Raw genomic sequence first — 57,671 nt, 5'->3', positions numbered from 1 at the left:
TTTCTGATTATTTAAAACAAAGTAAAAATATTGGGTTGGTTTTAAAGTGGTTACAGATTGTAGTCTTTATTGGGATTGCTATTTTTATATTCCTTTCAGAAAAATAACCTACTTTTATACAAGAATTTAAATCACAAATGTCAAACCAGGTTAAAGTTATAGAATGTCCAAGAGATGCCATGCAAGGCATTAAACAGTTTATACCTACAGCACAAAAAATACAATATATCCAATCTATACTTCGTGTGGGGTTTGATACTATTGACTTTGGTAGCTTTGTATCGCCTAAAGCTATTCCGCAAATGGTGGATACAGCAGAGGTCTTGTCAAAATTGGATTTAAGTCAAACTACTAGTAAATTATTATCTATTGTAGCAAATTCTCGTGGCGCAGCAGAAGCTTGTAAACATCCCGAAATTGACTATTTAGGCTATCCATTTTCTATCTCAGAAAATTTTCAAATGCGTAATACGCATAAAACTATAGCACAGTCTATAGTATTACTTCAAGATATTTTAAACCAAGCAGATGCAGCTAGTAAAGAGGTTGTTGTCTATATATCTATGGGCTTTGGTAATCCTTACGGGGATCCTTGGAATGTTGATATTGTTGGAGAGTGGACTGAGCGTTTAAGCAAAATGGGTGTTAAAATCTTATCTTTAAGTGATACCGTTGGGACTTCTAATCCAGAAAATATAAAGTATTTATTTTCTAATTTAATACCCCATTACAAAGACATCGAGTTTGGAGCACACCTGCATACAACACCAGATACGTGGTTTGAAAAAGTAGATGCAGCATATTTGGCAGGTTGTAAACGTTTTGATGGTGCAATCCAAGGTTTTGGAGGGTGTCCTATGGCAAAAGACGATCTTACAGGTAATATGCCAACAGAGAAAGTATTATCTTATTTAACAGCTAAAAAGGTTAATAATTTAAATGCAATGTCTTTTGAAAGTGCTTATAATGAAGCCTCTAAGATCTTCAAAGCTTACCATTAATTTTTCTTTTATTGTTTCTTTCAATTAAATTGAAAGAATTTTAACGTTACTTAACTTGTAGTCAGTCAACGTGTTAAATAACATTTGTGTTTTTTATTTAAATTTAGTCTAAATAAACTTGCGTAAATTAGTTTTGGTTTTTAAATTTGCATCAAAATTACAAACCTATTTGTAATTAGTCTAAATAACAATAAGAACAAAAATACAAAACATGAAAAAATTTGCATTCGGATTAGCAGCATTAGCCACATTAGCTTTAACCTCTTGCTCAAGTGATGATGATGGTGGAAGTACAGTAATAATAGATAGCGTTACAGCTCCAGATACTTATGTATTTGAAAGAGACGCAGCAAGTACTGTTAGTTTTGGAGGACAAACAACACGTATACAAATGGCTCAAGAAATTGTGTCTGGTTTAGTTAATACTAGTAATACAGAATTAGTTTTAGATAATATGTTTGCACATGTAGCTGATGCTAACGATTTTACTGATGCAGATCTTAATGCTTCAGATAAAAGCGTTAGAAGTAAAGTAGCAGCATCAACAGATTATTTTGCAGCTAATACAACAGATGCAAATACAATCAAATCAACAATGGATGGTTATATCCAATCTCAGGTAAATGATGTTTTTCCAAATTGGGCAACAACTGCAACATCAGGTGTAGCAGGTCAAATACAACAAGCAGGTGGTGGATCTATCCGTTACGTTAACGCAAAAGGTTTAGAGTATAACCAAGCATTTGCTAAAAGTTTAATTGGCGCTTTAATGGTAGACCAAATTTTAAACAACTATTTAAGTACAGCAGTTTTAGATGCAGGAGATAATGTTGCAAATAACGATGCTGATGTTTTAGATGGTACAAATAGTTATACAACAATGGAACACAAGTGGGATGAAGCTTATGGTTACTTATATGGTAACGAAGACAACCCAGCTGTACCAGTATACGAAGCAGATAAGTTTTTAAGCGAGTATGTTGCTAAAGTAGACGGAGATTCAGATTTTTCTGGAATTGCAATGGATATTTACAACGCATTTAAATTAGGTCGTGCTGCAATTGTTGCTAAAAACTATGACGTTCGTGATGCACAAGCTGAAATTATTAAAGCTAAAATTTCTGAAGTAATTGCAGTAAGAGGTATCTACTACTTACAACAAGGTAAAGCTAATTTAGGTACAGATATGGCATCAGCTTTTCATGCTTTATCAGAAGCTTATGGGTTTATCTATAGCTTACAGTTTACAAGAAAGCCAGGTACAACACAACCTTACTTAACAAAAACAGAAGTAGAAGCACTTACAAGTCAGTTAATGACAGGAAATGGTTTCTGGGATGTTACACCAGCAACATTAGATGCTATTTCTGATACAATTTCTGCAGAGTTTGACTTTACAACAGCTCAAGCAGGAAGTTAATAATTAACATATATTTAAATAGAAGACGTTGTGCATTAAACGTCTTCTATTGTTATTTTTGCACATTGAAAAGAAAATTGATAATTATGAAAAAGTTAGTTTACATTTTTACATTAATGTTAGTCGTAGTGGCTTGTACAGAATCTGATGATACAGGTAGTGGTACAAGTAACTCTGATGACTATAATAGGGTTGCAATGCAAACCAATTTAGCAGATAATATAATTATTCCAAGACTTCAAGACTTAAAATCAAGTTTAGAAACCTTGACTACTGTTGGTACTACTTTTACAGCTGCACCAGATCAGACTAGTTTAGATAATTTAAGAGCTGCTTTTGTTAGTGCTTATAAAGATTGGCAATTAGTGGAGCCTTTTAATATCGGTCAAGCCGAAGTTATGCTTTACGGTTTTCAAATGAATGTGTATCCAACAACAACTGAAGATATTGAAGCAAATATTGCTAATGGTACTTATGATTTGTCAGCGGTTGGAAATAATGATGCAGTAGGTTTTCCTGCGGTAGATTATATGTTACATGGTATAGCTGCTACAGATGCAGATATCTTAATTAAGTATGCGGATGCAAATTACAAAACATACTTAACAGATTTAATTGCACAAATGAATAGTTTAACACAAACCGTGTTATCTGATTGGACTGGTAATTATAGAGATGTATTTGTTAACAGTACAGAAAACACTGTGTCAAGTGCCGTAAATAAGTTTATTAATGACTATATTTTCTATTTTGAAAAAGGGTTACGTGCTAATAAATTTGGTATTCCTGCAGGTGTATTTTCTTCAGGCCCTTTAGCGGATAAAGCAGAAGCTATTTATAACGGAACCATCTCTAGAGATTTAGCAATTATTGCGCTAGATAATGTTCAGAATATCTTTAATGGTCAGGCAACAAATGCGTCTGCAACAGGAGAAGGTTTTTATAAATACCTAGTAGCTTTAGACAGAACAGATTTAGCAACATTAATTAATACTAGAATTGATGATGCTAGACAAAAAATACAAGTTTTAAATGCGGATTTAAAAACGCAAGTAGAAACTGACAATACAAAAATGACTGAAGCTTACGATGCGTTACAACTAGTAGTTGTGTCTTTTAAAGTAGACATGTTACAAGCGTTTAATGTAAGTGTGGATTACGTAGATGCAGACGGAGATTAATATTAAATAACACTAATTTATTAAAGGTTGATTTAAAAGAATCAACCTTTTTTTGTATTATGGATTTTAGCTTAAAAACATATCTTAACAAAACTACGGATGCAGCACCTTTAGCTGTGTTCAGGATTGGATTTGGAATAATGATGTGTTATGGTATGATCCGTTATTGGTTAAAAGGATGGATTGAAACGGTATATATCCAACCAAAATTTCATTTTAAATATTACGGATTTGAGTGGGTTAATACCTTAGGTAATTACACCTATTTATTATTTTTAATCTGCGGTGTATCTGCCTTATTTGTGGCTGTAGGTTATAAATACAGATGGGCCATTATTACTTTTTTTATTAGCTTTACTTATATAGAGTTAATGGATAAAACCACCTATTTAAATCATTATTATTTTATAAGCATCCTTAGCTTTTTAATGATTTTTTTACCAGCTAACAAATTCTTTTCTATAGATACTTATCGCTCTAAAGTAAGTTATAATACCATCCCTAAATGGACTATTGATGGTATTAAACTACTACTAGGTATTGTTTACTTTTATGCAGGATTGGCAAAAATAAATAGTGATTGGTTATTAAAAGCACAACCTTTAAAAATATGGTTACGCTCTAAATACGATTTGCCACTTATTGGCGAGACTATTATGCAACAAGATTGGTTTCATTATGCTATGAGCTGGTCCGGAATGTTATATGATTTACTAATTCCGTTTTTCTTACTGTACAAACGCACACGATTTGTAGCCTTTATAATGGTTATTTTCTTTCATGTGTTTACCCGTATTTTGTTTCCTATCGGTATGTTTCCGTTTGTTATGATTGTAAGTGCATTAATCTTCTTTGATGCCCCGTTTCATCATAAAATTATAAACAAATTCAAGTCGCTAACCGGCTTTATTTCCGCGAAAGCGAAACCCATAAACTACAAATCCACTTATAAAGTAAGGTTTAGTAAAGTAATACTACCAATACTAGGGGTGTTTGTTGTGCTTCAATTAGTATTACCGTTTAGATATCTATTATATCCAGGGGAGTTATTTTGGACGGAAGAAGGCTACCGCTTATCATGGCGTGTGATGTTGATGGAAAAAATGGGAAACACAACGTTTAAGATTAAGGATGAAGAAGGACATATGTTTTTAGTAAATAACGCTGACTTTTTAACGCCATTACAGGAAAAACAAATGAGTTTTCAACCTGATTTTATATTAGAATATGCACATTATTTAGGAGACCATTTTACAAAGCAAGGACATAAAGGTGTGCAAGTGTATACTAAAAGTTATGTGGCTTTAAATGGTCGATTAAGTCAATTATTTATTGATGAAAGCGTAAATTTGTACCAAGAAAAAGAATCGTTTAAACATAAACACTGGATTTTACCATTTACAGATGAAATTAAAGGACTATAATCTATTACTATTATTGATGTTATCTGCTTTTAGCATGTTAGCACAACAGCAAATTTCTGGAACGATTACTAATCTTCAGGGCAGTGCGCTGGAAGATGTTGGGGTGTATGATAAAACATCTGGCTTATTAACTAAGTCTGATGCTAACGGTTTTTTTACTTTTGAAACAGAAAAGGAGACTTTAGAGTTAACCTTTTTTGATTACGAATATCAAGTGTTTGAACAAACAGTACTGTCTACCAATGCTAAAAGTTTAAAAATAAAATTAGCGCCTTTAGCAGAAACAACGTTGTCTGAGGTCGAAATTACATTAAGAAAGGCAAAACTGTTTAGTTTAAAACAACTGAATGATGTGGAAGAAACAGCTATTTACGCAGGTAAAAAAACGGAGGTTGTTTTAATAGATCAGTCTATGGCTAACCTTGGGGCAAATAATGCTAGACAATTATATAGTCAAGTAGCTGGATTAAACATTTACCAAAATGATGATGCTGGTTTACAATTAAATATTGGAGGTCGTGGATTAGATCCAAACAGAACAGCTAACTTTAATACGCGTCAAAATGGGTACGATATTAGTGCAGATGTTTTAGGGTATCCAGAGAGTTACTACACACCAACAGCAGAGGCGTTACAAGAAATACAAATAGTTAGAGGTGCCGCATCGTTACAGTACGGAACACAATTTGGTGGTTTGGTTAATTTTAAAATGAAAACACCAAATAAAGAAAAACCTTTAGAGCTAATTACTAGAAATACCATTGGAAGTAATGGGTTGTACACCAACTTTACTAGTGCTAATGGTACTAAAGGCAAATTTAGTTATTACACGTTTTTTAACTATAAAAAAGGGGATGGATTTAGAGATAACTCTAATTTCGAGTCTAAAAATTTTTATGCGCATTTAGGGTATCAGTTTAATGATAAAACAAAGCTAGAAGGAGAGGTGACGTACTTAAGGTATTTAGCTAAACAAGGTGGTGGTTTATCGGATGCTGCTTTTAAGGAAGATCCATACCAAAGTAACAGAGCACGTAACTGGTTTCAGGTAGATTGGTTATTGTATAATTTAAAATTGTCTCATAAATTTTCTGAAAACACAAACTTTACATTTAATGCCTTTGGATTAAATGCGTCTAGAGATGCTTTAGGGTTTAGAACTAACCGTGTGGATCAAGCAGATGATAACGGTGTTAGAGATTTAATTAAGGGACAGTTTGATAATTTTGGTTTTGAAACTAGAGTTTTGACTAACTATAATTTGTTTAATAAAAAAGCAATTGGTCTTTTGGGGGCTAAGTTTTATAAGTCAGAGAACACAGCAGAACAAGGTCCAGGAAGTGATGGTATTGATCCAAATTTTGATTTTCAGTATGATACCTTTCCTAACTATTCTAACCAATCGGATTTTACTTACCCCAATTTAAACGTTGCCATTTTTGGAGAAAACATTGTGTATTTAAATGATGAGGTATCTATAACTCCTGGTTTTAGATTTGAATATATTAACACACAAAGTGATGGTTATTTTAGACGTATAAATACAGATGCTGCTGGAAATGTTATTTTAAATGAAAAAATTGAGGATGACTTAACAAGAGAACGTTCTTTTGTGCTATTAGGTTTAGGTGCAAGTTATAAGCCAAGCACATCTTTTGAGTTATACGGAAACGTGTCTCAAAACTACAGATCAGTAACATTTACAGATATTAGTATTACCAATCCTGCATTTGTAATTAGTCCTGATATTGATGACGAAAGTGGTTTTACTGTAGATGCCGGAGTAAGAGGGCGTGTGTCTAACAAAATATCTTATGATGTTAGTGCCTTTAGTTTATTTTATAACGACCGTATTGGGTTTATACAACGTGGTTTTGCTGATGGAAGTGTTAAGAGCGAAAGAGGTAATGTAGGTGATGCTATGATGTATGGTGTGGAGAGTTTAGTCGAATTTAATTTAGAAAATCTATTACTTAACAATGAAGACTATATTTTTAACTATTATGTTAATATGTCTTTTGTAGACTCTGAGTATACTAAATCTGATGAAAACGGAGTAGAAGGTAATAAGGTAGAATTTATACCTAACTATAATTTTAAAACAGGGATTCGTCTAGGATATAAAGACTTTTTATCTAACATACAATACACATACTTATCGTCTCAATTTACAGATGCTACAAACTCGACAGAAGGAAACTTAAGTGGTGTTACAGGAGAGATTCCCGCATATGATGTTTTAGATGTATCGTTTTCTTACAAGTACAAGCAGTTTAAGTTAGAAGCCGGAGTAAATAACCTTTTAGATAACGCGTATTTTACAAGACGCGCTACAGGATATCCTGGTCCAGGAATTATTCCATCGGCTAACAGAAACTTTTATACAACGTTAGAGATTAAATTTTAACTAACTATACGTTAATTATGCTTTTTGATTAATATTTAAAACGTATCTTTACTCGCAATTAATTCTAATTGCAATGACAGCACACGAAAATAAAATAGTAGGCGAAGGATTAACTTACGACGACGTCCTTTTAGTACCTGCTTTTTCTGAAGTTCTTCCTCGCGAAGTCAACATTCAATCAAAACTTACACGCAACATTACTATCAACGTTCCAATAGTTTCCGCAGCTATGGATACTGTTACAGAAAGTCAAATGGCAATTGCTATGGCTAGAGAAGGTGGTATAGGTGTATTACATAAAAACATGACTATAGAGCAGCAAGCTACTAAAGTGCGTAAAGTAAAACGTGCAGAAAGTGGTATGATCATAGATCCTGTAACGTTACCAATGACTGCAGTAGTTGCAGATGCTAATAATGCAATGCGAGAGCATGGTATTGGAGGTATCCCGATAGTCGACGATAACGGACTGCTAAAAGGAATTGTAACAAATCGTGACTTACGTTTCGAACATGAAAAAAACAGACCAATTGTTGAGGTAATGACTAGCGAGAATCTAGTTACTGCTCCAGTTGGAACGTCTTTAAAAGATGCCGAAAAAATATTACAACAACATAAAATTGAAAAGCTTTTAATTGTTGAAGGCGATAAGTTAGAAGGTTTAATAACCTTTAGAGATATTACTAAACTAACGCAAAAGCCAATAGCAAATAAAGATACTTTTGGACGTTTACGTGTTGCAGCAGCAATAGGTGTTACAGGAGACGCAGTAGCGCGTGCCGAAGCATTAGTAAATGCAGGTGTTGATGCCATAGTAATTGATACAGCGCATGGACATACTAAAGGTGTGGTAAATGTGTTAAAAGAAATCAAGAAAAAATTCCCACAATTAGACGTCATTGTTGGTAACATAGCAACAGGAGCAGCAGCTAAGTATTTAGTTGAAGCAGGAGCAGATGCAGTAAAAGTTGGTATTGGACCAGGTTCTATATGTACAACTCGTGTAGTTGCAGGTGTTGGTTTTCCTCAATTTAGTGCAGTGCTAGAAGTCGCAGCAGCAATTAAAGGAAGTGGTGTACCAGTAATAGCAGATGGTGGAATTAGATATACAGGGGATATTCCTAAAGCATTAGCAGCAGGAGCAGACACAGTTATGTTAGGGTCTCTGTTAGCAGGAACAAAAGAAAGTCCTGGTGAAACTATTATATACGAAGGGCGTAAGTTTAAATCGTATAGAGGTATGGGATCTGTAGAAGCTATGAAGCAAGGTAGTAAAGACCGTTACTTCCAAGATGTAGAAGACGACATTAAAAAACTAGTGCCAGAAGGTATTGTTGGACGTGTACCTTACAAAGGAGAACTATATGAAAGCTTACACCAATTTATAGGAGGTTTAAGAGCAGGTATGGGATATTGTGGAGCAAAAGACGTTGCCACTTTACAAGAGACAGGACGCTTTGTTAAAATTACCGCTTCAGGTATTAACGAGAGTCACCCTCATGATGTTACTATTACTAAAGAATCGCCTAACTATTCTAGATAGGTCTTAGGTTTATATAATATAAAAAAAGCACAACCATTGGTTGTGCTTTTTTGGTTTGAACTAAAATCAAACTCTTAATTATTAGTGATTTTTGTTAATTCTCTAGACGATCGTAGTTTTCCTTTTTTGCTATAGTTTTCACTTTTAACAATTCCAATACCTTTAACGTACCATTCTATTCCAGAACCTCTAAATTTTATAATTCCCATTTGAAAAACATAATCAAAAGATACTTTGTAACCATCAAATGTCCCTGCTTTAATCGTTAGAGAATCTTTTGCTAAAATCTTTCGGTTAAGTACTGACATGGTTGCAATGGAAGCCGAATTGTCTTCATCTCCAATAGCTAAATCAATGTTTCCATCTTTTAAAACAGTACCAACTTCCATATTATCCGGAAACTCTAAGAAGTCTCCTGTAGCTTTGATCTTAAAAGCACTATTGTTATCCTTACTTTGAAGCGCTGTATAATTAGACATGTCAACATAAAAATCACCATTAATACATTTTAAAATGTAGTCCTTAGCTTCTTTGTCTTCTACAGATTTGATGTATATAGTTAGATTACCATCTTCGTTTGCTACAGACTCTATAGAATGGCTTTCAACAGATAATTCCTTACCTTTTTTATTATAGTTAGTATACTCTAATGTCATACCTACTTTATAAGGAGAGGTTTCTTCACACGTTTGTGAAAAGCCATGCTGAGTAACTATTAAAAGTAAAAACAAACTTAGTATTTTAGTCATGATTTTGATATTAAGTGGAACTGTGATTTTATAACGACTTATTGTATTATTATAGTAACCAAAGTTAATAGGTTTCTCTTGAAAATTCAAATGTAAATTATTGATTTTTAGTTTGTTTGATTAAATATTTTGTAAAGTAGAGGTGGTTTTAGATCTCTTAATAAAAAAAGAACCCTCAATTACGTTAGTGTTAATGTTACTATAACGCAATATGTAAAGTGTATTATTCTTACTATTTTAATGCTATCAAATTAGTAAAGAGATTAACTCTATGGTAATTTAAATAGTAAATTAATATTAGCAATCGTATTTAGCATGGAAATTATAGGAAACATTATCAAAGGAGCCATTACAATAAAGGAAGCATTAACACCAGACGTTAATCCTATAGAGGCACAAGAGCAAGTATTACAACATTTACTATCTACAGCTAAAGACACCTTATTTGGTAAACAGTATAATTTTGAGGCTATCAGTAATGCACAAAATTCTAAAGTGGCATTTGCGAATAGTATTCCCTATTTCGATTATAATCAAATTAATGACAAATGGTGGTCTAAATTACATGAGGGATTAGCGGATGTAACTTGGCCTGGTAATCCATCTTATTTTGCTTTAAGTTCCGGTACAACAGGAAAGACTAGCAAACGTATTCCGGTTACAGATGCTATGTTATCTGCAATTAAACAGGCAGGAATTGACCAAGTAACAGCACTTAGTAATTTTGATTTGCCTGCCGAGTTTTTTAGTAAAGAAGCTATGATGTTGGGTAGCTCTACAGATTTAACCGAAAAAGAGGACCATTTAGAAGGAGAGATTAGTGGTATTACAGCTAGCAATATTCCGTCATGGTTTAAAGGCTTTTATAAACCGGGCGAAGATATTGCCAAAATAGACGATTGGGATAAACGTGTGGCAACAATAGCTAAGCGTGCAAAACAATGGGATATTGGCGCTTTAAGCGGAATTCCGTCATGGATGGAACTGATGTTAAAAACAGTTATTGATTACCATGAGGTAGATACTATTCACGATATATGGCCAAACCTTCAAGTATATACTTCTGGTGGTGTTGCTTTTGGACCTTATAAAAAAAGTTTTAATGCTTTATTAGGAAAGCCTGTAACGGTTATTGATACCTATTTAGCTTCAGAAGGATTTTTAGCATTTCAAGCTAGACCAGAAACAGAGGCGATGCAGTTGGTTACAGATGGTGGTATTTATTTTGAATTTGTGCCTTTTAAACCTGAATATATTAATCTGGACGGGTCATTAAAAAATGAAGCTCCAAGCGTCACTTTAAAGGACGTCCAATTAGATCAGGACTACGTAGTCATTATTAGTACCGTAAGTGGTGCTTGGCGTTATTTGATTGGAGATACTATAGAATTTACTGATGTAGAACGTGCGGAAATTAAAATTACTGGTCGTACTAAATTCTTTTTAAATACGGTGGGCTCTCAGTTGTCCGTAAATAAATTAGATGATGCTATCAGACATTTGGAAGAAACATTTAATACTACAATCCCAGAATATACTTTATGTGCTAAACGTTTTGAGGATGGCTTTTACCATAGTTGGTATTTGGGGTCTGAAGGTTTAAAAGAAGATACTTTGACTATTGTAGCTACATTGGACAAATTTTTAAAAGATGCTAATAAAAATTACAGAGTCGCTAGAGGAAAAGCGTTAGAAGGCGTAAAAGTTAAGGTAATAGATCCTCATGTTTTTGCAGAGTGGAGTGGTACTAACAAGAAAAAAGGAGGACAGGTTAAAATGGAACGTGTTATGGGAGAAGATAAGTTTAAAGAATGGGAAGCATTTACTAGTAGACACTAAGACTTAGATAAGTTAGCATCTCTTTGATTTATAATTTCCATAATTTCTTCTGGAGACAAATAGTATTTTTTGATTCTTGCAATATAGGATTGATCAATATTTGCTTGACTTAGTATAAAATCTTTAGTTTTTAAAATGTAGTCTTCCATTCCTGATTGGACAGCATAAGTATCAGCAGACCGTTCGGCAGCTGCAATATGGTTGTCTGATAGTAGATACTTAACACCAAACCACATTAGGTTTAGGTTGCTTCGGTTTTTGTAATCCATAACGTGACCTAACTCGTGACCAATCCAGCCAATCAATACGTCCTTTGGCATGCCTTTAGTATAATACACTTCGCCAGAAATTTTCACAGTTTCGCTTATAAAAATATTATACGATCGTTTTCCTTTCCGTTTCAAAAAACTGCTAGCAGTTGGTTGTGCTTGCATGGTCGATTTTTTTATATTCTTTTTGAATTCAAAATTAATTGCAGTGTCTTTTAATTCAGGGTAATAAGATAAAGCAGTTTCTACTTCATCTTTAATAGATTCGGGTATTGTAGATTGTGGATATAGTACGTTTGTCATTAGTATTAATACAGTTAGTTTAATTAACATCATGTATTTAATATAAAAGATAATAGGTTAAGACAAAACCATTTAACTTTATACTGCTATTTTTTAACAAATAGAAATCAAATAATAGCACAACGTTTGGTTGTGCTATTATAAAGTAAGATGATTATTTAATTCCGTTTTTATCTAAAAAATGTAATATGTGTGTCGCTATTTCTCTGGTTTTTTCTTCTGCAGCAAAATGTCCTGCATCTAAAAGGTGGAGTTCCGCATTTGGCAAATCTTTTAGGTATGCTTTGGCACCATTAGCATTAAACTTTAAATCCTTTTTGCCCCAAACAATTAGTGTCTTAGGTTGCTCTTTCTTTAGCATGTTTTGCCATGTTGGATAGCTTAATAGATTGGTATTATAATCTTTAAATAACTGTACTTGGATGTTTCGGTCTTTTTCAGAATTTAGAAATGCCAAATCGTGTATCCAAGCATCAGGACTTTGAGTATTTATATTATTACTATCTAAGTCAAATAAATACTGTTTGTTTATTATGGCCTCTTTACTTGTTAAACTGTATAGAAAATCATGCTCTTCTTTAGATTTATCTGTTTGTGCTTTTCTAAAAAAGACTTGTCTATTTGGTGTTAAACCGTCAAGGTAAGCATTTGCGTTTTGTACAATTAGAGCCTCAATTTTATTTGGGTTGTCTAACATCATTCTGTACCCCACAGGAGCGCCAAAATCTTGCATATACATTACGTAATTATCTATGTTGAGGTGCTCTAAAAGCTTTTGTGTGTAATTAGCTAGTAAGTCAAAAGTGTACTGTGTTGTTTCAGGATTTAAATGCGTACTGTAGCCAGACCCAAGATTATCAGGTGCAATGACATAGTAGTGACTAGATAACATTGGAATCAAGTGTCTATACGAGTGTGATGACGATGGATAACCATGTAATAAAACTATAGCCGGATTCTTTTTATCGCCAGACGCTCTGTAAAATAATTTAACACTATCAATTGTAGCATAATTATAGGTAGTTGCTGGTGGTAAAAAATATTGGTTGTCCTTGTTTTTATTGGTCTTTTCTATAGCAGTATTACAGTTAAGTAGTGTCAAGCTTATTACACAAATTAGGAGTAAAGATTTCATTAGAAATGTTTTTAAATTAAAAATAGCGATTTATGTAGTAACACAAACCGCTATAATGTTTTAATAATTAGTTACGTCCTGCCATAACACCACCATCTGTATCCCATATAGCACCAGTAACCCAAGCAGCTTTATCAGATAATAAAAATAAAATACTATTAGAGACATCTGAAGCTTCTCCAAATCGTCCAATAGGGTGGAAATCATTAAACCCAACTAATGCTTTATCAGCAGCTTCTTTTCCGCCAAAAACACCATGATAAACAGGGGTGTTTACTAAAGCAGGAGAAACCGCATTAACACGGATATTATCTTCTGCTAATTCCATTGCTAAATGTTTAGTTAAGGTGTGTAAACCTGCTTTTTGCATTGAATAGGCTGTAGATGGTGTTGCTTTTACAGCTTGTTTAGCCCACATTGAACCAACATTGACTATAGCGCCTCCTGCTGTTGCTTTCATTTTTTTAGCAGCACTTTGCGTGATAAAAAAGAAACCTCTGTTTAGATCTAAATAGGAGTTGTAGTCTTCCATAGTGTGATCTAAAAAAGGTTTTGGTCCAAAGATACCTGAAGCATTTACTAAATAATCTAAATTATCTAAGGCATCAATACTACCGATTAAGTCTTCTACTTCTGTCGTGTTGGAGATGTTGACGGTGTGCTTTATCAAATTAGGAGCATCATCAATTTTAGCGGTGTTTCTACCTACAACATGCACTGTTGCACCACCTGCTAAAAGCGCATTTGTTGTTGCATTACCAATTCCGCTTGTTCCTCCAATTACTAGAGCTACTTTGTTTTCAAATTCTTTCATTTTTATTTACTTTAATTATTAATTATAGACAGACAAGTCTGTCTATTGTTGTTTAAATTTTTTTAGTTTAATATTTTGGTGCACAGGTTTTTGGACTCTTTAATAGGCCAGTCTGCTTGGTGTAAGTGGCTTTCGCCTACAGCGCTTTCATATAATAAATAGATTTGTCTAGCTAGAGACTCGGTTTGAGTTTTACTCAGCCCTTCTAGGTTAGCTGTGATAAGTGTATTGATTAACTGAATAAAACTATTTTTTTGAGATTGAATCTCTGTTCTAATTCGATCGTTGTCTCTTGGTATTTCTGAAACTGTTTTAATACACCAACAGCCATTAAAATCTTTATCCATAAAAAAGAGGTTCAGAAAATCGAAAATAGCCAATATTTGATCTTTCCCTTTTTGTTTAGTTGCTGTATAGGTTTCAATATCTTTTAAAAAGCTTGTGTTTTTAAATTGAAGGTAGGCTAAACAAATATCTTCTTTAGATTTAAAATGATTGTAAAGTGTAGCTTTAGCAATTCCTGTTTCCGAAATAATCTCATTAATGCCCGTCAAGTTATATCCGTTCTTATAAAATAAGTAGGAGGCGGTTTCAATGATTCTATTTTTTACTTCAGATTGTTTCACAGGACAAATATATAATAATATTTCTAAAAAGTAGACAGGTCTGTCTACTTTTTAGAAAAGTATAGTTTTTATTTAACTAATACGGTCAGGCCAAAAATTAGGATGCTCTCCACTAAACCCCATTTTTGGTAATGCATTGATAACTTCCATGTCGCTTTGCGATAATTCAAAATCAAAAAGATCTAGGTTTTCTTCCATGCGATTTGGAGAGGTAGACTTTGGTATTATAATTACATTATGCTGAATAACCCAACGTAAGCAAATCTGTGATACTGATTTATTATGCTGTTTAGCAATGTCCTTTAAAACTTGATTGTCAAATACTTTTCCGCGTGCTAAAGGTGACCAAGACTCAACGGTTATATTTTTAGCTTTACAGTAATCAGTTAATTCTTGTTGCCAATACCCCGGATGGAACTCGATTTGATTAACAGCTGGAATAACTTTAGCTGTTTTAAATAAAGCTTCTAAATGTTCTTGAAAAAAGTTACTTACTCCTATAGACTTGATTTTACCTTCGGCTTGCAATTCTTCCATTGCGCGCCAGCTTTCCGCATTAGCGTGTTGCCAATTATCGTAATTTTTAGCATTAGCAGGCCAATGTATTAGGTATAAATCAATGTAATCTAACTTTAATTTTTCTAGAGATTTATTAAATTCGGCTTTAGCCTCTTTATAATTTAAATGTGTTCTCCATAATTTTGTGGTAATATATAATTGTTCTCGTGCTATACCACTAGCTTCAATACCTTTAGCAACAGCCTCTTCGTTACCATAAATTGCTGCAGTATCAAATAATCGATACCCTTTATCTATGGCGTTTTTTACAGATTGAATCCCTTCTTGGTCAGTACATTTGTACGTTCCAAAACCAATAAGAGGTATTTTAGAGTTGTCGTTTAAGGTAAGGTGTGTCATGATTTTATTTTTATGAAACAATAAAGAACAAGATAAGCTTTATCTTAATTTTAGTAAAATACAAGATTGCTTTTAACAGCTTTTTAGCACATAGACCAGTATGCCCGTGTATTGTTAATTATTCTTTGCTTTGGTCCTGAATACAAGTGATGTCTACAATTTGACCAGCCATACAAATACCAACAAGGTCGTTGTTTTTGGTATAGCTAAACGTTATATTTTTGTTAGCGGTCAATGCTATATTAAAGCGTTTAAGATTTGTTGGATTAACTTTTTTGCCATCTTTAAGCTTAATCATCCAACCACAACCATCTAATCCAGTCATGTCAATAAGTGTTCCTTCAACACTATTTATACAGTCTTCTGTTTTTAAGGTAGTCGTTTTAGTATTAACACAAGATGAGGTCACAAACACAAGTGCTAATAGTAAAAGAAGGTGTTGTTTTAGTGTATTCATGTATTAAGTGGATTATCGTAATCAATCTAATATAATTGTTTTGTACAACTGTAAGTTGATCATTGTAGAGTAAAAAAAACACAACGATTAGGTTGTGCTTTCAAATTTTATATTTTATTAGTTATTGTTCTGGACTGTAAATTTCACCTCTATGTGGTTTTAAGGCATCACGTACGGGTTTCATTTCAGATTCATTTACAACCATAAATGCAATACTTAACATATCGTTTATTTGCTGAAACCCAGTAATATTTAATTCTGTTTTTTCTATTGCAATATATTCTTTTAGGTGTATTTCGTGGTGTTCGGCAATTTTTAAGGCGTCAGGACCTCTAAAGTCCCATATTAGTTTAAGTTGTCTCATTTTCTTGTTTACTAGTTGTAATGTTTTCAGCAAAATGTTTAAAATCTACTAAATACTTTTTAGATTGTTTTTTAAATGCTTTTGGCATTAATAGTAACATCATTCGTGTTCTAAATCTGGTCGGAGCAAACTCATTATTACTAACCCATTTAGTTGTGTTACTATCTAAAGCTTCAAAATAATTTTCTTGTATGTTGTGCATACCATCCATGTCATAATTAACATGAAATGTTTTTCCTAATTCCTTTTGTGCTATGGTTTCTGTTAAGCTTATTTTTCGCTTACCAAATACATAATTTAATCTCATTTTAGATCCCACTTTTCCTAAATCTCCAGAAACGTGTTCAAAGCTTTCAAGACCGTCTTGCCAGTGTTTTTTAGAGTTGTGGTCTTCAAGTAAGTCAAGGCACTCATATAAAGGCTTATTGATAATTATTTGAGTAGTATATTTCATTGTCATTACTAAATGGGATTCAAAATTATAAAAAAAATAGCGATTGTAAAATTACAATCGCTAAAGGTTTAAATATATTGGTTAAAGCAGTGTTTTGTTATAATACGACTTTTAACGAATGTCTAAATTTTGGAGTTTCAATAACTATAATGCTAATTTGATTTTTTGGTAAGTCTAATGTTTTTCTAAATGTATTAGTAACATCAATGTCTGATAGTCTAAGTATTTCCTTTCCTAAAATAGAGTAGGCCTTTATGGTTACTTTTCCTTTATAGTTTGAAATTAATAATTGGTTTTTGACCATTTTTGCAGAAAAATCTGCTGTTTTATTATCTTGTAAGTCTGAAGCATCAATAACTGAAACCATACTGACATCAGTAAGGTTGTTGTTATTAAATGGTGTTGCTTCTTCTGCTAAAGTAGCATTGAAAACAAAAAGCAATAAAATTAAAATGTAGTTTTTAGCCATAATCAATAATCTATTCAAGTAAATGTAATACTTTAATTTAAGTTTTTCTAAAACTTTAATACTATTATAACATTTGTGTATCAATAAATATGCCACTTTAGCGTTTTGATTTTCACTTCAATAATATAATAAATAGAATCTAGCATCGTTTGTAAAAGTGCTTGTATTATAGTGTAATATTGCTATTTTTGCCGACATTGCTAATAAAAGTGCCCTTTTTTATGAAAATGAACGTTTTACGTACTACTTTAATCGCCTTTATAGTATCTTGTTTTTTTGCCAGTGCGCAAGAAAAAACCGTGTTATTTACGGTAAATGAGGTGCCAGTTTATACCAATGAGTTTAAACGTGTTTACAATAAAAATTTAGATTTAGTAAAAGACGATTCTCAAAAAGACATTGATAATTATTTAGATTTATTTGTAAAATACAAGCTTAAAATAGCGGAAGCTAAGACTTTAGGCTTAGACAAAAAACCATCTTATTTAAGAGAGTTTGGTAATTACAAAGACCAATTAGCTAAAAATTATTTAAATGATAATAAGGTTACAGACCAGTTAGTTGAAGAAGCCTACAATAGACTACAAACGGAGGTTGATGCTAATCATATTTTAGTCAAATTAGAAGAAAATGCAAGCCCTAGGGATTCGCTTTTAGCATTTCAAGAGATCCAAAAATTAAGAATACGTGCTATAAATGAAGGCTTTGATGTTGTAAAAAAGGATATCCATAATGGCCGTACTTTATTTGCAGAAGAGTTAGGTTATTTTACAGCATTTAAAATGGTGTATTCTTTTGAGAATGCAGCTTACAATACGCCTGTTGGAGAATGGTCAGCGCCTTTTAGAACACAATTTGGCTACCACGTTGTATTAGTAAAAGATAAGCGTAAAAACAGAGGGGATGTTACAGTAGCACATATTATGCTATTAGACAAAGAGGATAGCGAGGACAATCAAAGTCGTATAAACGAAATATATAAACGTATAAAGCAAGGTGAAGATTTTGGAGCCTTAGCAAAACAGTTTTCTGAAGATAAAAGCTCAAGTAGTACCGGTGGGCAACTTAATACGTTTTCTGCAGGGCAATTAAGTTCTAAAACTTTTGAAGATCAGGCATTTGCTTTAGAGCAAGCAAAAGATGTGTCTAAACCGTTTAAATCGGAATTTGGATATCACATTGTTAAGTTAATTGAAAAGCATGGTATCAAATCGTTTTCAGAATTAGCACCTGAATTAAAAAATAAAATCAAACGTGACTCTAGGTCTAAGGTCATTAATGATAAACGTTTGGAAGGATTGTACAACAAATATAATGTGTCTAAAACGACTCCAGATTTAAGACCGATAGTGTCTATTTTGAATGATACTTATTTTAGTAGCAGTTGGAAGATTCCTGCTGATTTTAAAGGAGAAACACAATTGTTTAAGATCGGAAATACAGTTTTTAGCCAACATGATTTTGCTGAATTTTTGCTAAAAAGCCAACGTAAACGTCAAGCTAAAGTGGCATTAGAAAAGCTAGTAGCAGATAATTATATCTTGTTTGTTGAAAGTAGTTTGAAAATATACCAAGAAGAGAATTTAGAAAATGAAAACGAAGACTATGCTCAAATATTAATGGAGTATAGAGATGGCTTATTGCTATTTGATTTGATGGAAACGGAAATCTGGAATGCAGCAAAACAAGATTCAATAGGTTTACAACAGTATTTTGCATTACACCAAGATAACTATTTTTATGATGTTAGGGTGGATGCAATTGTAGCGTCTTCAGCTAAAAAAAGTAGTATAAAAAAGGTGGCAAAGATGCTAAGCTCTAATGTTAGTCCTGATGCAATTAAAGCGCAGTTAAACTCAGAGTCTAAAATTAATGTTAGCTTTATTGAAGACATACTAGATGCTAACCATCAAGCTTTACCAAAAGACTTAAAATTAGAAACAGGAGTATCTGATATTTTTACACATAATGATGCTTACAGTGTTGTTAGCATTAAGTCAGTGATACCTAAAACCTCAAAATCTTTTAAGGAAGCTAAGGGGCATGTTATTGCAGATTTTCAAGAAGAAAAAGAAAAAGAATGGATGTCTGGTTTAGCAAAGAAGTATAAAGTAGTTATTAATCAAGAGGCTTTAAATCAAGTCAAAGAACAACTTAAATAATTTGAGAAAAATCATCTACATATTTGCGTTATTTAGTCTGTTGTGGTCTTGTGACTATTTTAAACCTGTGCCTCTAGAAGAAGCTATAGCTAGAGTGGACGATGTGTTTTTATATACAAAGGACCTTAAAAAGGTATTACCCGATAATTTAAGTAAATCGGATAGTGCTATTTTTGCTAATAATTTTATTACTAAATGGGCAACACAACAATTATTTGTTCAAAATGCTCAAGTTAATTTATCAGACGCTAAATTAGATAAGTTTGACAGGTTAATTAAGCAGTATAAAAATGATCTATACAGTAAAGCTTATGTGGAGGCTTTGGTTGCTAAAAATTTGGATACTGTAGTGTCTAATAAAGAGGCAGTCTCTTATTACGATGCCAACAGGGAAGCTTTTAAATTAAATGAAGATTTAATAAAATTTAGATACATCAATGTTGAAGCAAATAGATTAGATCTAGAAAAGGTTAAAACAAAGTTTAAACGTTTTAACATAAAGGACAAAAAGGAATTGGATTCAATCTCAATTCAATTTAAATCCTATTCTTTAAAAGATTCCGTTTGGATAAGAGTAGATCAAGTCATTAAGAAAATAGAAGCTGTAGGTATTGATAATAGAAATGATTTGTTAAAAAAATCTAATTTTATACAACTCAAAGACTCATTAGGATTATATTTGATGCAAATAAATGATGTATTGTTAAGAAACGATACAGCACCATTAGAATACGTAAGACCAACAATTAACCAAATCGTTATTAATAAACGAAAATTGGAATTGATTAAACAATTAGAAAAGGACATTACTAAAGATGCCATTAAAAACGAACAATTTGAAATTTACAATTAAAACTAAAACGTTATCCGCTTTTGCGTTTTTATTATTAGCAAATTTTACTGCTTCAGCGCAAGAAATTATTGACGAAACTGCTCCAGAAACAGTTAAAGATACTACGGTAACTAAAGGAGCAACTAAGGTAGACGGTGTTGCTGCAGTAGTTGGAGATTACATTGTATTGGATAGTGATATTGACAAAATGATTTTACAACTTAAGGCGCAAGGTGCATCTTTACAAGGGGTATCTAACTGTCAACTGTTTGGTAAATTATTAGAAGATAAGCTATATGCACACCATGCTATTCAAGATAGTATCGTGGTTAATGATGCTGAGATAAACTCTAGAGTAGATCAACAAATTGAGCAATTCTTGCAACAGACCAAAGGTAACATGGATGAGTTACTAAAGTTTTATAAAAAAGATAGCGAAGCTAGTTTCAGAGAAGAAATGTTTGAAATTAACAAGAGTAATAAATTAGCTTCAGAGATGAAGACTAAAATTATTGACGAGATTGAAGTAACTCCAGAAGAAGTACGTCAGTTTTTTAATAAAATACCAAAAGACGAACGTCCAAGATTTGGAACAGAGCTTAAAGTAGCACAAATTATAATTGAGCCTAAAGTTTCTGAAACTGAAAGACAACGTGTCATTGATCAATTAAAAGAGTATAAGAGAGAAGTAGAAGTAGACGGGAAAAGTTTTAGATCTAGAGCTGCTTTTTATTCTGATGATCCAGGAACAAAAAAATCAGGAGGAAAATTACCTCCAATGAATAGGTCTAACCCAAGAATGGTAAAGGAATTTAGAGATGTTGCTTTTTCTTTACAAGAAGGAGAAATTTCTGAGCCTTTTGCAACGGACTTTGGATACCATATTATTTATTTAGAAAAAATTAGAGGACAAGAATATGATGTGAGTCATATCCTTTTAGTTCCAGAAATTTCTGATGAAGAAGTTATGGAAGCTAAACAAAGAATAGAAAAAATTAGAGACGATATTAATAATGGAGATTACACGTTTGCTGAAGCTGCTAAAGAATTTAGTGACGAGAAAGAAACTAAAAGTCAAGGCGGACAGCTAATTAATCCACAAACTCAAGATTACAATTTTGAGTTAACTAAAATGGATCCTGAATTATACGGACAACTACAAGGTTTAGAAAACAACACACTAAGTGATGTTTTAACAGACTCTGACAGACAAGGTAACATCAAGTTTAAGTTAGTTACAGTTACGGATAGAATTGATGAGCATGACGCAGATTACTCTCGTGATTATTTAAAGATTAAAGAATTAGCTTTAAACGAAAAACAATACAATGCTATTGGTGAGTGGCAAGACGAAAAAATTAATGATACTTACATTAAAATTAGCGAATCTCATAGAGATTGCGATTTTAGCAGTAACTGGTTAAAAAACAAATAGATTATATGTCAGACGTTGCAGCAGTAAAATCTCTAGTAACAAGATACAATGCGTTAAGGCAAGAAGTAGCCAAAGTAATTATAGGACAAGACGATGTAGTTAATCAGATTTTAATCTCGATTTTCTCTGGTGGTCACGCCTTATTAATTGGTGTTCCGGGATTGGCCAAAACATTAATGGTTAATACTATTTCTCAAGCTTTAGGATTGGATTTTAAACGTATACAGTTTACTCCAGATTTAATGCCAAGTGACATTTTAGGAAGCGAAATCCTAGACGAAAGCAGACAATTTAAATTTATTAAAGGACCAATATTTGCTAATATTATTTTAGCAGATGAGATTAACCGTACACCTCCAAAAACGCAAGCAGCCTTGCTAGAAGCGATGCAAGAGCGTTCGGTAACGGTTTCTGGGCACCATTACAAATTAGATTTACCATACTTTGTTTTAGCAACTCAAAACCCAATTGAGCAAGAAGGAACGTATCCACTTCCAGAAGCGCAATTGGATCGTTTTATGTTTGCTATCAATTTAGATTACCCAAGTTTTCAAGAAGAAGTAGATGTTGTAAAAGCAACAACTTCTAATCATAAACCAACGGTTAATGCCTTATTTACTGCGCAAGAAATCGTAGATTTTCAACAGTTAATTAGACGTATTCCTGTAGCAGATAATATTATAGAATATGCGGTAACTATGGTTGGTAAAACTAGACCAAATAGTGATGCAGCTTCTGATTTGGTAAAGCAATATGTAGATTGGGGAGCAGGTCCAAGAGCTTCTCAAAACTTAATTTTGGCAGCTAAAACACATGCGGCTATAAACGGTAAGTTTTCTCCAGATATAGAAAACGTACAAGCAGTAGCAACTAGTATTTTACGTCATAGAATGATTAAAAACTATAAAGCTGAAGCTGAGGGTGTGACTATTGAGCATATTATTAAAAGTTTATTTTAACATGAAACTGAAACAGTTATTAGTACCATTTATTATCTTATTAATTGGTATTGCAGTAACAGTGGTAGGTGCTGTTTTTAAAATCCAACATTGGACTAATGGAAGTTTAATATTAACTTTGGGTACATTTATTGAGTTTTGTGGTATCTTTTTAGGTATAATTAAGCTTATAAAGATAGCGAGACAATAATATTTAAACTTTTCTATTTTGAAATCTATAACAGCAAAAAAACAAAGAGTATTTGGTTTAGATGTTGTTAGGGCATTAGCAATCCTGCTCATATTATGTTCACATTCTACTATCTTAATTTTTCCGGAGTCGCAGTCCTCACTTATTAAAATCATTCAATTTTTTGGCACCATTGGTGTTGATCTTTTTTTTGTGCTTAGCGGTTTTTTAATTGGAGGTATTTTAATCAAACAGATAGAAACTAAACAAACTAAGTTTAAAAATTTTACCCAGTTTTGGATGCGTCGTTGGTTACGGACATTGCCTAATTATTATTTAGTATTACTAATTAATATAGGGTTGTTATTTGTTTTTAATACTGAAGTTCCAAAGCAACTCTATAAGTATTTCTTTTTTCTTCAGAATTTTTCAAATAAACAGGCGGATTTTTTCACGGAATCATGGAGCTTAACTATTGAGGAGTTTGCTTATTTAATCGGACCAATTTTATTATTTATTTTAGGTTTAATTTTTAAAAAGAGTGGTAAATGGTTGTTTTTGGCTGTAATACTGCTTGTAATAAGTAGCGCCATCTTTCATAGGTTTATTTTTGATGTTAGTATCACTAATAGTCCTCACCAATTCTCATGGAGTAAATCTTTACGTAAAGTTTTAGTGTATAGACTAGATAGTATTTACTATGGCTTCCTAGCTGCGTTTATTGCGTTCTATTATGCTATGGCTTGGAAACGTTATAAATGGTTAAGTTTTGGTTTAGGTGTTGTTTTATTTGTGGGTGTTCATGTCTATATTTTTATAAATTCATTAAATCCAGATCATTTTTCAACGTTCTTTAATGTGTATTATTTATCTATAGTGTCAATAAGTATATTACTCACATTTCCTATGTTTTCAAATTGGAGATCAACTTTAAGGTTTCAAAAGGTTGTTACAAACATTAGTTTATGGTCATATTCTATTTATTTAGTAAATTATTCTATAATACTATTAAGTATTAAGCACTATGTTGTTATTTCGGATCTATCCGCTTTAAGTAAATTAGGTGTTCTAGGATTGTATTGGAGTGCTACTTTTGTGGTTTCTTATCTTTTATTTTCCTTTTTTGAATATCCAATTATAAAATTTAGAGATTCTGCACGGTTTAAAGGATGGTTTGCAAATTAGATTTCTTATTAATTTAATATTTTAAGGTGTTAAAAATTATCATTTTACTATTTTTTAAGTAGTATTTGGTCTTTTTATTGAATTTTATTTAGTGATTGTTCTAATATCTTATATATTTTCAAAATACTTCAATTTTTCGTAATTTTGTTTGCCTTAAATAGGCGGTCCAATTAAGCTAAAAGGTTAGCTTAATTGGACGTTTAAGATTTAATATAATCCTTTTAATTACTATATGAACACTTATAAAGATTACCTTAAAGAGATAGAAGACAGGAAAGTACTTGGACTTCATCCTAAACCAATTGATGGTGCTGAATTACTTAGCGATATCATTACTCAAATTATTGATGTAAATAATGAATTTAGAGCGGAGTCTCTTAACTTTTTTATCTATAACGTTTTACCTGGAACAACTAGTGCTGCAGGAGTAAAAGCTAAGTTTTTAAAGGAAATTATTTTAGGTGAAGCTGTAGTTAAAGAAATTACACCTGCTTTTGCTTTTGAGCAATTGTCACACATGAAGGGTGGACCATCTATTGAGGTGTTATTGGATTTAGCTTTAGGAAACGATGTTGCTATTGCTACAGAAGCTGCAAAAGTATTAAAGACACAAGTGTTTTTATACGAAGCAGATATGGCACTTTTAGAGAATGCTTTTAAAGCAGGTAATACTATTGCAAAAGAGTTATTAGAGAGTTATGCTAAAGCAGAATTTTTTACAAAACTTCCAGAAGTTGACGAAGAAATAGAAATTGTAACTTTTGTTGCTGGTGTTGGAGATATCTCTACAGATTTATTATCTCCGGGTGCAGATGCACACTCAAGATCAGATCGTGAATTACATGGCCAATGTATGTTTGAGCATAACAAAGACATGCAGAATCAATTGTTAGCTTTAAAAGAGCAACACCCTGATAAACGTGTGATGTTAATCGCAGAGAAAGGAACAATGGGAGTAGGGTCTTCTAGAATGTCTGGTGTAAATAACGTGGCGTTATGGACTGGAGTTCCTTTTAGTAAATATGTTCCTTTTATCAATTTTGCACCAGTAATCGCGGGGACAAATGGTATTGCACCAATTTTTTTAACTACGGTTGGAGTAACTGGAGGTATTGGTATTGATTTAAAAAACTGGGAAAAGCAAAAAGATGCTGACGGAAATACTGTTGTAGATGCAGATGGAGAACCAGTTTTAAAGCAAACCTATTCAGTAGAAACAGGTACAGTATTAACCATTAATACTAAAACTAAAAAATTATATAACGGCGATAAAGAGTTAAAAGATATTTCTGCTGCATTAACGCCACCAAAAATGGAGTTTATTAAAGCAGGTGGATCTTATGCTGTTGTTTTTGGTAAAAAATTACAAACATTAGCTTGTAAAATTTTAGATATTGAAATCCCCCAAGTGTATGCCACTTCAAAAGAAGTATCTATTGATGGACAAGGGCTTACTGCTGTTGAAAAAATCTTCAACAAAAATGCTGTAGGTACAACTCCAGGAAAAACATTACATGCAGGATCTAACGTAAGAGTAGAAGTAAACATTGTTGGGTCTCAAGATACTACAGGTTTAATGACGTCTCAAGAATTAGAGATGATGGCAGCGACTATTATTTCACCAATTGTTGATGCAGGATACCAATCAGGGTGTCATACAGCGTCTGTTTGGGATGACAAGTCTAAGGCTAACATTCCAAGGTTAATGACCTTTATGAATGACTTTGGATTAATTACTGCGCGTGATCCTAAAGGGAAATATCATGCAATGACGGATGTAATCCATAAGGTTTTAAATGACCTTGCTGTGGATGACTGGGATATTATTATTGGAGGAGATTCTCATACACGTATGTCAAAGGGTGTTGCTTTTGGAGCTGATTCAGGAACAGTAGCGTTAGCATTAGCTACAGGAGAAGCTACAATGCCAATTCCAGAATCTGTAAAAGTAACCTTTAAAGGAGAAATGAAATCTTTTATGGATTTCCGTGATGTAGTACATGCTACGCAAGAGCAGATGTTAAATCAGTTTGGTGGAGATAACGTATTCCAAGGTAGAATTATTGAAGTGCACTTAGGAACACTTACGGCTGATCAAGCGTTTACATTTACGGACTGGACTGCCGAAATGAAAGCAAAAGCATCTATTTGTATCTCAGAGGAAGACACATTAATAGAATCTTTAGAAATTGCTAAAGGTCGTATCCAAATCATGATTGATAAGGGAATGGATAACGAAAAGCAAATGCTTAAAGGTTTAGTCGAAAAAGCTAATGCTAGAATCGAAGAATTAAAGTCAGGTGCTAAACCAGCTTTAAAACCAGATGCAGATGCTAAGTATTTTGCAGAAGTTGTTGTTGATTTGGATGAAATTGCTGAACCAATGATTGCTGATCCTGATGTAAATAATGAAGACGTATCAAAACGTTATACGCACGATAATATCAGACCGTTATCTTACTACGGAGGAACTAAAACCGTAGATTTAGGGTTTATTGGATCATGTATGATTCATAAAGGGGATATGCAAATTTTAGCGCAAATGTTGAAGAATATTGAAGCGCAGCATGGTAAAGTAGAATTTAATGCTCCATTAGTAGTAGCGCCTCCAACTTATAATATTGTTGATGAGTTAAAAGCTGAAGGAGATTGGGATATATTAGTTAAATACTCAGGTTTTGAATTTGACGATAATGCACCTAAAGGTTTAGCACGTACTAAATATGAAAACATGTTGTATTTAGAGCGTCCAGGATGTAACCTTTGTATGGGTAATCAAGAAAAAGCAGAACCAGGAGATACAGTAATGGCTACATCTACACGTTTATTCCAAGGTAGAGTTGTAAAAGATTCAGGAGAAAAGAAAGGAGAATCTTTATTATCTTCTACTCCAGTAGTTGTATTATCTACTATTTTAGGTAGAACGCCTACTATGGCAGAATATGAAGCTGCAGTTGACGGAATCGTATTAACTAGTTTTAAACCTTCTAAAAAGAAGTTAGTGTTAGCATAATACTTAATAAATATATTAAAAAGCCTGAATCCTAGATTCGGGCTTTTTTATGCGGTAACTTTAAATAGCTGTGACATATAAATAACTTATGTTAGAATCAATCTATACTATTAATGGTGCTTTTAAAGTCTCTCTATATTTCGTACCTTGTAAGGATTAAAGTAGAATCTAAAAAAAATAAAATTTATGGCATTTGATATCGATATGATTAAAGGAGTTTACTCTAAAATGACGGAACGTGTTGATGCAGCACGTAAAGTTGTAGGTAAACCTTTAACACTTTCTGAAAAGATTTTATATTCTCACCTTTGGGATGGAACCCCTGAAAAAGCCTTCACAAGAGGTAAAGACTATGTGGATTTTGCTCCAGATAGAATTGCATGTCAGGATGCTACAGCTCAAATGGCACTATTACAGTTTATGCAAGCTGGAAAAGACAATGTTGCAGTGCCGACAACGGTGCATTGTGATCATTTGATTCAAGCTAAAGATGGTGCTACAACAGATTTAAAGCACGCAAATAGTGTGAGTAGTGAAGTTTTTAACTTTCTAGAATCGGTCTCTAACAAATATGGAATTGGTTTTTGGAAACCAGGAGCAGGAATTATTCATCAAGTAGTTTTAGAAAATTATGCATTTCCAGGAGGAATGATGATTGGTACAGATTCTCACACAGTAAATGCTGGTGGTTTAGGTATGGTAGCTATTGGTGTGGGTGGTGCTGATGCTGTAGATGTAATGGCAGGTATGGCTTGGGAACTTAAATTCCCTAAACTAATAGGTGTAAGACTAACAGGTAAGTTATCTGGTTGGACGGCACCAAAAGATGTCATCTTAAAAGTGGCTGGTATTGTTTCTGCTAAAGGAGGAACAGGAGCAATTGTTGAATATTTTGGTGAAGGTGCTATATCAATGTCTTGTACGGGAAAAGGTACTATTTGTAACATGGGTGCAGAAATAGGAGCTACAACTTCTACTTTTGGATATGACGAGTCTATGGAGCGTTATTTACGTGCTACAGATAGAGCAGATGTTGCTGATGCAGCAAATCAAGTTAAAGACTATTTAACTGCAGATGCAGAGGTATATGCTAATCCAGAAAACTTTTTTGATCAAGTCATAGATATTAATTTATCAGAATTAGGACCATTATTAAATGGGCCTTTTACTCCAGATTTATCAACACCAGTTGGTAAAACTATGGGTGAAAAAGCGACAGCTAACGAATGGCCTTTACAAGTAGAATGGGGACTTATTGGGTCTTGTACTAACTCATCTTACGAAGATTTATCGCGTGCATCTTCTATTGCACAACAAGCGTTAGATAAGGGTATAAAAATGAAAGCAGAATTAGGGATTAATCCAGGTTCTGAGCAAGTACGTTACACAGCAGATAGAGATGGTATTTTAGGAATCTTTGAAAAATTAGACGCTAAGATATTTACCAATGCTTGTGGTCCATGTATTGGACAATGGGCAAGATATAGTGATCCTAAAAATGCACCTAAAAATAGTATCGTGCATTCGTTTAACCGAAACTTTGCAAAACGTGCAGATGGTAACCCAAATACGCATGCTTTTGTAGCCTCTCCAGAGATTACAGCTGCTATTGCAATTGCGGGTCGTTTAGACTTTAATCCTTTAACGGATTCGTTATTAAACGAAGAGGGCCAAGAAGTAATGTTTGATGAGCCAACAGGATGGGAATTACCTCCAAAAGGTTTTGAAGTAAAAGAAAATGGATACTTAGCGCCGGATGAAGATGGTAGTGGTGTGGAAGTAAAAGTAGCTTCAGATTCTGAAAGACTACAATTATTAACACCATTTACACCTATTGGAAATGATATTTCTGGTGCTAAATTATTAATAAAAGCTTTCGGAAAATGTACGACAGACCATATTAGTATGGCTGGACCATGGTTACGTTTTAGAGGGCATTTAGATAATATTTCTAATAACTGTTTAATTGGTGCTGTTAACGCATTTGGTAAGAAGACAAACTTTGTTAAAAATCAATTAACAGGAGAGTTTGGTGGTGTACCAGATACAGCAAGAGCTTATAAAGCTGCGGGTGTCAAAACTATAGTTGTTGGAGATCATAACTACGGAGAAGGATCTTCTAGAGAGCATGCAGCTATGGAGCCAAGACATCTTGGTGTAGTAGCGGTAATTGTAAAATCTTTTGCACGTATCCACGAAACAAACCTTAAAAAACAAGGGATGTTAGGGTTAACGTTTAATAATGAAGCAGATTATGATTTAATTTTAGAAGATGATACATTCAACTTTGTAGATTTAAACGAGTTTGCTCCAGGAAAGCCATTAACAATTGAGGTTGTTCATGCCGATGGAAGTAAAGATACAGTAGTAACAAATCATACGTATAACGAAGCACAAATTGCTTGGTATAACGAAGGAAGCGCGCTTAACTTGATTAAAAAAGAGAATAACGCGTAATTAGATTTTAAGTAATATTAAAAACTCCTAATAGTAATTAGGAGTTTTTTTTATAATAGGTGTAAGTTTTTTCCTTGATTACGACTATATTGCACTGAAAAAAAACTGAATTTAACTTTTAAAAAAATAACTATGATTAAAAAAATGATTTTTGCTTCTTTAGCATTAGGTGCACTAGCTACGTCTTGTAGTAGTGATGATGACGCATCAACACCAGCAGTAGTAATCCCAACAAGTACACTTACATTAAACTTTAATGGTTTAGGTAACTTAGGTGATAACTTAGTATATGAAGGATGGATAATGGTAGATGGTGCCCCCCAAACAACAGGTACGTTTACAGTAAATGACGCTGGAGTGGCTTCAAAAACTACTTTTGATATTCCAACGGAAGATTTAGATGCTGCCACAGCATTTGTTTTATCTCTAGAGCCAGCATCAGATTCTGATCCATTACCAAGTGCAACAAAAATTTTATCAGGGTCGTTTGCAGCTAATGCAGCATCTTTAGTAATTAATGACCAAGTTGGTGTGTTTAACTCATCAACGCTACCTTTTTCAGGTTCTTTTATCACATCAACTCCTACAGATAATGCAGGTGGAGTAAATAATGGTAACGATGATATGGGTGTTTGGTTTGCTGATATGTCAGGTACAAGTGCAAGTTTAGTAAATTTACCTACTTTAAGTGCAGGTTGGAAATACGAAGGTTGGGTTGTATTTAACAACGGAACGGAAGATGTACCATTATCTATGGGTAAATTTACATCTGCTTCAGGTGTAGATTCTGCATCTCCTTATAGTGGTAACGAGCCAGCTCCTGCTTTTCCGGGGGAGGACTTTCTTTCTTTTTTACCAGCAGGTATTGATGGTGTAGTAACAGGTAGACCAGTTGTTATTTCTATTGAGCCAGATGTAGAAGGAACTAATGATACTACGCCTTTCTTTTTTAAGCCATTTAGTGGTAGAGAGGGTGTTGATAGTAATGGTGTTAGCTTAGAGGCTAACATTAATGCAACGGTTACAGGTACAGCTACTAGATAATATTTATTATTAAGTTGATAGAATATATTTTGTTTTATCGATTTAGCAATACAATAGTTTATATAAAAAGCGCTAATTTAAAAATTAGCGCTTTTTTTTGTTTTTATAATGTTATTGATATTGAGTGTATTATGAATTTTTAATAATTTTTTCAGATAATTTGTAAGTATTTAGTTGATGTAACGACCATTTTAAGAAAATTGTTTAATTAATTAAAACTAAAACTATGATTAGAAAAATGTATTTAGCTGTAATGGCTATGGGATTATTAAGTGTGTCGTGTAGTAATGATGATGATGCTACACCACAAATTGAAACATCAGGATTAACATTAAATCTTACAGGGCTAGAAGCGCTTGGAGATGATTTTGTATATGAAGGATGGGTAATAGTGGATGGAGCACCTGTATCTACAGGACGATTTAGTGATGTCACTTTTCCACAAACATTTCAAGTATTAAGTACACAATTAGCAGCAGCAACAACGTTTGTATTGTCAATAGAGCCTACAGTGGATCCAGATCCGGCTCCAGCCGAAACTAAAGTATTAGCTGGAGATTTTTCAGGGACTTCAGCAAATGTAAATTCTAATTTAGTTGCAGATTTTTCTACAGTAGCAGGGACGTTTATTTTAGCGACACCTACGGATGCAGATGATACCAACGAAGAAAGTGGTGTTTGGTTTTTAGATAACGCTTCTGGATCAGCAGTAACAGGGTTAAATTTACCAGTACTTTCTGATGGTTGGAAGTATGAAGGATGGGCAGTTATAAACGGTACACCTATAAGTACAGGAACATTTACAGATGCTTCTATGGCGGATGATAATGCAGCAACATCTGTATTTAAAGGAGACACAGGAAATGGACCTGGTTATCCAGGAGAAGATTACTTACAAAATGCACCAGCAGGATTTACATTTCCAACGGATCTAAGAGGAACTACAATAGTAGTGTCTGTAGAGCCAAGTCCTGATAACAGTGCAGCACCATTTACACTAAAACCATTAGCACAAATGGTGGCAGCAGATGCAGCAGTACATACTTCTATAACTATGGGAGATGGACCAGTGCAATCTTTAATGGGGACAGTAAACAGATAATTTATAATTGTTTTTTGTTAGATTTGAAGCACCTAATTATGTTAGGTGCTTCTTTTTTTTTATACATATGAAAACACCTAAGGTTACATTTAAAAATATAGTTTTTGGACTAATTATAGTATTATTAATTATTCCTGCTAGTAGACAATTTATTCAAATACAACTCCATAAAGGATTGGCGTTATTTTCGCCTAGTATTCAAGCCCAATCAAACCAAGAACAGATAGATAATTATAATTGGAATTTAGTTGACTTAAATGATAGCGTGTATAATTTCCGTCAAGCGGAAAACAAAATCGTACTGGTAAGCTTTTGGGCAACTTGGTGTCCGCCGTGTATAGCCGAATTACCGAGTATGCAAAAACTATATGAAACCTATAGCGATAAAATTGAATTTGTATTTGTATCCAATGAAAAAAATGAAACTATAAAAGCATTTATGACTAAAAATGGATATAATTTTAAAGTTTATACACCTTTAGAAGTTCCAGTAATCAATCAATTTAAGGTAAGTAGCATTCCTCATACATTTTTGATTGATCAAAAAGGAACTATTGTTATTGATAAAAATGGTGCGGCTAATTGGAATAGTGATACGGTAAAAGCTACAATAGATAAGTTATTATTACTTTAGAGTCTTAAAGAAGGCTTTTATAAAGCTAAAGCTGAATAAAGACCACATAATTTTTAGATCTTCTATAAAAGTAGATTCTTCATCTAAAAAGCGAAACATTGTATTGATATCGTTTTTACTATAGTATTGCTCAAAAATCCATTCACCTTTATGATTTTCGTCTTTTAAAACCTTTAAAAATATTTTATCGTAGAATTTATATTTTGATATAAATAGATTTTTAGAAGGGGATTGGTTGGTTTTTAAATTAGCAATAACCTTAGTTACTTTTTTCTGAGTATGTTTAAATGAATAGCCTGTAGACGGTTTTACCCAACCTCCAGCAGTTCCTATTTTAGTTATATTAGTGGTGTTATAATCATTAAACGGAAAGGTGGTCATTGGTATAATTCCAGATTCGGTTTCTGTTATGCTGTAGTCTTCAATTTTTAAAAACTCAGAAATGTATTGTTTGATATAACTATCGTACGTCGATTCTTCAACTGTGTTTTCTGTAAAATAAGTAAATTCTACTAAAGCTTCAGTCTTAGAAAATGGTAACACATACATAAACGTAGTTTGGTTTCCGTCTTTTAAACGGTAGTCCATCATTGTTATCTGTGTATCATCAAATACCGGGTGTTCCGTTTTTATAATCCAACCTTTAAAATGTTGTAATAATGTTATGTGTGTTTTTATTTTAGTTGAAAAGTCAGGTGTGACTCTACTATCAAAAACATGATTTGCAGTATAACTATTCGTTTCGGTTGTTACTGTAACCAAATCTTTTTCTGATACTTTTGTAACCGCATCTGTTATAAAATGAATATTAGGCTTGTGTTTTAAATTCGCTTTAGCGTAATTATAAAAATCTAAGGCGCGTATACTTTTGTAAGTGTAAGGAGCGAGGTTTAAATGTATTTGCTTTTTTGAACTATAAATAGTAGCTTTTTGCCAAGTTTTATAAGGCAATGCTCCCCAGTAGTTATCTTCTGTTTCCCAAAAACTCCACGTTTTGTCATTGGCGGATTTAGTATCAGGATCTATTAATGCAATTTGTTTGTCGTTAAAATATGCATCATTTACTAATGCTAAAGCTAGTTGTAGCCCGGCTAATCCATTACCAACTATTATGTAATCATAATGGGGTTTATGCATCTAAATTGTAGATTACTTTTTAAAATATTTAAAAGGAACAAATAGCATTCCAAAGCATTCTCCATCACCTTTTCCTAAATGCTTGTGGTGCATTTTGTGCGCACGTCTAACACCTTTAGCGTAAATATTATTTGCGTTTCTAAACAACTTAAAACGTTGGTGTATAAATATATCGTGCACTAAAAAGTATGCTGCGCCGTAAGCCATAATACCAAGACCTATGGGTAGGCAATACCAAACACCTTCATAACTCCAAAGGTAAAAGCATGTCATACTAACAATAGCATAAAATATAAAAAAGGCATCATTACGCTCAAACCAACTGTCATGATCTTTGTGATGGTGATCTTTGTGTAAGCTCCATAAAAAACCATGCATGACATACTTATGTGTAAACCACGCCATAAATTCCATTGTAGAAAAGGTTCCTAAAAAAACTAATATCCAATATACTGTTTGCATTATTATAATAAATTGAGTTGGTATTTAACATAGCTACGTGTTAGGAGTTCTGCCTTTTTGTAATTAGGCACTCTAATACGTGTGTTTTTAATTTCTAAAGCTGGTGTGTTCTTTAATTTTTTTAATAATTGGTTGTAATATCGGTACGCCATAAATACACCAAATTTAGCTTCAATTGGTAATTGTTTGATTCCCTTTAGACCTTCTTCAAAATCATGTTCGATATCTTTTATTATTAGCAATTTATCCTCTTCCGTTAAGTTAGTTAAATCTGTATTAGGAAAATAAGTTCTGTCTAATAATTCATGATCTGCTTTTAAATCTCTTAAAAAGTTTACTTTCTGAAAGGCAGAGCCTAAAGACATAGCTGTGTTTTTTAACGATTCGTATTTTTGGTTATCACCTTTAACAAATACTTTTAAGCACATTAGTCCAACGACATCAGCAGACCCGTAAATATAGTCTTTGTATTCCTGATCTGTGGTGTATTTAGTTTTTGATAGGTCTAAACGCATACTTTTCATAAACGAGTCTACCATATGCTTATCTATATTGCATTTGTGATACGTGTGTTGAAAGGCATTTAAAATAGGGTTTAAACTTATCTTTTCTTTTAAAGATAATTCTAAGTCGTTTTCAAAACGGTCAAATAATTCTTGTTTGTTATAGTCGTGAAATGTATCTACAATCTCGTCAGCAAATCTAACAAAACCATATATATTATAAATATCTTGTCTTATAGTATTAGACAACATTTTTGTTGCTAACGAAAATGAAGTACTATAAGAGGTGGTTACCACTTTGCTACAATCGTAGGAAACAGCGTCAAATAATGATTTCATCTTTAGTTATTGTGGTGTTTGTTAATTAATTCTGCGACTAGTTTACCAGAAATAAGTGCTGGTGGTACGCCTGGACCGGGTACAGTTAGTTGTCCTGTAAAATATAAATTATTGACTTTTTTACTTTTTAATTTTGGTCTTAAAAATGCAGTCTGCAATAGGGTGTTAGCCATTCCGTATGCATTTCCTTTATATGAGTTATAATCTTTTATAAAATCCTTAACACAAAAAGACTCTTTAAATATAATATTATTTTTAACATCTTGTTTTGTTAATTTTTCAAAACGAGTTAAAATTAGGTCTAAATATTGTGCTCTAATTGCAGGTGTGTCTTCAATTCCGGGAGCAATAGGTATTAGGAAAAAACCAGTTTCGCAGCCTTTGGGTGCCATGCTACTGTCTGTTGTCGAAGGGAAATTGGCATAAAACAAAGGGTCTGATGGCCATTGTGGATTATCATAAATTTCTTCAGCATGCGCCTCAAAATTTGTATCAAAAAACAAATTGTGATGTTGTACGTTGTTTAGTTTTTTATCAAATCCGATGTAGAACAATAGGGAGGAAGGGGCGAATGTTTTCTTGCTCCAGTATTTTTCTGAATATTGTCTATGTGTTTTGTCTAATAATGTTTCTGAATGATGATAGTCAGCACCACTTAAAACAACATCAAAATCTAATATTTGATTATTTACGACTATAGATGTTGCTTTTTTATTAGCGACGTTAATTTTAGTAATCGGACTGTTGGTTTTAATCACTACTCCTAAACTTTCTGCAAGCGATTGCATTGCCTTTATAATCTCATACATTCCACCTTTTGGGTGCCATGTACCTAAACCAAAGTCGGCATAATTCATAAAATTATAAAATGAAGGGGTCTTACTAGGTTTTGCACCCAAAAATAATACGGGAAACTCTAAGGTTGAAATTAACTTTGGATTTTTAAAGTTTTTACGAACCTCTCTGCTTATAGTTTTAAAAAACTGATCTACACGAAGTGCTGTTTCTGGTGTTATTAATTCTAAAGGAGAAATACCTGGTTTTAAAACAACTTTGTTAATTGCAATATCATAGTTTTCGCCAGCTTTTTTTATAAACTTTTTAAGCGGAGTAGAGCTACCTGGTTCTATACGTTCAAATTCAGAACATATTTTATCTAAAGTATCACCGATGGTTATATTGTCATCCTTAAAAAATATTTTGTAAGCCGGAGATAATTTATCTAGTTGGTAGTAATCAGATGTTTTTTTACCAAACTCGGCAAAAAACTTGTTGAATATATCTGGCATCCAATACCAACTTGGACCAATATCAAAGGTGAAACCGTCTTTTTTAAATTGTCTGCAACGACCACCAATAGTGTCGTTTTTTTCAAAAATAGAAACAGTGTGTCCAGCTTGTGCTAAATAACAAGAAGCTGAAAGTGCAGAAAATCCGGAGCCTATAATTGCGATGTTTTTACTCATTAATTTATATTAATTATAAACTTTCTAAGACCTCTTTTGTGGTTTTAAAAGCGGCTATTTTAGGGTTTGTTATGTCTTGTAAGTAAGCAGTCATACGACCAGATATTAGTAAATTGCTGTTGCTTTTACTTAAGATGTTTTTATCAAATTCAGCAATATACTTTAAGATATGTTCTTTATCTGGCTTAACGGTAAAACAGGATACAAATGTTATATTCTCAAATTGAGATAATAGATACTGTAAACTTTCAATAGGGACACTTTGACCTAGATATATGGCGTGTGCACCTTGGTTTATGATTTCGTAATTAGTATATAAAAGACCTAATTCATGTACTTCGTTGTCAGGAAGAAATAAAACATAAGTTTTGTCGCTGTCTGAATGCTTAAAGCCACTTAAAGCATTGTCTGTGTTGATTAAAATTTTCTGCTTGATTAATTCAACAATAAAATGCTCGTGCGCTGGCGTTATGGTATCTGTTTGCCATAGTAAACCTATTTTATCTAATAACGGTACAAATATGGTATAGAAAATGTCTTTAAAAGAAAATTCATTCATCAAGTCATTATAGGTTTGATAGAATAATGCTTGATCAAAATTGATCATAGCAAGCTTGAATAGGTTAATGGCATGAACATTTTCATCACTTTGTTCCGCAATTTCTTTAACTAACAAGGGGACTTCTTCAGATTTTAGATTTGCTATTTTTGATATTTTATAGCCGTTACTATTTAAATAACTAATATTTAATATTTTTTGTAAGCTAGCTAAGCTATAATATCTAATATTAGTATCTGTCCTATTAGGTTCAAATAAGTTATAGCGCTTCTCCCATATTCTAATGGTATGAGCCTTAATGCCTGAGAGATTCTCAAGATCTTTTATGCTGAATTTTGATTTGATATTGTTCATTATTTAGCTAAATTAGTTAAACAAAATGAGTTTTAACCATAAATGATCAAACATTTTGAAATAATTAACAATAAAATATAAATTTGGAAATGTGCGCACGAGAAGACTCGAACTTCCACGATTATAATAACCATTAGCCCCTCAAGCTAAAGCGTCTACCAATTCCGCCACGTGCGCAATTTTAAAAAAAGATAAAAAAAAAAGCTAAGCAGTATGCTTAACTTTTTTTGTGACCAGTCTGGGGCTCGAACCCAGGACCCTCTCCTTAAAAGGGAGATGCTCTACCAACTGAGCTAACTGGTCTTGTATTTGTATGTAATATAAGAAAAAGGCAACCAAATACTTGACTTTTAATGTTGTGACCAGTCTGGGGCTCGAACCCAGGACCCTCTCCTTAAAAGGGAGATGCTCTACCAACTGAGCTAACTGGTCTTTTCCGTAACGGGGTGCAAATATATAAGCTTTTATCAAAAATACAAGGCTATTTTCATTTTTTTTTTTGTTTTTTTGCCTAGCATTTATGTATGAATTTAATAATCAATATATAACAACAAAAATGAACTTAATTTTAATTGGATATATGGCGTCTGGGAAATCAACAATTGGTAAAAAAGCAGCAGAATTGCTGAATTTTGATTTTGTTGATTTGGATAATTATATAGAAGAAAAAGAAAATTTATCTGTTTCTGAGATTTTTAAATTAAAAGGAGAGATTCATTTTAGAAAATTAGAACAAACCTATTTAAAGGAATTGACTAATAATCTTGATAAAACAATTATTTCCTTAGGAGGTGGTACACCTTGTTTTTATGATACCATGAGCTGGTTAAATAAGTTAGATAACCTCACAACAATTTACCTAAAGGCCAGTTTAGATGTGTTAACTAATAGATTATATAAAGATAGCACTAGGCCTTTAATAGCCCATTTAGATACTAAGGAAGCATTAAAGGACTTTATTGCTAAACATATATTTGAACGTTCTTTTTTTTATAATCAGGCTAATATTGTTGTAAACTCAGTAGATTCTGAAGAGGGCACTCTAAATAATTTAATGGAAAAACTAGTTTAAATAGGCTATCCAATTTTTACCATCTAAATCTACTTGCACGTGCTCATTCAAAGAAGTTGATAAAGAAATCCCTTTGTAGTCTGCCTTTACAGGAAATTTTTTATGATTACGGTTAACAAGTACAGCTGTTTTAAATTGTTTTAAAGGGACATCCAAAAAGTGCTTGACACTATATATTAGCGTAGTTCCAGAATTTAAAACATCATCAATCAAAACCACAGACTTGTTTTGATAGTCTTGAGGCTTTATAGATGTCTTAATAGGTTTTCTTGGGTCTTTTTTATCTATCTCTATTTTGCATAGTACCGGCTTAATTGGAGATATTTTTGAAAGTATGGTTTTTAATTTTTTAGCTAAAATATAGCCATTAACATCTATACCTGCTAAAACAATTTCTGTTTCGGTGGTATTAGCCTCATAAATTTGATAAGCTATTCGTCTTAACTTGTTATTAATAGCTGTCGTGTCTAAAATTATGTTTTTTGGTAATTCCATATTATTGTTCATTTTCTAATGCTAGATCATCCAAATCTCTTCTATCTTTTTTTGTTGGTCGACCAACCCCTTTTTTTCTGTAATAATCTTTAGCTAATTTAAGCATTTCTTGTGCTTCAAAAGCAGATTTTGGTGTTTTATCAACGCGATATATGTCAACTAACTTAGCACCAACACGGTTAGGAGGTATGTCTAAAACGGTTAAAGTGTAATTGACTTGGTCTTTTCTTAACACAATAGTATCTGTAGGATATACTTCTCTACTTGCCTTAACAACAGTATCATTTACTTTAACATGTCCTTTTTTACAGGCGGTTGTAGCTATGTTTCTTGTTTTAAAATATCTAACACACCACAAATATTTGTCTATTCGCATATAATTTATCTAAAATTGACGTTAACGTTATTGTGCAAAATTATATTAAAATGTATCTTGCAACTTCAAAAATAGCAATAATGAAATTAAGAAAAATTACTTTTGGTGTTATATCTATGCTAATGTTAATTACAGCTTGTAATTCTGATGATGATACGACTACAACTTTTGTTGAAAGAGATAGACAAGAAGTATACGATGAGAATATTACAGAGATTGAAGAATATTTAACGACTCACACCTACAACTATAGTGACTATGACTTTGCTAATCCATATACTTTAGCAAATGATAATTTTGAAATTATCTTTGATACAATTAGTGCTGCTAATGGAAATTTAGATGCAATAGCATTAATAGATAGACCTGAATTAAGTAGTAAAATAGTGACTGAAAATGATATAGACCACACATTATACTTTCTTAATATTAGAGAAGGTTTAGGCAATGTTGTTCATCCATTGGATGCAGTAGGTGTAACTTATGAAGGGATATTACTTGATGGGACTGTTTTTGACGGTGCGGATGTAGTTAATAGTCCTTTTGATTTAACAAGTGCAGGAACTTCTTTTGGAGTTATTACTGGTTTTAGAGAAGCTTTAATAGAATTTAAAACTAGAGATGGTTATAGTGAAAATGGTGATGGTACAACTACAAACCATAATTTTGGTATAGGAGCAGCATTTATACCTTCAGGTATTGCTTATTTCTCGTCTAGTACAACTACAATACCTAGTTATTACCCTTTAATTTTCAAATTTGGTGTTCTTACAAGAATTAATACAGATTATGATGGAGATGGGATACCTTCTTATTTAGAAGATTTAGATGCTGATGGTGCTGGAGATGATGAAGATACAGATGGAGATAGTTTTTCCAATTTTGTAGATAGTGACGATGATAACGATGGTGTTTCGACTATAGACGAAATTATCGAAAATGTTTATGTTATTGATACTAATAATGGAGATGTAGAGCCGGTTTATGCGGATAATGAATATGAGACTACTCGAAGTCAAATTTCAGGTGTAATTACTATTAAAACAATTACATTGATGGACTCTGATAACAATGGGATAGCAGATTATTTGGAAGATACGATTTCAATTAATTACGATAATTAGTAATTAAATTATTTAATAAAAAAAGAGACACTTTTAAAGTGGCTCTTTTTTTTTGTTGTTTAATTAAAATTATAGCATTATAGATAAACTAAGGATTAATTGGTCTGGTCTTGTGTCTAATCTATCGTTATTTACTAATGAGATGTTGTTATTTATTAATGTAGCTTCATTATCACTAAATCCTCTTTCGTATCTAAGGTCAATTCCTATTTTATTAAAACTAACACCGATTCCAAAATTTAGACCTACAGAAAAATCATCTTGAATAGAGTTTATAGTGGCATTTTCAAAATCACTATCTATAATATATTGTAATGATGGGCCAGCAAAAACATTCAAAGGACCTAATACTTTAAGACCAATTAATAGCGGAACATCTAATTTTTTTAAATCAAATTCTCCTGCGATATAATCACTTTTAGTAGCTGTGTAAACTAATTCAGGTCTAAAATAGACTTTGGTACCTACTTTTGCAAAAACGCCAATATGGTACCCTAAGTTACGGTCTGGGTTTTGGTAGCTGTTTGTTGCGGATTCAAAATAATCTCCATTACCATTATAGTTTAAACCTCCTTTAATCCCAAAACCACTTTCGGTTTGAGCATAGATACATGTAGAAACTAATAGCGTTGCAATTGATGTTAAAATTAAATTTTTCATAATTGTAGTTTTTTTGATGAACACCATTTATAACGAAAATTGTGCCAAAATATTTTAGATAAGTTGTTATGTCTTTGTCAATAAAGCAAAAAGGCGTTTAAAACAAATTGTTTTAAACGCCTTTTTTATAGTCTATATATTAGTTCTATTTTCTTTTTACAACTTTTTCGCAAGCCTTTACGATAGCTTCTGCATTTAAACCGTATTTTTCCATTAATTGAGCAGGTGTACCTGACTCTCCAAATGTATCATCTGTAGCAACAAACTCTTGAGGTGTTGGTTGATTTTGAGATAGTATTCTAGAAACACTTTCGCCTAAACCACCTAACTTATTGTGTTCTTCTGCAGTAACAACACATTTTGTTTTCTTAACAGACTCAATAATAGCATTAGCATCTAATGGCTTTATAGTGTGGATATTTATAACCTCTGCAGAAATACCTTTTTCGTTTAAAACCTTAGCAGCTTCTAATGCTTCCCAAACTAAGTGTCCAGTCGCAACGATAGTTACATCTGTACCATCTTGCAAATGTAATGCTTTCCCGATTTCATACTTTTGATCAGCAGGTGTAAAGTTAGCTACTTTTGGACGTCCAAAACGCAAGTAGACAGGACCATCATGGTTTGCAATAGCTATTGTGGCAGCTTTGGTCTGGTTGTAATCACAAGTGTTAATTACAGTCATTCCTGGAAGCATTTTCATTAGTCCAATATCTTCAAGGATTTGGTGTGTTGCACCATCTTCACCTAAAGTTAATCCGGCGTGAGAGGCACAGATTTTTACGTTTTTATCAGAATAAGCAATACTTTGTCTTATTTGATCGTATACACGACCAGTAGAAAAGTTAGCAAATGTACCTGTAAAAGGAATTTTTCCTCCAATAGTTAAACCCGCTGCAATCCCCATCATGTTTGCTTCAGCAATTCCAATTTGAAAAAAACGTTCTGGATTTTCTTCTATAAACTGATTCATTTTTAAAGAACCAATTAAATCTGCGCAAAGTGCTACAACATTAGGGTTTGTTCTACCTAATTCTGTCAATCCGTCTCCAAAACCTGATCTTGTATCTTTACTTCCTGTATTTGTATATGTTTTCATTTTGTCTTAATTCAAGTTGATTAATAATCGCCTAACGTTTCAGGGTTTTGCTCTAATCCAATAGCTAGTTGCTCATCATTAGGTGCTTTTCCATGCCAAGCATGTGTATGCATCATAAAATCTACACCATTACCCATTACTGTTTTTAGTAATACACATACTGGTTTTCCTTTTCCTGTTAAGTTTTTTGCTTCTGCCATACCTTTTAATATAGCATCAATATTGTTACCAGCTTCAATGTCTAAAACGGTCCATCCAAAAGCTTCAAATTTAGCTCTGAAACTTCCCATCGGTAAAACAGTGTCTGTAGACCCGTCAATTTGCTGACCATTTAAATCAATAGTTGCAATAATGTTATCTACTTTTTTTCCAGAAGCATACATAATTGCTTCCCAGTTTTGACCTTCTTGCATTTCTCCATCACCATGTAAACTGTACACTAAATGTTTATCACCATTTAATTTTTTAGCTTGGGCAGCACCTAAAGCAACACTTAAACCTTGACCTAAAGATCCTGAAGCTATTCTAATACCAGGTAGTCCTTCGTGAGTTGTTGGATGTCCTTGTAATCTTGTATTTATTAATCTAAAAGTATTTAATTCTTCTACAGGGAAATAACCACTTCTTGCTAATACACTATAAAAGACAGGAGAAATATGACCATTAGATAGGAAAAAGAGATCCTCTCCAATACCGTCCATATCAAAACCTTCTTTTCTGTCCATTATGTCTTGATAAAGTGCTACCAGAAATTCTGCGCAACCTAATGAACCTCCTGGGTGTCCAGAATTTACTTTGTGTACCATACGTAAAATATCTCTACGTACTTGAGTAGTTAAATCTTCTAATTGTTGTGTGCTTGCCATGTTGTATGGGTTAATTATTTTGTTTCAAAATTAGTTTTTTAATATGCCTTTACCAAGATTATTGATGACACTTATTAACGAAATGTACCGATTTCTTAACAATTACGGTTAATTAGAGTTTTCACAAACAATTTTAGCAACTATTTAGGACCCTTTGTGTTTTTCTTATATATATTTGTTAGCTGAAGATTTAAGAGATATAATGACTTTCGATTTAAAAGCAAAAGACACACAAAGTAACGCAAGAGCAGGAGTAATGACTACGGATCATGGTGTAATAGAAACACCTATTTTTATGCCTGTAGGTACTGTTGGTTCTGTAAAAGGTGTGCACCAAAGAGAATTAAAAGATGATATAAATCCTGATATTATTTTAGGAAATACTTATCACTTGTATTTGAAACCTCAAATTGATGTTTTAGAAAAAGCGGGTGGTTTGCATAAATTTATGAATTGGGATAGAAATATCTTGACAGATTCTGGTGGGTATCAAGTGTACTCTTTATCAGGAAATAATAAAATAAAAGAGGAAGGTGTTAAGTTTAAGTCTCATATTGACGGAAGCTACCATATGTTTACTCCTGAAAATGTTATGGAAATCCAACGTAGTATTGGAGCTGACATTATTATGGCGTTTGACGAATGCACACCTTATCCATGTGATTATAATTACGCAAGACGATCTATGCATATGACGCATCGTTGGTTAGAGCGTTGTATTACACATTTAGAAAAAACACCGTTAAAATACGATTATTCACAATCGTTTTTCCCAATTGTACAAGGAAGCACTTATAAGGATTTGCGTAAACAATCTGCAGAGTATATAGCAGGTGTTGGAGCAGAAGGTAATGCAATTGGAGGATTATCTGTGGGAGAGCCAGCTGAAGAAATGTATGCGATGACAGAGGTTGTTACAGATATACTACCTTGGGATAAACCACGTTATTTAATGGGAGTTGGAACGCCTATAAATATATTAGAGAATATTGCTCTAGGAGTTGATATGTTTGATTGTGTTATGCCAACACGTAATGCCAGAAATGGGATGTTATTTACAGCGTACGGATCAATAAATATTAAAAATCTAAAATGGCGTGAAGATTTTTCGCCAATAGATGAAATGGGAATTACATTTGTAGATACAGAATACAGTAAAGCATATTTACGTCACTTGTTTAACGTGAATGAGTTATTAGGAAAACAAATAGCAACCATCCATAATTTAGGGTTTTATTTATGGCTAACTAGAGAAGCTAGAAAGCATATTATTGCAGGAGACTTTAAAGCATGGAAAGATAAAATGGTTAAACAAATGAATAATCGTCTGTAAGTGAAAATATTAGATTGGTACATATTAAAACGTTATTTACTAACTTTTGCAGTTATGCTATTGTTGTTTATACCTATTGGTATAACAGTACATTTGGCTGAGAAAATTGGAAAAATATTAGAAAACAATGTGCCTTTCGGCGAAGTCATGCAGTACCTGTTAGACTTTACCATATATTTTGCCCATTTACTATTTCCTCTATTTTTATTTTTATCGGTTATTTGGTTTACCTCAAAATTAGCTAATAATACAGAAATTGTTGCTTTTTTAAGTTCAGGTGTTTCTTTTTCACGATTTTTAAGGCCTTATTTAATTGGCGCAGTCATTGTTGCTATTATCTCTATAGTTTTAGGTTTGTATTTGGCACCAAATGCTAGTAAAGGATTTAATAATTTTAAGTATAAATACCTCTCTGGCAAGAAAACAACTAATAGTACCAATGTTCTAAAGCAAATTAATGACAATGATATTATTTATGTTACTAGCTTTGATACTAAAAATAAAACAGGCATTAATTTTACTTTAGAGCATTTTGAAAATAGCAAAATGGAGTATAAAATAAGTGCTTCTAATATTAGATATATAGAAAAGGATTCTGTATTTGTATTGCGTAATTATGTAAAAAGAACTATCGGAGAAAGTTCGGATAAGTTGGAGTTAAAAAGAAAAAAAGACACACTCTTTAGCTTCGATTTAGAAGATTTAACACCAGAAGATTATATTGCAGAAACACTACGTTATAATGAGCTTGTTAATTTTATTGATAGAGAAGAAAAGCGTGGATCAAAATTTATAGGGAGGTACAAATTAGCTAAATATCAAAAATGGAGCTTACCAGTATCAGTCTTTATCCTAACTATTATTGCTGTAGCTGTATCTTCAAGAAAACGAAGAGGAGGTATGGGAGTTAATTTAGCGTTTGGTATCTGTATAGCTATGATATTTGTCTTTTTCGATAAAATTTTCGGTACACTAGCGTCTCAATCAAATTTTTCGCCATTACTAGCAGTATGGTTTCCAAATATTATTTTCGGAATTCTAGCCATAATATTACTGCGAAATGCAAAACGATAAGCTTAAAAATTATTTACACTTACATTTACTAGTATTTATTGCTGGCTTTACCGCTATTATTGGAAAGTTAATAACCTTAAATGCGGTAAGTTTAGTTTGGTATAGGATGCTTATAGCTACCGTTTTGATGTTTGTCTATATCAAAATAGCTAAGATTAATATTTCTATTAACAGAAAAGCGTTTTTTAAATTAGCTATTGCCGGAATTATAATAGCCTTGCATTGGATTACATTTTTTGGTTCTATTCAAGTATCTAATGCATCTATAGCGTTAGCCATGTTTTCTACAGGTGCTTTTTTTGCATCATTCATAGAGCCCATTATTTATAAACGAAAAATTATTACCTACGAGATTGTTTTTGGTCTTATTGTGGTTCTAGGTATTTATCTAATTGTTAGAAGCGAATTCAGATATATTGAAGGTATGATTTTAGGTGTTATTTCAGCTTTTTTGTCATCATTATTTGCGGTGCTAAATGGTAAATTCTTGGAAGAGCATTCAGCGACCAAAATCTCTTTTTATGAGTTTATTAGTGGTGTATTTTTTATCACATTATATATCGCAATGTTTGGGGATGGATTTAATGCAAATCATTTTAATGTTTCATTATCAGATTGGTTTTGGTTATTTGTTTTAGCTTCAGTATGCACAGCATATGCATTTATTGCATCCGTACATGTTATGCGCTTTATTAGTCCATATACAGTTGTATTGACTTATAATTTAGAACCTATTTATGGAATTGGTTTAGCCTTAATTTTATTTCCAGAGTCAGAGACAATGTCGTCTTCGTTTTATATAGGTGCTTTTATTATTCTAGGTGTTGTTTTAAGTAATGGTATTCTTAAAAACTGGAAGAACTTCAAAAAAAACAAGATTAAAGAAACTAATTGATTATCAAAATTTAACGTAAAAAAGCATGTATTTTAATCAAATTCTTAAAATTTGAAATAAAAAATATGTAATTTTGCTAGCTAACAAATAAACAAAACTATCATTCCCTATGGAATATTTAGAATTTGAATTACCGATTAAAGAACTAGAAGAGCAACTAGGAAAGTGTCAAATTATTGGAGAAGAGAGTGATGTAGATGTGACACAGACTTGCAAGCAAATTGAAAAAAAGCTTGTAGCAACAAAAAAAGAAATATACAAAAACCTAACCCCATGGCAACGTGTACAAATGTCACGTCACCCAGATAGACCTTATACCTTAGATTATATTAAATCGCTTTGTGGAGAGTCTTTTTTAGAGCTTCACGGAGACAGAAGTTTTAAGGATGACAAGGCTATGATTGGTGGTTTGGGTAAAATTGGAGATCAAAGCTTTATGTTTATTGGTCAACAAAAAGGGTACAATACCAAAACTAGACAATACCGTAATTTTGGTATGGCTAACCCTGAAGGGTATCGTAAAGCATTACGACTAATGAAATCTGCTGAGAAATTCGGAATTCCAGTTGTAACTTTATTAGATACGCCAGGTGCTTATCCTGGTTTAGAAGCTGAAGAACGTGGACAAGGTGAAGCTATTGCCAGAAACATTTTAGAAATGACACGTTTAAAAGTGCCTATTATTACCATAGTAATTGGTGAAGGTGCTTCAGGAGGTGCTTTAGGTATTGGAGTAGGAGATAAGATCATGATGTTAGAAAACACATGGTATTCTGTTATTTCGCCAGAATCTTGTTCTTCTATATTATGGAGAAGTTGGGAATATAAAGAGTTAGCTGCTGAAGCGTTAAAGTTAACGCCTACAGATATGAAAAAAATGAAAATTGTTGACGAAATCATTAAAGAACCTCTGGGAGGTGCTCATTCTGATAGAGAAACAACTTTCAAAACGGTATCTGAAGCAATCGTTTCTGCTTATGATGAGTTTAAAAACTTATCACCAAAGGATTTAGTAAATAAGCGTATCGAAAAATATTGTGACATGGGAGTTTTTAAGGGTTAAACCTTATAAAACCATTTGCTAACATAAATCTGAAGTTTAGGCTTCAGGTTTTTTTTATGCTTATTAACAAAAAATCAGACTTATTAACACTATAAATGTTGATGACCTGTTAAGATTGAGTAACTTTGTAATTCAATTGTTCTTAACAATTTATTTACTTTCGCTAAGTCTTAAATTAGGTGGTTTTGAACTACTTATTAATCAATATTTAACCAAAAAATCATTAAGTTTTTTAACTTAAAATTAGAACAAATCAATGAAGCAACCCAATCAAGTAAAAGGCTATCAAGTTGATAGAAGCACCATAATTAACCTTGAAAAGGGGAAGATTCCACCTCAAGCTTTAGATTTAGAGGAGGTAGTACTTGGTGCTATGATGATTGATAAAAAGGGTGTGGATGAAGTAATTGATATTTTAAGTGCTGATGCCTTCTATAAAGAAGCACATCAACACATCTTCGAAGCTATCTTTATGTTGTTCCAGGAAAGTCAACCAATTGACTTATTAACAGTTTCGACGCAATTAAAGACAAATTCGAAATTAGATTTAGCAGGTGGAGATTTTTACTTGATTTCCTTAACGCAAAAAGTATCGTCTTCTGCCCATATTGAGTTTCATGCACGAATTATTTTACAGAAATTTATTCAGCGTAGTTTAATTAAGATTTCTTCAGAGATTATTGAAGAAGCTTATGACGAGACGCAGGATGTTTTTGATTTATTAGATAAAGCAGAATCTCGACTTTACGAAGTAACGCAAGGAAACATTAAAAAATCAAGTGAAACAGCACAAGATCTTGTAATACAAGCCAAAAAGAAAATTGAAGAAATCTCTAAAAAAGAGGGGATGAGTGGAGTGCCTTCTGGTTTTAATAAACTAGATAAACTTACTTCTGGATGGCAAGAAAGTGATTTAATTATTATCGCAGCACGTCCAGGTATGGGTAAAACGGCCTTTACTTTGACAATGGCAAGAAATGTTGCCGTAAATTCAAATATACCAGTTGCCTTTTTCTCTCTAGAGATGGCATCTGTGCAATTAATTACACGTTTAATTTCTAGTGAAACTGGATTGTCTTCAGAAAAACTAAGAACAGGAAAATTAGAGAAACACGAGTGGGAACAGCTTAACGTAAAAGTAAAAGCTTTGGAGAAGGCACCACTATTTATTGATGACACACCTTCGCTTTCTATTTTCGATTTACGTGCAAAAGCGCGTCGTCTAGCTTCACAACATGGTATTAGAATGATCATGATTGATTATTTACAGTTAATGACAGCTGCTGGTTCAGGTGGTAACCGTGAACAAGAAATATCAACTATTTCGCGTAACTTAAAAGCATTAGCTAAAGAATTAAGTTTACCTGTAATTGCACTTTCACAATTATCACGTGCTGTGGAAACACGTGGAGGAAGTAAACGTCCTTTACTATCCGATTTACGTGAATCTGGGGCAATTGAGCAAGATGCCGATATTGTAAGTTTTATTTACAGACCGGAATATTATAAAATTGACGAGTGGGATGATGAAGAGCGTTCTCCTACAGAAGGTCAAGGTGAGTTTATTGTAGCAAAACACCGTAATGGTGGTTTAGAAAGTATTAGACTTAAATTTATCGGACATTTAGGTAAGTTTGATAACTTGGATGATTTTGATACACCTTTTGGTCAAGAGTTTCATAGTAAAATGAATGCTGCCGCAAATGACAATACATTTGCTCCAGATAATTTCCCTTCTGCTAATGATGCTTTTGGTGCACCGGAAGAAGATAATGATGTACCTTTTTAATATAAATTAACTATTACTTTGATGGATAAAATCAAAACTACTAATTACCTACTTTTAATAATTGTAATACCAATTATATTTTATCTATTAAAAGTGTTGTCTTTTATATTTGTACCATTGGTATTTTCAATGTTTATAGCATTACTATTTTTACCATTGATGCGTTTTTTACGCAAGCGTAAGCTTCCAAAAGCAATTAGTGTTTTAATAGTGCTTTTAGTGATTGCATTAGGTGTTAAGTTAGGAGTTGAGCTAGTTAAATTATCAAGTAAAGAAATTATCGCTTCAGATTCTCAATTTTTTCATAAGGCAGAAGACAAAATCAATCTTTTAATTGATAATACAGAAGCTTTCTTTGGAGTGGACAAAGTAGAAGGTAGTAGATCATTAACTAGACTTTTAAATAAGGACGCACTATTAAGTAATCTATCACCAACCATTAGTTTTATTACTAAATTTTTGACAGCGTTATTAATGACGACGTTCTTTGTTGTGCTTTGGTTGGCGGAATCTATAAATGTAGAGCAGTTAATTAATAAGACCATTCTAAAAAAGAAACATACCTCTATCAAAACCTTTATGAAGATAGAAAAGGACTTAATTAAATTCATTAAAGTTAAGTTTTTAGTAAGCTTCCTGACAGGTGTTTTTACAGGGTTAGCATGTTACTTTTTTGATGTTAGTTTCCCTATCTTTTGGGGTTTATTCGCATTCTTAATTAATTTTGTTCAAATGGTAGGTTCTTTTATAACAGTAATACTATTGTCTCTTTTTGCATTTGTGGAGTTAGAAACGTCTAGTAAACTTCTGTTTTTTGTGCTATCAATTGCAGGTACACAAGTATTATATGGAAGTATTTTAGAGCCTGTATTTATGGGTAAATCTTTTTCTATAAACATTATAGCAGTCTTGGTTATGTTAATGTTTTGGGGCTTTATTTGGGGTATTCCTGGGTTAATTATGGCAATACCAATTACAGTGTTTTTAAAAATTATTTTAGAGCAATTTCCAAGAACAAAGATCATCTCAGATCTGCTTTCTGGGTCTCCTAGTTAATTTAATACTAATCTCTTTTTTTGAAGTCGGTTTTTTAAGTATCTTTCAATTTATAAAACCATCTTTTTAAATGAAAAAAATAGCAATATTTCTATTTCTGTTTCTATTTGCAAACCAATTGTTTGCGTCGTACATCCTTATTCCTATGGATGCGGATACTCAGAAAAATCATTTAAAAGCTTATGGTATTACTTATTGGACGCTAGAAAAAAATGTAAAAGTTAAGTGGCTACTTAACTATAGAGGTGGTGCTTTTTTGTTGCCAGATAGTGCAGAAATTCAGCGAGAATGCCAAATTAGAGGTGTCAGTTTTGAGATTATATCAGATTCTAAAACACAACAAATTCTAGAAGATATTGCTAGTCCAAGTAAAAACATGGAAGCAGTAGTCTTAGAAAAAGCACCAAAAATTGCAGTCTATACACCACAAGGAAAATTACCTTGGGATGATGCAGTTACTATGGTATTAAGTTATGCCGAAATTCCATACGAAACAATCTATGACGAAGGCGTTTTAAAAGACGAATTATTATTATACGATTGGTTGCATTTACACCACGAAGATTTTACAGGACAGTTTGGTAAGTTTTATGCTAGATACCGTCAAGCAGCTTGGTACATCCAAGAAAAAAAGGAAGCAGAAGCTTTAGCCACTAAACTTGGATATTCTAAAGTATCAGAAGAAAAACGTGACGTAGCACTAAAAATTAGAGATTATGTTGTTGGTGGAGGGTTTATGTTTGCCATGTGCAGTGCAACCGAAAGTTTTGATATCGCATTATCCGCAGCAGGAATAGACATATGCGAGCCCATGTTTGATGGAGATGCCAGTGACGCTAACTACCAATCCAAATTAGACTTCTCTAAAACGTTCGCTTTTAAAGATTATACATTAGAGCGTAGTGCCCTAGTCTATGAGTTTTCAAGTATTGATATGACCATGAAACGTAAAATACCTAAACAAACGGACTATTTTTCGTTAATGGATTTCTCTGCTAAATGGGATCCAATTCCTAGTATGTTATGTCAAAATCATACGGCATTAGTTAAAGGGTTTATGGGACAAACAACCTCGTTTACTAGAGACCAAATAAAGTCAAACGTATTAGTCATGGGAGAAAATAAAACAAATGGAGAGGCTAAATACATTCATGGTATAAAAGGAAAAGGCTTTTTTACATTTTATGGTGGTCACGACCCAGAAGACTATACACACCAAGTTGGTGATCCTAAAACCGAATTGGAATTGCATCCAACATCTCCAGGTTACAGATTAATACTTAATAATGTGTTATTCCCTGCAGCAAAAAAGAAAAAACAGAAAACTTAATATTTGGGCGTTACCACAAGGGTCAGGCTCTCAAGGCTCGCACTCTGCGAGGTGCTCAAACAAACCTTTCCATCCTTAACGCATCAGGACAATCGTTAGGTTTAAATTATAAATCAGTATTCATTCAATCTAAAAGTATTATGTCAACAAAAGATCAAATCCTAAAAAAAATAGAAATTTTAATTACTAATCATTTTGATTCTCCTCAAAAAGCTTTTTCGTTTTTTGATAACGATGGTGACAAACAATTATCTAAGTCCGAAATTAAAAACTTATTACAAGAAGCAGAAATTAGTGGATTTATTCGAGGTATAGTATCATCAAAACTTATTGAAGGATATGATAAAGATGGCGATGGTTTAATAAGTTGGTCAGAGTTTCAATTAGCTTTAGAAGAGATTTCTGAATAATCCACTCTACAATTTGAAAAACATTGTATTTCCATTTGTAAGGCTATTAATTGCAACCATTATATTTTGGTCGTTTTCCTTTTGTCTCTTTATTACAGTACGCTATTACCAAGTGGGCACAGAAGGAGGAAAGGCATTTCAAACAGGAAAAGGACTTCAAGAATTAGATGTGGATGTTGTACCGTTCATTTATTGGTTAGAGTTTGGTATCTATGCAGGAATTGTAGTGGGGTTTGTATATGCAATTGTAGAGCTTCTCTTTCAAAAATTACATTTAGACAAACTAGCTACAGGTTTAGTTTTATTGCAGAAGTCATTTATTTATCTACTAATGTTGGTGTTGTCAACAAACTTTATTGTTCACTTAATAGAAGTTCAGATTGATAGAAATCTACCTAACGAGTCAGGATGGTGGATAGAAAATAAGGTGTTTTGGTTAGTGGTTGGTTATTTTGTAATCTGTTCATTAATATTTTCTTTCTTTAAATTAGCAAAAGAAAACTTTGGAAGAGGTGTGTTTTTCAATCAACTTATCGGTAAATATAAAAAACCAAGAGAGGAAAGGCGCATTTTTATGTTTCTAGATCTTCAAGCGTCAACAACTATTGCAGAACAATTAGGGCATTTTAAGTACAGTGAGTTAATTCAAGAGTGTTTTTACGATCTAAATCATGTACTGCCTTATTTTGACGCAGAGATATATCAATATGTTGGAGACGAGGCAGTAATTAGTTGGTCTTTTGATAAAGGAATAAAAGATAATAACTGTGTTGAGTTATTCTATAAATTTCAAGATAGATTGCTTAAAAAGCAAAAATCTTACATCAAAAAATTCGGTTTACTCCCTAAATTTAAAGCAGGATTGCATGGCGGAAAGTTAATTGTAACAGAAGTCGGTTCAATTAAAAAGGAGATTGCATATCATGGTGATGTTATAAATACATCAGCAAGAATACAAGGAGAATGTAATACCTACAGTCAAACTTTACTTATTTCAGAAATACTGCTGCAAAAATTAAAATTGCATAAGTATAAGTTGGAATCTATAGGAAATATAGCTCTAAAAGGAAAAGAGCAGGAGGTGAAGCTGTTTTCTATCAATAGGTAAGTTTATTTTAGACTAGCTATTAATTGTTTGATAATGTGTTCTACACCATTGTCATCATTAGTTTTAGTGCTATAATTAGCAATACTTTTTACATTAGGATGCGCATTTTCCATTGCATAGCTAAAATGCGCTAATTTCAGCATTTCTATATCATTATTATAATCGCCAAAAACCATAGTTTCTGCTTCACTTATATTATAAAGTTCTTGTATATGCTTTATAGCATAGCCTTTATTAGCGATGTTTTCCGAAATATCCACCCAATGATTTGCAGATACTTTTACTTTAAAATCACTTTCAAGATGCTTTACAGCTGGATAAATGTGTTTTTCAGAGCTTTCCTCATGATACAATGCTATTTTATAAACAGGTTCCTTAATATCATCTAAGCTATCTATTACGTCGTAATTGGAGTAGTATTCACTTAAAAGCGACATCAGTTTTTTAGATTTACTAATAACATACGCTTTGTCTTTTGTGCAAAACACTGGATGTGCATCATGTAATGTCGTTACCAACTTGGCAATACTATTTAAGTTATTTGGATTAAATGTATTCGAAAGTATCAACTTATTATTTTCTACCGCTAATCCACCATTCTCAGAGACTATAATAATACCATCTTTTATAGTTGCCAATTTGTCAATCATACTATAGTATGGACGTCCACTAGCAGCAACAAAAAGTATGTTTTTTTCTTTTAATACTTTGTACAATTCAAAAAACTCAGCACTGACTTCGTGGTTTGAGTTTAATAAAGTACCATCTAAGTCAGATACGATTAATTTTACTTGGTTTAAAATCATAAGATAGCATTCTATTTTGTTGTAAAATTAAAGATTATGATTGGTAAAAGACAATTATTAAAGTTAAGTTATAATTAAAAGGCATAAAAAAATCCGATTCAATTAAGAATCGGATTTTCTATGTTATAAGCGAAGTATTGTTATACAATTGGCAAAATGCCTTTTATTTTACTTTGTTCACAATTGCTTCAAAAGCATCTGGATTGTTCATTGCTAAATCAGCTAAAACCTTACGGTTTAATTCGATATTGTTAGCTTTTACTTTCCCCATAAATTGTGAGTAAGTCATTCCATGTAATCTAGCTCCAGCGTTAATACGCGTGATCCATAGTGCACGGAAAGTTCTCTTTTTATTTCTACGGTCTCTGTATGCATATTGCATAGCTTTATCAACCGCATTTTTTGCTACTGTCCAAACGTTTTTACGACGTCCAAAGTAACCTTTTGCTTGTTTAAGCACCTTTTTTCTTCTGGCTCTTTTGGCAACAGAATTTACTGATCTAGGCATAATTTTAATGTATTTTGTAGTAGGCGGTTAATTAATAACACTTTGTATGGGCCTAACTCCAGGGTTTATAAATAATAATTTGTAACCAATTAAGGTAATGTTACTTTAAACGTAGCATTACTTTAATATTGTTCTCATCCGCTTTATGTACTAAACCGTCATGAGTTAACTTAAGCTTACGCTTTTTAGACTTCTTTGTTAAGATGTGACTCTTAAAAGCGTGCTTTCTTTTAATTTTACCAGTACCTGTAAGCTTGAAACGCTTTTTAGCACTAGATTTTGTTTTCATTTTAGGCATTTTGTTTCCTAGTTTTAATTATTTCGCTTATAATATTTTTAGTGCTAAACATGTTTAGCATCTTGATAATCTAGATAGTTAGACTTTTAAAATCTACTTCTTTGGAGCAATAAACATTGTCATACGTTTCCCTTCAAGTCTTGGCATCTGTTCTACTTTACCAATTTCTTCCAAATCTTGGGCTAAACGTAATAATAATATTTGTCCTTGCTCTTTAAACACAATCGATCGTCCCTTAAAGAAAACAAAAGCTTTTAGCTTTGCACCTTCTTTTAAGAATTTTTCGGCGTGTTTTTTCTTAAACTCGTAATCATGATCATCTGTTTGTGGTCCAAACCGAATTTCTTTAATTACAACTTTAGTAGCCTTGGATTTTAATGCTTTTTCCCGCTTCTTCTGTTCATAAAGAAACTTCTTGTAATCCATTATTTTACATACAGGTGGAACTGCTTTTGGCGAAATTTCTACCAAGTCAAGTTCTTGCTCTCTTGCAAATTCTCTTGCCTCTTTAGTGGTATAGATTCCTACTTCAACATTCTCTCCAACTAGACGCACTTTTTCTGCTCTAATCTTACCGTTAATGCTGTGCTGATCTTCCTTAATGATTCTTGCCGGACCTCTTGATCTTTTTCTACGTATTGCTATGACTTATATATTTTAGTTAAACTTAATTTTAAAATTGTCTTTTTGTCTTATTTATCTCTGTTTTAACAATCTCTGCAAAGGTATCTACACTAATCGTGCCTAAATCTTCACCGCCATGTTGTCTGACAGATATCATGTTTTCCGCCTCCTCTTGCTCTCCAATGATAATCATATAAGGCGTTTTACTCATTTCAGCCTCTCTAATTTTCTTACCAATGGTCTCGCTTCTGTTGTCTACAAGTGCGCGAATTTCGTGATTTTCTAGCAAAGTTAAAACATTTTGACCGTATTTCTCGTATTTCTCACTAAGAGTTAATATAGAAACTTGATTTGGCATTAACCAAAGTGGAAAATTCCCACCAGTATGTTCTAATAAAATGGCTATAAAACGTTCCATACTTCCAAAAGGAGCACGGTGTATCATTACCGGTCTGTGCGATTCATTATCACTACCTTTATAAGATAATTCAAAACGTTCAGGTAAATTATAGTCAACCTGAATAGTTCCTAATTGCCATTGTCTTCCTAAAGCATCCTTTACCATAAAGTCTAATTTAGGACCGTAAAAAGCAGCTTCGCCAGTTTCTATAATATAATTTAAGTTTTTATCCTTGGCAGCATTTATAATTGCTTGTTCCGCTTTCTCCCAATTTTCTAAACTTCCAATATATTTTTCTGGCTTTTCTGGATCACGTAAAGAGACTTGCGCAGTAAAGTTTTCAAACCCTAAAGATCCAAATACATATAATACTAAATCAATAACATTTTTAAACTCTTGGTCTAATTGATCCGGAGTACAAAAAATATGAGCATCATCTTGAGTAAAACCTCTAACTCTTGTTAAACCATGTAATTCTCCACTTTGTTCATATCTATAAACTGTACCAAATTCAGCAAATCGTTTTGGTAAATCTTTATAAGACCATTGCATACTGTTGTATATCTCACAGTGATGTGGGCAATTCATTGGTTTTAGTAAAAATTCTTCACCTTCTTTTGGTGTAGTAATTGGTTGGAAGCTATCAGCACCATATTTTTCATAATGTCCAGAAGTAACATAAAGTTCCTTTTGACCAATATGTGGTGTAACAACCATTTCATAACCAGCCTTTTTCTGTGCAGCCTTTAAAAAATCTTCTAAACGCTCACGTAAAGCAGCTCCTTTTGGTAACCATAACGGTAAACCAGCACCAACTTTCTGAGAAAATGTAAAAAGCTCAAGCTCTTTACCTAATTTTCTGTGATCACGTTTTTTTGCTTCCTCTAAAAGGTGTAAATATTCAGTTAATTCTTTTTGTTTAGGGAAAGATGTTCCATACACACGTGTTAATTGTGGTTTATTTTCATCCCCTCTCCAGTAAGCACCAGCAACAGATAATATTTTTACGGCTTTAATAATCCCGGTATTTGGGATATGTCCACCACGACATAAATCAGTAAAAGTAGCATGATCACAAAAAGTGATAGTCCCATCTTCTAGATTTTCAATTAATTCAGTTTTATATTCATTGTCTTTATATAAAGACAAAGCATCAGCTTTAGTTACAGATCGCATAGCAAACTCATGTTTACCTCTAGCAATCTCTAACATTTTATTTTCAATAGTCTTAAAGTCTTTGTCAGTAATCGTTTCATCACCAAAATCTACATCATAATAAAACCCATTATCAATCGCAGGACCAATGGTTAATTTGCTTTTCGGATACAACTCCTCGATAGCCTGAGCTAAAACGTGAGCAGAACTATGCCAGAACGCTTTCTTTCCTTCATCATTCTTCCAAGAATATAATATAAGAGACCCGTCGGTTGTCAACTGTGTTGAAGTTTCAACCGTTGTACCATTAAAACTTGCCGAAATAATATTTCTAGCCAATCCTTCACTAATACTCTTAGCAACATCCATAGGTGTAGAATCTTTTTCAAAAGATTTCACACTACCATCAGGTAAAGTAATTTTTATCATCAATATCAAATTAGGCTACAAATATAATAGGATAATAATAGACTGGCAATACAAGTATTAAGTAATACTAAATAAATTCTGCCATATTAAAACAAATAGGGCGTTACCCAAAGGGTCGGGCTATCACTACTCGCTTTTTTTTGCAAATCATATACCTTATATATGGTGTAGTATTTAAAATAATCAAAAGTCATAATATTATAAGGTATATAAAAAAAAAGAGCTCAAACAGACCGTTCTATCCCTAACGCGTTGAAAATCAGCAAACAGATTTCAATACAGCCAACATTTGTAATCTTGAGGTAATTCAATCCTAAAAAAATAATTAAAAAATAATTAAAAAATATAGTATTGTAACACGCTAAGCACAAAGGATTAAAGACAGATGTTATCTTTAAATTAAAAAAAGATTACTAAAAGGGTTGTGGGAACCAAAAAGGCTTGTATATTTGCACCCCGAAAACGACGTAACTATAACAGGTTATTTAGCAATTAGGAAATGTTCAGAGAGTTATA

General features: G+C 32.7%; 55 protein-coding genes and 3 tRNA genes (1 of these 58 running past the window's edge). 30 read left to right on the top strand and 28 right to left on the bottom strand.

Features of this window, described 5'->3' with window-relative positions; genetic code table 11:
- The 7 genes from CXF54_RS06615 to guaB all read left to right on the top strand — a co-directional run.
- A protein-coding gene (locus CXF54_RS06615; protein WP_101202930.1) for a LysE family translocator crosses the window boundary here: on the top strand, nt 1-107 show its final stretch. The gene continues 520 nt to the left of window position 1, outside the view; the window shows 107 of its 627 coding nt (coding positions 521-627); its start codon lies beyond the left edge, outside the window; the stop codon is at nt 105-107.
- 30 nt (nt 108-137) lie between these two features.
- The gene (locus tag CXF54_RS06610) at nt 138-1,001 is read left to right on the top strand and encodes a hydroxymethylglutaryl-CoA lyase (RefSeq protein WP_101202929.1); all 864 of its coding nucleotides are present in this window, start codon (nt 138-140) and stop codon (nt 999-1,001) included.
- 211 nt (nt 1,002-1,212) lie between these two features.
- On the top strand, nt 1,213-2,421 hold the full coding sequence (locus tag CXF54_RS06605; RefSeq protein WP_101202928.1) for a DUF4856 domain-containing protein: 1,209 nt from the start codon (nt 1,213-1,215) through the stop codon (nt 2,419-2,421).
- An 86-nt stretch (nt 2,422-2,507) separates the two neighbouring features.
- Nucleotides 2,508-3,602: an imelysin family protein gene (locus CXF54_RS06600; RefSeq protein ID WP_232782581.1), complete on the top strand. Its 1,095-nt coding sequence runs from the start codon at nt 2,508-2,510 to the stop codon at nt 3,600-3,602.
- Between the two features lie 59 nt (nt 3,603-3,661).
- Nucleotides 3,662-5,026 carry an HTTM domain-containing protein gene (locus CXF54_RS06595; RefSeq protein ID WP_101202927.1) on the top strand — a complete coding sequence of 455 codons (1,365 nt, stop codon included), beginning with the start codon at nt 3,662-3,664 and terminating at the stop codon, nt 5,024-5,026.
- On the top strand, nt 5,007-7,433 hold the full coding sequence (locus tag CXF54_RS06590; RefSeq protein ID WP_101202926.1) for a TonB-dependent receptor domain-containing protein: 2,427 nt from the start codon (nt 5,007-5,009) through the stop codon (nt 7,431-7,433). The genes CXF54_RS06595 and CXF54_RS06590 overlap by 20 nt, the downstream gene beginning before the upstream one ends.
- Nucleotides 7,434-7,506: 73 nt before the next feature.
- Complete coding sequence (gene guaB, locus CXF54_RS06585; protein WP_090839414.1) at nt 7,507-8,976, top strand: IMP dehydrogenase; 1,470 nt, start codon at nt 7,507-7,509, stop codon at nt 8,974-8,976.
- Between the two features lie 74 nt (nt 8,977-9,050).
- On the opposite strand, the gene CXF54_RS06580 is transcribed toward guaB, so the two are convergent.
- Nucleotides 9,051-9,725, bottom strand: a complete 675-nt coding sequence (locus CXF54_RS06580) for a hypothetical protein (RefSeq protein ID WP_157823409.1) — start codon at nt 9,723-9,725, stop codon at nt 9,051-9,053.
- A gap of 315 nt (nt 9,726-10,040) precedes the next feature.
- Here CXF54_RS06580 and CXF54_RS06575 point away from each other — a divergent pair, with 315 nt between their 5' ends.
- Nucleotides 10,041-11,564: a GH3 auxin-responsive promoter family protein gene (locus CXF54_RS06575; RefSeq protein WP_101202924.1), complete on the top strand. Its 1,524-nt coding sequence runs from the start codon at nt 10,041-10,043 to the stop codon at nt 11,562-11,564.
- Here the strand turns inward: CXF54_RS06575 and CXF54_RS06570 are convergent.
- The 9 genes from CXF54_RS06570 to CXF54_RS06530 all read right to left on the bottom strand — a co-directional run bounded on the left by CXF54_RS06570 (nt 11,561) and on the right by CXF54_RS06530 (nt 17,373).
- The gene (locus tag CXF54_RS06570) at nt 11,561-12,136 is read right to left on the bottom strand and encodes a hypothetical protein (protein ID WP_198551047.1); all 576 of its coding nucleotides are present in this window, start codon (nt 12,134-12,136) and stop codon (nt 11,561-11,563) included. The two genes, CXF54_RS06575 and CXF54_RS06570, sit on opposite strands and share 4 nt — an antisense overlap.
- 154 nt (nt 12,137-12,290) lie before the next feature.
- Nucleotides 12,291-13,271, bottom strand: coding sequence for an alpha/beta fold hydrolase (locus tag CXF54_RS06565; protein WP_101202923.1), 981 nt, complete (start codon nt 13,269-13,271; stop codon nt 12,291-12,293).
- 67 nt (nt 13,272-13,338) lie between these two features.
- On the bottom strand, nt 13,339-14,085 hold the full coding sequence (locus CXF54_RS06560) for an SDR family NAD(P)-dependent oxidoreductase (RefSeq protein ID WP_101202922.1): 747 nt from the start codon (nt 14,083-14,085) through the stop codon (nt 13,339-13,341).
- Between the two features lie 62 nt (nt 14,086-14,147).
- Complete coding sequence (locus tag CXF54_RS06555; protein WP_101202921.1) at nt 14,148-14,711, bottom strand: TetR/AcrR family transcriptional regulator; 564 nt, start codon at nt 14,709-14,711, stop codon at nt 14,148-14,150.
- A 72-nt stretch (nt 14,712-14,783) separates the two neighbouring features.
- Nucleotides 14,784-15,629, bottom strand: coding sequence for an aldo/keto reductase (locus CXF54_RS06550; RefSeq protein WP_101202920.1), 846 nt, complete (start codon nt 15,627-15,629; stop codon nt 14,784-14,786).
- Nucleotides 15,630-15,747: 118 nt separating this feature from the next.
- Entirely contained in the window at nt 15,748-16,086 is a 339-nt protein-coding gene (locus CXF54_RS06545) for a hypothetical protein (RefSeq protein WP_101202919.1), read from the bottom strand.
- 121 nt (nt 16,087-16,207) lie between these two features.
- A complete protein-coding gene (locus CXF54_RS06540; protein ID WP_090839430.1) occupies nt 16,208-16,450 on the bottom strand; it encodes a hypothetical protein in 243 nt (80 codons plus the stop codon).
- Nucleotides 16,437-16,904 (bottom strand): SRPBCC family protein, encoded by a 468-nt coding sequence (locus tag CXF54_RS06535; protein ID WP_101202918.1) that lies wholly within the window; start codon nt 16,902-16,904, stop codon nt 16,437-16,439. The genes CXF54_RS06540 and CXF54_RS06535 overlap by 14 nt, the downstream gene beginning before the upstream one ends.
- 97 nt (nt 16,905-17,001) lie before the next feature.
- On the bottom strand, nt 17,002-17,373 hold the full coding sequence (locus CXF54_RS06530; protein ID WP_101202917.1) for a hypothetical protein: 372 nt from the start codon (nt 17,371-17,373) through the stop codon (nt 17,002-17,004).
- Between the two features lie 221 nt (nt 17,374-17,594).
- Between CXF54_RS06530 and CXF54_RS06525 the strand changes: the two genes are divergently transcribed.
- The 11 genes from CXF54_RS06525 to CXF54_RS06475 all read left to right on the top strand — a co-directional run bounded on the left by CXF54_RS06525 (nt 17,595) and on the right by CXF54_RS06475 (nt 32,365).
- Nucleotides 17,595-19,535 (top strand): peptidylprolyl isomerase, encoded by a 1,941-nt coding sequence (locus tag CXF54_RS06525; RefSeq protein ID WP_232782580.1) that lies wholly within the window; start codon nt 17,595-17,597, stop codon nt 19,533-19,535.
- Nucleotide 19,536: 1 nt separating this feature from the next.
- Complete coding sequence (locus CXF54_RS06520; protein ID WP_232782579.1) at nt 19,537-20,388, top strand: peptidyl-prolyl cis-trans isomerase; 852 nt, start codon at nt 19,537-19,539, stop codon at nt 20,386-20,388.
- Entirely contained in the window at nt 20,372-21,802 is a 1,431-nt protein-coding gene (locus CXF54_RS06515; protein WP_317044430.1) for a peptidylprolyl isomerase, read from the top strand. Before CXF54_RS06520 ends, CXF54_RS06515 begins: the two co-directional genes overlap by 17 nt.
- Before the next feature lie 5 nt (nt 21,803-21,807).
- Nucleotides 21,808-22,761: an AAA family ATPase gene (locus CXF54_RS06510; protein WP_101202915.1), complete on the top strand. Its 954-nt coding sequence runs from the start codon at nt 21,808-21,810 to the stop codon at nt 22,759-22,761.
- A 1-nt stretch (nt 22,762) separates the two neighbouring features.
- On the top strand, nt 22,763-22,951 hold the full coding sequence (locus CXF54_RS06505) for a GldL-related protein (protein ID WP_090839442.1): 189 nt from the start codon (nt 22,763-22,765) through the stop codon (nt 22,949-22,951).
- An 18-nt stretch (nt 22,952-22,969) separates the two neighbouring features.
- Nucleotides 22,970-24,115, top strand: coding sequence for an acyltransferase family protein (locus CXF54_RS06500; protein WP_157823408.1), 1,146 nt, complete (start codon nt 22,970-22,972; stop codon nt 24,113-24,115).
- Nucleotides 24,116-24,347: 232 nt separating this feature from the next.
- Complete coding sequence (locus CXF54_RS06495; RefSeq protein WP_101202913.1) at nt 24,348-27,128, top strand: bifunctional aconitate hydratase 2/2-methylisocitrate dehydratase; 2,781 nt, start codon at nt 24,348-24,350, stop codon at nt 27,126-27,128.
- A 186-nt stretch (nt 27,129-27,314) separates the two neighbouring features.
- On the top strand, nt 27,315-29,585 hold the full coding sequence (locus tag CXF54_RS06490) for an aconitate hydratase (protein WP_101202912.1): 2,271 nt from the start codon (nt 27,315-27,317) through the stop codon (nt 29,583-29,585).
- 132 nt (nt 29,586-29,717) lie between these two features.
- Nucleotides 29,718-30,629 (top strand): anti-sigma factor, encoded by a 912-nt coding sequence (locus CXF54_RS06485; protein ID WP_101202911.1) that lies wholly within the window; start codon nt 29,718-29,720, stop codon nt 30,627-30,629.
- Between the two features lie 226 nt (nt 30,630-30,855).
- A complete protein-coding gene (locus CXF54_RS06480; RefSeq protein ID WP_101202910.1) occupies nt 30,856-31,731 on the top strand; it encodes an anti-sigma factor in 876 nt (291 codons plus the stop codon).
- 67 nt (nt 31,732-31,798) lie between these two features.
- On the top strand, nt 31,799-32,365 hold the full coding sequence (locus CXF54_RS06475; protein ID WP_101202909.1) for a TlpA family protein disulfide reductase: 567 nt from the start codon (nt 31,799-31,801) through the stop codon (nt 32,363-32,365).
- On the opposite strand, the gene CXF54_RS06470 is transcribed toward CXF54_RS06475, so the two are convergent.
- From CXF54_RS06470 to CXF54_RS06435, 8 genes are all read right to left on the bottom strand, one after another.
- Entirely contained in the window at nt 32,357-33,502 is a 1,146-nt protein-coding gene (locus tag CXF54_RS06470) for a lycopene cyclase family protein (RefSeq protein WP_101202908.1), read from the bottom strand. The two genes, CXF54_RS06475 and CXF54_RS06470, sit on opposite strands and share 9 nt — an antisense overlap.
- Nucleotides 33,503-33,514: 12 nt before the next feature.
- Entirely contained in the window at nt 33,515-33,964 is a 450-nt protein-coding gene (locus CXF54_RS06465; RefSeq protein WP_090839456.1) for a sterol desaturase family protein, read from the bottom strand.
- 2 nt (nt 33,965-33,966) lie between these two features.
- Nucleotides 33,967-34,806: a phytoene/squalene synthase family protein gene (locus tag CXF54_RS06460; protein WP_101202907.1), complete on the bottom strand. Its 840-nt coding sequence runs from the start codon at nt 34,804-34,806 to the stop codon at nt 33,967-33,969.
- Between the two features lie 2 nt (nt 34,807-34,808).
- Nucleotides 34,809-36,272, bottom strand: coding sequence for a phytoene desaturase family protein (locus CXF54_RS06455; protein ID WP_101202906.1), 1,464 nt, complete (start codon nt 36,270-36,272; stop codon nt 34,809-34,811).
- Between the two features lie 13 nt (nt 36,273-36,285).
- A complete protein-coding gene (locus CXF54_RS06450; RefSeq protein WP_101202905.1) occupies nt 36,286-37,185 on the bottom strand; it encodes a MerR family transcriptional regulator in 900 nt (299 codons plus the stop codon).
- 92 nt (nt 37,186-37,277) lie between these two features.
- Nucleotides 37,278-37,362, bottom strand: a tRNA-Leu gene (locus tag CXF54_RS06445).
- A 53-nt stretch (nt 37,363-37,415) separates the two neighbouring features.
- Nucleotides 37,416-37,488: transfer RNA gene (locus CXF54_RS06440), tRNA-Lys, on the bottom strand.
- A 56-nt stretch (nt 37,489-37,544) separates the two neighbouring features.
- Nucleotides 37,545-37,617: transfer RNA gene (locus CXF54_RS06435), tRNA-Lys, on the bottom strand.
- Between the two features lie 124 nt (nt 37,618-37,741).
- On the opposite strand from CXF54_RS06435, the gene CXF54_RS06430 reads away from it, so the two are divergent.
- Entirely contained in the window at nt 37,742-38,257 is a 516-nt protein-coding gene (locus tag CXF54_RS06430; protein WP_101203107.1) for a shikimate kinase, read from the top strand.
- On the opposite strand, the gene CXF54_RS06425 is transcribed toward CXF54_RS06430, so the two are convergent.
- Nucleotides 38,249-38,752 carry a phosphoribosyltransferase family protein gene (locus CXF54_RS06425; RefSeq protein ID WP_101203106.1) on the bottom strand — a complete coding sequence of 168 codons (504 nt, stop codon included), beginning with the start codon at nt 38,750-38,752 and terminating at the stop codon, nt 38,249-38,251. The genes CXF54_RS06430 and CXF54_RS06425 overlap by 9 nt on opposite strands.
- 1 nt (nt 38,753) lies before the next feature.
- Nucleotides 38,754-39,128 (bottom strand): RNA-binding S4 domain-containing protein, encoded by a 375-nt coding sequence (locus CXF54_RS06420; RefSeq protein ID WP_101202904.1) that lies wholly within the window; start codon nt 39,126-39,128, stop codon nt 38,754-38,756.
- An 80-nt stretch (nt 39,129-39,208) separates the two neighbouring features.
- Here CXF54_RS06420 and CXF54_RS06415 point away from each other — a divergent pair, with 80 nt between their 5' ends.
- Nucleotides 39,209-40,252, top strand: coding sequence for an FKBP-type peptidyl-prolyl cis-trans isomerase (locus tag CXF54_RS06415; protein ID WP_157823407.1), 1,044 nt, complete (start codon nt 39,209-39,211; stop codon nt 40,250-40,252).
- A gap of 69 nt (nt 40,253-40,321) precedes the next feature.
- Here the strand turns inward: CXF54_RS06415 and CXF54_RS06410 are convergent, their stop codons facing one another.
- From CXF54_RS06410 to CXF54_RS06400, 3 genes are all read right to left on the bottom strand, one after another.
- Nucleotides 40,322-40,912 carry an outer membrane beta-barrel protein gene (locus tag CXF54_RS06410; RefSeq protein ID WP_101203105.1) on the bottom strand — a complete coding sequence of 197 codons (591 nt, stop codon included), beginning with the start codon at nt 40,910-40,912 and terminating at the stop codon, nt 40,322-40,324.
- Between the two features lie 145 nt (nt 40,913-41,057).
- Nucleotides 41,058-42,011, bottom strand: a complete 954-nt coding sequence (locus CXF54_RS06405; protein ID WP_101202902.1) for a transketolase family protein — start codon at nt 42,009-42,011, stop codon at nt 41,058-41,060.
- A gap of 20 nt (nt 42,012-42,031) precedes the next feature.
- Nucleotides 42,032-42,877: a transketolase gene (locus CXF54_RS06400; RefSeq protein ID WP_101202901.1), complete on the bottom strand. Its 846-nt coding sequence runs from the start codon at nt 42,875-42,877 to the stop codon at nt 42,032-42,034.
- A 202-nt stretch (nt 42,878-43,079) separates the two neighbouring features.
- Here CXF54_RS06400 and tgt point away from each other — a divergent pair, with 202 nt between their 5' ends.
- From tgt to CXF54_RS06355, 9 genes are all read left to right on the top strand, one after another.
- Nucleotides 43,080-44,210: a tRNA guanosine(34) transglycosylase Tgt gene (gene tgt / locus CXF54_RS06395; protein WP_101203104.1), complete on the top strand. Its 1,131-nt coding sequence runs from the start codon at nt 43,080-43,082 to the stop codon at nt 44,208-44,210.
- Nucleotides 44,211-45,284, top strand: a complete 1,074-nt coding sequence (locus tag CXF54_RS06390) for an LptF/LptG family permease (protein WP_101202900.1) — start codon at nt 44,211-44,213, stop codon at nt 45,282-45,284.
- Nucleotides 45,271-46,179 (top strand): DMT family transporter, encoded by a 909-nt coding sequence (locus CXF54_RS06385; protein WP_101202899.1) that lies wholly within the window; start codon nt 45,271-45,273, stop codon nt 46,177-46,179. The genes CXF54_RS06390 and CXF54_RS06385 overlap by 14 nt, the downstream gene beginning before the upstream one ends.
- 109 nt (nt 46,180-46,288) lie before the next feature.
- The gene (locus tag CXF54_RS06380) at nt 46,289-47,242 is read left to right on the top strand and encodes an acetyl-CoA carboxylase carboxyltransferase subunit alpha (RefSeq protein ID WP_090839478.1); all 954 of its coding nucleotides are present in this window, start codon (nt 46,289-46,291) and stop codon (nt 47,240-47,242) included.
- Nucleotides 47,243-47,498: 256 nt separating this feature from the next.
- Nucleotides 47,499-49,031 (top strand): replicative DNA helicase, encoded by a 1,533-nt coding sequence (gene dnaB / locus CXF54_RS06375; RefSeq protein ID WP_090839479.1) that lies wholly within the window; start codon nt 47,499-47,501, stop codon nt 49,029-49,031.
- A gap of 21 nt (nt 49,032-49,052) precedes the next feature.
- Nucleotides 49,053-50,087, top strand: coding sequence for an AI-2E family transporter (locus CXF54_RS06370; RefSeq protein WP_090839481.1), 1,035 nt, complete (start codon nt 49,053-49,055; stop codon nt 50,085-50,087).
- Between the two features lie 145 nt (nt 50,088-50,232).
- The gene (locus CXF54_RS06365) at nt 50,233-51,417 is read left to right on the top strand and encodes an asparagine synthetase B (protein WP_090839483.1); all 1,185 of its coding nucleotides are present in this window, start codon (nt 50,233-50,235) and stop codon (nt 51,415-51,417) included.
- A gap of 140 nt (nt 51,418-51,557) precedes the next feature.
- Nucleotides 51,558-51,827 (top strand): EF-hand domain-containing protein, encoded by a 270-nt coding sequence (locus CXF54_RS06360; RefSeq protein ID WP_090839487.1) that lies wholly within the window; start codon nt 51,558-51,560, stop codon nt 51,825-51,827.
- Nucleotides 51,828-51,840: 13 nt separating this feature from the next.
- Nucleotides 51,841-52,935: an adenylate/guanylate cyclase domain-containing protein gene (locus CXF54_RS06355; RefSeq protein WP_101202898.1), complete on the top strand. Its 1,095-nt coding sequence runs from the start codon at nt 51,841-51,843 to the stop codon at nt 52,933-52,935.
- A 2-nt stretch (nt 52,936-52,937) separates the two neighbouring features.
- Here CXF54_RS06355 and CXF54_RS06350 read toward each other — a convergent pair whose 3' ends face one another.
- The 5 genes from CXF54_RS06350 to thrS all read right to left on the bottom strand — a co-directional run bounded on the left by CXF54_RS06350 (nt 52,938) and on the right by thrS (nt 57,155).
- Nucleotides 52,938-53,741 (bottom strand): HAD family hydrolase, encoded by an 804-nt coding sequence (locus CXF54_RS06350; protein ID WP_101202897.1) that lies wholly within the window; start codon nt 53,739-53,741, stop codon nt 52,938-52,940.
- Between the two features lie 163 nt (nt 53,742-53,904).
- Nucleotides 53,905-54,249, bottom strand: a complete 345-nt coding sequence (rplT, locus tag CXF54_RS06345; protein WP_090839493.1) for a 50S ribosomal protein L20 — start codon at nt 54,247-54,249, stop codon at nt 53,905-53,907.
- Nucleotides 54,250-54,349: 100 nt separating this feature from the next.
- Entirely contained in the window at nt 54,350-54,547 is a 198-nt protein-coding gene (rpmI, locus tag CXF54_RS06340) for a 50S ribosomal protein L35 (RefSeq protein WP_055435293.1), read from the bottom strand.
- Between the two features lie 93 nt (nt 54,548-54,640).
- Nucleotides 54,641-55,150, bottom strand: coding sequence for a translation initiation factor IF-3 (infC, locus tag CXF54_RS06335; RefSeq protein WP_262497387.1), 510 nt, complete (start codon nt 55,148-55,150; stop codon nt 54,641-54,643).
- Between the two features lie 70 nt (nt 55,151-55,220).
- Nucleotides 55,221-57,155 carry a threonine--tRNA ligase gene (thrS, locus tag CXF54_RS06330; RefSeq protein WP_101202895.1) on the bottom strand — a complete coding sequence of 645 codons (1,935 nt, stop codon included), beginning with the start codon at nt 57,153-57,155 and terminating at the stop codon, nt 55,221-55,223.
- Nucleotides 57,156-57,671 lie beyond the last annotated feature (516 nt).

Source organism: Olleya sp. 1-3 (genome assembly GCF_002836085.1).
GTDB classification, from domain to species: Bacteria; Bacteroidota; Bacteroidia; order Flavobacteriales; family Flavobacteriaceae; genus Olleya; species Olleya namhaensis.
Note: the sequence above shows the minus strand (reverse complement) of the source record. Positions and strands in the feature narration are given on the sequence as shown.

Excerpts from the sequence above, each read along its gene's own strand:
- CXF54_RS06610 (WP_101202929.1), top strand. The coding sequence starts at position 138 with ATGTCAAACCAGGTTAAAGTTATAGAATGTCCAAGAGATGCCATGCAA.
- CXF54_RS06605 (WP_101202928.1), top strand. The coding sequence starts at position 1,213 with ATGAAAAAATTTGCATTCGGATTAGCAGCATTAGCCACATTAGCTTTA.
- CXF54_RS06600 (WP_232782581.1), top strand. The coding sequence starts at position 2,508 with ATGAAAAAGTTAGTTTACATTTTTACATTAATGTTAGTCGTAGTGGCT.
- CXF54_RS06595 (WP_101202927.1), top strand. The coding sequence starts at position 3,662 with ATGGATTTTAGCTTAAAAACATATCTTAACAAAACTACGGATGCAGCA.
- CXF54_RS06590 (WP_101202926.1), top strand. The coding sequence starts at position 5,007 with ATGAAATTAAAGGACTATAATCTATTACTATTATTGATGTTATCTGCT.
- guaB (WP_090839414.1), top strand. The coding sequence starts at position 7,507 with ATGACAGCACACGAAAATAAAATAGTAGGCGAAGGATTAACTTACGAC.
- CXF54_RS06580 (WP_157823409.1), bottom strand. The coding sequence starts at position 9,725 with ATGACTAAAATACTAAGTTTGTTTTTACTTTTAATAGTTACTCAGCAT.
- CXF54_RS06575 (WP_101202924.1), top strand. The coding sequence starts at position 10,041 with ATGGAAATTATAGGAAACATTATCAAAGGAGCCATTACAATAAAGGAA.
- CXF54_RS06570 (WP_198551047.1), bottom strand. The coding sequence starts at position 12,136 with ATGACAAACGTACTATATCCACAATCTACAATACCCGAATCTATTAAA.
- CXF54_RS06565 (WP_101202923.1), bottom strand. The coding sequence starts at position 13,271 with ATGAAATCTTTACTCCTAATTTGTGTAATAAGCTTGACACTACTTAAC.
- CXF54_RS06560 (WP_101202922.1), bottom strand. The coding sequence starts at position 14,085 with ATGAAAGAATTTGAAAACAAAGTAGCTCTAGTAATTGGAGGAACAAGC.
- CXF54_RS06550 (WP_101202920.1), bottom strand. The coding sequence starts at position 15,629 with ATGACACACCTTACCTTAAACGACAACTCTAAAATACCTCTTATTGGT.
- CXF54_RS06545 (WP_101202919.1), bottom strand. The coding sequence starts at position 16,086 with ATGAATACACTAAAACAACACCTTCTTTTACTATTAGCACTTGTGTTT.
- CXF54_RS06540 (WP_090839430.1), bottom strand. The coding sequence starts at position 16,450 with ATGAGACAACTTAAACTAATATGGGACTTTAGAGGTCCTGACGCCTTA.
- CXF54_RS06535 (WP_101202918.1), bottom strand. The coding sequence starts at position 16,904 with ATGAAATATACTACTCAAATAATTATCAATAAGCCTTTATATGAGTGC.
- CXF54_RS06530 (WP_101202917.1), bottom strand. The coding sequence starts at position 17,373 with ATGGCTAAAAACTACATTTTAATTTTATTGCTTTTTGTTTTCAATGCT.
- CXF54_RS06525 (WP_232782580.1), top strand. The coding sequence starts at position 17,595 with ATGAAAATGAACGTTTTACGTACTACTTTAATCGCCTTTATAGTATCT.
- CXF54_RS06510 (WP_101202915.1), top strand. The coding sequence starts at position 21,808 with ATGTCAGACGTTGCAGCAGTAAAATCTCTAGTAACAAGATACAATGCG.
- CXF54_RS06505 (WP_090839442.1), top strand. The coding sequence starts at position 22,763 with ATGAAACTGAAACAGTTATTAGTACCATTTATTATCTTATTAATTGGT.
- CXF54_RS06495 (WP_101202913.1), top strand. The coding sequence starts at position 24,348 with ATGAACACTTATAAAGATTACCTTAAAGAGATAGAAGACAGGAAAGTA.
- CXF54_RS06490 (WP_101202912.1), top strand. The coding sequence starts at position 27,315 with ATGGCATTTGATATCGATATGATTAAAGGAGTTTACTCTAAAATGACG.
- CXF54_RS06485 (WP_101202911.1), top strand. The coding sequence starts at position 29,718 with ATGATTAAAAAAATGATTTTTGCTTCTTTAGCATTAGGTGCACTAGCT.
- CXF54_RS06480 (WP_101202910.1), top strand. The coding sequence starts at position 30,856 with ATGATTAGAAAAATGTATTTAGCTGTAATGGCTATGGGATTATTAAGT.
- CXF54_RS06475 (WP_101202909.1), top strand. The coding sequence starts at position 31,799 with ATGAAAACACCTAAGGTTACATTTAAAAATATAGTTTTTGGACTAATT.
- CXF54_RS06470 (WP_101202908.1), bottom strand. The coding sequence starts at position 33,502 with ATGCATAAACCCCATTATGATTACATAATAGTTGGTAATGGATTAGCC.
- CXF54_RS06465 (WP_090839456.1), bottom strand. The coding sequence starts at position 33,964 with ATGCAAACAGTATATTGGATATTAGTTTTTTTAGGAACCTTTTCTACA.
- CXF54_RS06460 (WP_101202907.1), bottom strand. The coding sequence starts at position 34,806 with ATGAAATCATTATTTGACGCTGTTTCCTACGATTGTAGCAAAGTGGTA.
- CXF54_RS06455 (WP_101202906.1), bottom strand. The coding sequence starts at position 36,272 with ATGAGTAAAAACATCGCAATTATAGGCTCCGGATTTTCTGCACTTTCA.
- CXF54_RS06450 (WP_101202905.1), bottom strand. The coding sequence starts at position 37,185 with ATGAACAATATCAAATCAAAATTCAGCATAAAAGATCTTGAGAATCTC.
- CXF54_RS06430 (WP_101203107.1), top strand. The coding sequence starts at position 37,742 with ATGAACTTAATTTTAATTGGATATATGGCGTCTGGGAAATCAACAATT.
- CXF54_RS06425 (WP_101203106.1), bottom strand. The coding sequence starts at position 38,752 with ATGGAATTACCAAAAAACATAATTTTAGACACGACAGCTATTAATAAC.
- CXF54_RS06420 (WP_101202904.1), bottom strand. The coding sequence starts at position 39,128 with ATGCGAATAGACAAATATTTGTGGTGTGTTAGATATTTTAAAACAAGA.
- CXF54_RS06415 (WP_157823407.1), top strand. The coding sequence starts at position 39,209 with ATGAAATTAAGAAAAATTACTTTTGGTGTTATATCTATGCTAATGTTA.
- CXF54_RS06410 (WP_101203105.1), bottom strand. The coding sequence starts at position 40,912 with ATGAAAAATTTAATTTTAACATCAATTGCAACGCTATTAGTTTCTACA.
- CXF54_RS06405 (WP_101202902.1), bottom strand. The coding sequence starts at position 42,011 with ATGAAAACATATACAAATACAGGAAGTAAAGATACAAGATCAGGTTTT.
- CXF54_RS06400 (WP_101202901.1), bottom strand. The coding sequence starts at position 42,877 with ATGGCAAGCACACAACAATTAGAAGATTTAACTACTCAAGTACGTAGA.
- tgt (WP_101203104.1), top strand. The coding sequence starts at position 43,080 with ATGACTTTCGATTTAAAAGCAAAAGACACACAAAGTAACGCAAGAGCA.
- CXF54_RS06385 (WP_101202899.1), top strand. The coding sequence starts at position 45,271 with ATGCAAAACGATAAGCTTAAAAATTATTTACACTTACATTTACTAGTA.
- CXF54_RS06380 (WP_090839478.1), top strand. The coding sequence starts at position 46,289 with ATGGAATATTTAGAATTTGAATTACCGATTAAAGAACTAGAAGAGCAA.
- dnaB (WP_090839479.1), top strand. The coding sequence starts at position 47,499 with ATGAAGCAACCCAATCAAGTAAAAGGCTATCAAGTTGATAGAAGCACC.
- CXF54_RS06370 (WP_090839481.1), top strand. The coding sequence starts at position 49,053 with ATGGATAAAATCAAAACTACTAATTACCTACTTTTAATAATTGTAATA.
- CXF54_RS06365 (WP_090839483.1), top strand. The coding sequence starts at position 50,233 with ATGGATGCGGATACTCAGAAAAATCATTTAAAAGCTTATGGTATTACT.
- CXF54_RS06360 (WP_090839487.1), top strand. The coding sequence starts at position 51,558 with ATGTCAACAAAAGATCAAATCCTAAAAAAAATAGAAATTTTAATTACT.
- CXF54_RS06350 (WP_101202897.1), bottom strand. The coding sequence starts at position 53,741 with ATGATTTTAAACCAAGTAAAATTAATCGTATCTGACTTAGATGGTACT.
- rplT (WP_090839493.1), bottom strand. The coding sequence starts at position 54,249 with ATGCCTAGATCAGTAAATTCTGTTGCCAAAAGAGCCAGAAGAAAAAAG.
- rpmI (WP_055435293.1), bottom strand. The coding sequence starts at position 54,547 with ATGCCTAAAATGAAAACAAAATCTAGTGCTAAAAAGCGTTTCAAGCTT.
- thrS (WP_101202895.1), bottom strand. The coding sequence starts at position 57,155 with ATGATAAAAATTACTTTACCTGATGGTAGTGTGAAATCTTTTGAAAAA.